Origin of the sequence: Pseudarthrobacter sp. AB1, assembly GCF_014926485.1 — a bacterium.
Classification (GTDB): domain Bacteria; phylum Actinomycetota; class Actinomycetes; order Actinomycetales; family Micrococcaceae; genus Arthrobacter.
The window spans coordinates 113035-169795 of the sequence record NZ_PZKO01000013.1 but is presented as its reverse complement, the minus strand read 5'-3'; the positions used below and the strand labels follow the sequence as shown (position 1 = coordinate 169795).

At 65.4% G+C, this 56761-nt stretch carries 52 protein-coding genes, 1 tRNA gene and 1 pseudogene (2 of these 54 running past the window's edge); 41 read left to right on the top strand and 13 right to left on the bottom strand.

The window, feature by feature from the left end; translation table 11 throughout:
* Positions 1-181, bottom strand: partial view of a hypothetical protein gene (locus DAD99_RS04555; protein ID WP_193340524.1) — the beginning only. 575 nt of this gene lie to the left of the window's left edge; 181 of the gene's 756 nt are visible here — the first part of the coding sequence; it begins with the start codon at positions 179-181; its stop codon lies off the left edge, out of view.
* Between the two features lie 252 nt (positions 182-433).
* On the opposite strand from DAD99_RS04555, the gene DAD99_RS04550 reads away from it, so the two are divergent.
* Both DAD99_RS04550 and DAD99_RS04545 read left to right on the top strand, forming a co-directional pair.
* Positions 434-2098 (top strand): ABC-F family ATP-binding cassette domain-containing protein, encoded by a 1665-nt coding sequence (locus tag DAD99_RS04550; RefSeq protein ID WP_193340523.1) that lies wholly within the window; start codon positions 434-436, stop codon positions 2096-2098.
* Positions 2095-4008, top strand: a complete 1914-nt coding sequence (locus tag DAD99_RS04545) for an ABC transporter ATP-binding protein (protein WP_185262647.1) — start codon at positions 2095-2097, stop codon at positions 4006-4008. The genes DAD99_RS04550 and DAD99_RS04545 overlap by 4 nt, the downstream gene beginning before the upstream one ends.
* Positions 4009-4017: 9 nt before the next feature.
* Here DAD99_RS04545 and DAD99_RS04540 read toward each other — a convergent pair whose 3' ends face one another.
* The 3 genes from DAD99_RS04540 to DAD99_RS04530 all read right to left on the bottom strand — a co-directional run bounded on the left by DAD99_RS04540 (position 4018) and on the right by DAD99_RS04530 (position 5021).
* Complete coding sequence (locus tag DAD99_RS04540) at positions 4018-4437, bottom strand: NUDIX domain-containing protein (RefSeq protein ID WP_193340522.1); 420 nt, start codon at positions 4435-4437, stop codon at positions 4018-4020.
* A gap of 33 nt (positions 4438-4470) precedes the next feature.
* Entirely contained in the window at positions 4471-4947 is a 477-nt protein-coding gene (locus tag DAD99_RS04535; protein ID WP_227007643.1) for a DUF6314 family protein, read from the bottom strand.
* A 1-nt stretch (position 4948) separates the two neighbouring features.
* Positions 4949-5021 (bottom strand) — tRNA-Arg (locus tag DAD99_RS04530).
* Between the two features lie 83 nt (positions 5022-5104).
* Here DAD99_RS04530 and DAD99_RS04525 point away from each other — a divergent pair.
* A complete protein-coding gene (locus DAD99_RS04525) occupies positions 5105-5866 on the top strand; it encodes a DUF998 domain-containing protein (RefSeq protein WP_193340521.1) in 762 nt (253 codons plus the stop codon).
* On the opposite strand, the gene DAD99_RS04520 is transcribed toward DAD99_RS04525, so the two are convergent.
* The gene (locus DAD99_RS04520; protein WP_193340520.1) at positions 5863-6489 is read right to left on the bottom strand and encodes a hypothetical protein; all 627 of its coding nucleotides are present in this window, start codon (positions 6487-6489) and stop codon (positions 5863-5865) included. The two genes, DAD99_RS04525 and DAD99_RS04520, sit on opposite strands and share 4 nt — an antisense overlap.
* A 32-nt stretch (positions 6490-6521) precedes the next feature.
* Between DAD99_RS04520 and DAD99_RS04515 the strand changes: the two genes are divergently transcribed.
* The 6 genes from DAD99_RS04515 to sucD all read left to right on the top strand — a co-directional run bounded on the left by DAD99_RS04515 (position 6522) and on the right by sucD (position 14536).
* The gene (locus DAD99_RS04515) at positions 6522-7367 is read left to right on the top strand and encodes an inositol monophosphatase family protein (RefSeq protein ID WP_193340519.1); all 846 of its coding nucleotides are present in this window, start codon (positions 6522-6524) and stop codon (positions 7365-7367) included.
* Between the two features lie 104 nt (positions 7368-7471).
* On the top strand, positions 7472-10042 hold the full coding sequence (gene pcrA / locus DAD99_RS04510) for a DNA helicase PcrA (protein WP_375372174.1): 2571 nt from the start codon (positions 7472-7474) through the stop codon (positions 10040-10042).
* 168 nt (positions 10043-10210) lie between these two features.
* On the top strand, positions 10211-11503 hold the full coding sequence (locus tag DAD99_RS04505; protein ID WP_193340517.1) for a glycosyltransferase: 1293 nt from the start codon (positions 10211-10213) through the stop codon (positions 11501-11503).
* A gap of 19 nt (positions 11504-11522) precedes the next feature.
* On the top strand, positions 11523-12230 hold the full coding sequence (locus DAD99_RS04500; RefSeq protein WP_193340516.1) for a hypothetical protein: 708 nt from the start codon (positions 11523-11525) through the stop codon (positions 12228-12230).
* A gap of 222 nt (positions 12231-12452) precedes the next feature.
* Positions 12453-13622, top strand: a complete 1170-nt coding sequence (sucC, locus tag DAD99_RS04495) for an ADP-forming succinate--CoA ligase subunit beta (RefSeq protein ID WP_185262655.1) — start codon at positions 12453-12455, stop codon at positions 13620-13622.
* 11 nt (positions 13623-13633) lie between these two features.
* Positions 13634-14536, top strand: a complete 903-nt coding sequence (gene sucD, locus DAD99_RS04490; protein WP_056346687.1) for a succinate--CoA ligase subunit alpha — start codon at positions 13634-13636, stop codon at positions 14534-14536.
* 173 nt (positions 14537-14709) lie between these two features.
* Here sucD and DAD99_RS04485 read toward each other — a convergent pair whose 3' ends face one another.
* Positions 14710-15159, bottom strand: a complete 450-nt coding sequence (locus tag DAD99_RS04485; RefSeq protein WP_193340515.1) for a MarR family winged helix-turn-helix transcriptional regulator — start codon at positions 15157-15159, stop codon at positions 14710-14712.
* 169 nt (positions 15160-15328) lie between these two features.
* Between DAD99_RS04485 and DAD99_RS04480 the strand changes: the two genes are divergently transcribed.
* Positions 15329-16549 (top strand): MFS transporter, encoded by a 1221-nt coding sequence (locus DAD99_RS04480; protein ID WP_193340514.1) that lies wholly within the window; start codon positions 15329-15331, stop codon positions 16547-16549.
* Positions 16515-16688 (top strand): hypothetical protein, encoded by a 174-nt coding sequence (locus tag DAD99_RS21510; RefSeq protein ID WP_227007642.1) that lies wholly within the window; start codon positions 16515-16517, stop codon positions 16686-16688. Before DAD99_RS04480 ends, DAD99_RS21510 begins: the two co-directional genes overlap by 35 nt.
* A gap of 90 nt (positions 16689-16778) precedes the next feature.
* Here the strand turns inward: DAD99_RS21510 and DAD99_RS04470 are convergent, their stop codons facing one another.
* Positions 16779-17273, bottom strand: a complete 495-nt coding sequence (locus tag DAD99_RS04470) for an SRPBCC family protein (RefSeq protein WP_193340513.1) — start codon at positions 17271-17273, stop codon at positions 16779-16781.
* Complete coding sequence (locus DAD99_RS04465; protein ID WP_193340537.1) at positions 17270-17629, bottom strand: helix-turn-helix transcriptional regulator; 360 nt, start codon at positions 17627-17629, stop codon at positions 17270-17272. The genes DAD99_RS04470 and DAD99_RS04465 overlap by 4 nt, the downstream gene beginning before the upstream one ends.
* Positions 17630-17798: 169 nt before the next feature.
* Here DAD99_RS04465 and DAD99_RS04460 point away from each other — a divergent pair, with 169 nt between their 5' ends.
* The 17 genes from DAD99_RS04460 (at position 17799) to DAD99_RS04380 (ending at position 36852) form a co-directional block, all read left to right on the top strand.
* On the top strand, positions 17799-18203 hold the full coding sequence (locus DAD99_RS04460; RefSeq protein ID WP_185263654.1) for a tautomerase family protein: 405 nt from the start codon (positions 17799-17801) through the stop codon (positions 18201-18203).
* A 186-nt stretch (positions 18204-18389) separates the two neighbouring features.
* Entirely contained in the window at positions 18390-19424 is a 1035-nt protein-coding gene (gene iolC / locus DAD99_RS04455; protein ID WP_193340512.1) for a 5-dehydro-2-deoxygluconokinase, read from the top strand.
* Positions 19421-20344 (top strand): deoxyribose-phosphate aldolase, encoded by a 924-nt coding sequence (locus DAD99_RS04450; RefSeq protein ID WP_193340511.1) that lies wholly within the window; start codon positions 19421-19423, stop codon positions 20342-20344. Before iolC ends, DAD99_RS04450 begins: the two co-directional genes overlap by 4 nt.
* 7 nt (positions 20345-20351) lie before the next feature.
* A complete protein-coding gene (gene iolD, locus DAD99_RS04445) occupies positions 20352-22301 on the top strand; it encodes a 3D-(3,5/4)-trihydroxycyclohexane-1,2-dione acylhydrolase (decyclizing) (protein WP_193340510.1) in 1950 nt (649 codons plus the stop codon).
* 34 nt (positions 22302-22335) lie between these two features.
* A complete protein-coding gene (locus DAD99_RS04440) occupies positions 22336-23847 on the top strand; it encodes a CoA-acylating methylmalonate-semialdehyde dehydrogenase (protein ID WP_193340509.1) in 1512 nt (503 codons plus the stop codon).
* A 37-nt stretch (positions 23848-23884) separates the two neighbouring features.
* Positions 23885-24802: a sugar phosphate isomerase/epimerase gene (locus DAD99_RS04435; RefSeq protein WP_193340508.1), complete on the top strand. Its 918-nt coding sequence runs from the start codon at positions 23885-23887 to the stop codon at positions 24800-24802.
* Between the two features lie 26 nt (positions 24803-24828).
* Positions 24829-25842: a Gfo/Idh/MocA family protein gene (locus DAD99_RS04430; RefSeq protein ID WP_193340507.1), complete on the top strand. Its 1014-nt coding sequence runs from the start codon at positions 24829-24831 to the stop codon at positions 25840-25842.
* 113 nt (positions 25843-25955) lie between these two features.
* Positions 25956-26831, top strand: coding sequence for a sugar phosphate isomerase/epimerase (locus DAD99_RS04425; protein ID WP_193340506.1), 876 nt, complete (start codon positions 25956-25958; stop codon positions 26829-26831).
* Positions 26828-28267 (top strand): sugar porter family MFS transporter, encoded by a 1440-nt coding sequence (locus tag DAD99_RS04420; RefSeq protein ID WP_227007640.1) that lies wholly within the window; start codon positions 26828-26830, stop codon positions 28265-28267. The genes DAD99_RS04425 and DAD99_RS04420 overlap by 4 nt, the downstream gene beginning before the upstream one ends.
* A gap of 339 nt (positions 28268-28606) precedes the next feature.
* The gene (locus DAD99_RS04415) at positions 28607-29602 is read left to right on the top strand and encodes a substrate-binding domain-containing protein (RefSeq protein ID WP_193340505.1); all 996 of its coding nucleotides are present in this window, start codon (positions 28607-28609) and stop codon (positions 29600-29602) included.
* Between the two features lie 67 nt (positions 29603-29669).
* Positions 29670-30734 carry an ABC transporter permease gene (locus tag DAD99_RS04410; RefSeq protein WP_185262667.1) on the top strand — a complete coding sequence of 355 codons (1065 nt, stop codon included), beginning with the start codon at positions 29670-29672 and terminating at the stop codon, positions 30732-30734.
* A 14-nt stretch (positions 30735-30748) separates the two neighbouring features.
* On the top strand, positions 30749-31684 hold the full coding sequence (locus tag DAD99_RS04405; RefSeq protein WP_193340504.1) for an ATP-binding cassette domain-containing protein: 936 nt from the start codon (positions 30749-30751) through the stop codon (positions 31682-31684).
* A gap of 108 nt (positions 31685-31792) precedes the next feature.
* Complete coding sequence (locus DAD99_RS04400) at positions 31793-32791, top strand: Gfo/Idh/MocA family oxidoreductase (protein ID WP_193340503.1); 999 nt, start codon at positions 31793-31795, stop codon at positions 32789-32791.
* Positions 32788-33849 carry a Gfo/Idh/MocA family protein gene (locus DAD99_RS04395; RefSeq protein WP_193340502.1) on the top strand — a complete coding sequence of 354 codons (1062 nt, stop codon included), beginning with the start codon at positions 32788-32790 and terminating at the stop codon, positions 33847-33849. Before DAD99_RS04400 ends, DAD99_RS04395 begins: the two co-directional genes overlap by 4 nt.
* A 35-nt stretch (positions 33850-33884) precedes the next feature.
* A complete protein-coding gene (locus tag DAD99_RS04390; protein ID WP_185262671.1) occupies positions 33885-35000 on the top strand; it encodes a Gfo/Idh/MocA family oxidoreductase in 1116 nt (371 codons plus the stop codon).
* Positions 35000-35806, top strand: a complete 807-nt coding sequence (locus DAD99_RS04385; protein ID WP_193340501.1) for a TIM barrel protein — start codon at positions 35000-35002, stop codon at positions 35804-35806. Before DAD99_RS04390 ends, DAD99_RS04385 begins: the two co-directional genes overlap by 1 nt.
* Positions 35803-36852: a Gfo/Idh/MocA family oxidoreductase gene (locus DAD99_RS04380; protein ID WP_193340500.1), complete on the top strand. Its 1050-nt coding sequence runs from the start codon at positions 35803-35805 to the stop codon at positions 36850-36852. Before DAD99_RS04385 ends, DAD99_RS04380 begins: the two co-directional genes overlap by 4 nt.
* A 72-nt stretch (positions 36853-36924) precedes the next feature.
* Here DAD99_RS04380 and iolB read toward each other — a convergent pair whose 3' ends face one another.
* Both iolB and DAD99_RS04370 read right to left on the bottom strand, forming a co-directional pair.
* Positions 36925-37818: a 5-deoxy-glucuronate isomerase gene (gene iolB / locus DAD99_RS04375; RefSeq protein ID WP_193340499.1), complete on the bottom strand. Its 894-nt coding sequence runs from the start codon at positions 37816-37818 to the stop codon at positions 36925-36927.
* A 14-nt stretch (positions 37819-37832) separates the two neighbouring features.
* Complete coding sequence (locus DAD99_RS04370) at positions 37833-38573, bottom strand: GntR family transcriptional regulator (protein WP_193340498.1); 741 nt, start codon at positions 38571-38573, stop codon at positions 37833-37835.
* A 184-nt stretch (positions 38574-38757) separates the two neighbouring features.
* On the opposite strand from DAD99_RS04370, the gene DAD99_RS04365 reads away from it, so the two are divergent.
* Positions 38758-39228 (top strand): SRPBCC family protein, encoded by a 471-nt coding sequence (locus tag DAD99_RS04365; RefSeq protein ID WP_193340497.1) that lies wholly within the window; start codon positions 38758-38760, stop codon positions 39226-39228.
* A 29-nt stretch (positions 39229-39257) separates the two neighbouring features.
* Positions 39258-39385: pseudogene (locus tag DAD99_RS04360) on the top strand (Rossmann fold nucleotide-binding protein); the annotation flags it as partial.
* A 9-nt stretch (positions 39386-39394) separates the two neighbouring features.
* On the opposite strand, the gene DAD99_RS04355 reads toward DAD99_RS04360, so the two are convergent.
* Positions 39395-40534 carry a VIT1/CCC1 transporter family protein gene (locus tag DAD99_RS04355; RefSeq protein WP_309233198.1) on the bottom strand — a complete coding sequence of 380 codons (1140 nt, stop codon included), beginning with the start codon at positions 40532-40534 and terminating at the stop codon, positions 39395-39397.
* Positions 40535-40790: 256 nt separating this feature from the next.
* Between DAD99_RS04355 and DAD99_RS04350 the strand changes: the two genes are divergently transcribed.
* Positions 40791-40994 carry a hypothetical protein gene (locus tag DAD99_RS04350; protein ID WP_193340495.1) on the top strand — a complete coding sequence of 68 codons (204 nt, stop codon included), beginning with the start codon at positions 40791-40793 and terminating at the stop codon, positions 40992-40994.
* 118 nt (positions 40995-41112) lie between these two features.
* Here the strand turns inward: DAD99_RS04350 and DAD99_RS04345 are convergent, their stop codons facing one another.
* Positions 41113-42654, bottom strand: coding sequence for a sodium:solute symporter (locus DAD99_RS04345; protein WP_193340494.1), 1542 nt, complete (start codon positions 42652-42654; stop codon positions 41113-41115).
* A 292-nt stretch (positions 42655-42946) separates the two neighbouring features.
* On the opposite strand from DAD99_RS04345, the gene DAD99_RS04340 reads away from it, so the two are divergent.
* Positions 42947-43522: a helix-turn-helix domain-containing protein gene (locus DAD99_RS04340; protein WP_193340493.1), complete on the top strand. Its 576-nt coding sequence runs from the start codon at positions 42947-42949 to the stop codon at positions 43520-43522.
* Positions 43523-43693: 171 nt separating this feature from the next.
* On the opposite strand, the gene DAD99_RS04335 is transcribed toward DAD99_RS04340, so the two are convergent.
* Entirely contained in the window at positions 43694-44545 is an 852-nt protein-coding gene (locus DAD99_RS04335; protein ID WP_193340492.1) for a type IV toxin-antitoxin system AbiEi family antitoxin domain-containing protein, read from the bottom strand.
* A gap of 316 nt (positions 44546-44861) precedes the next feature.
* Between DAD99_RS04335 and speB the strand changes: the two genes are divergently transcribed.
* From speB to DAD99_RS04290, 9 genes are all read left to right on the top strand, one after another.
* Positions 44862-45947 carry an agmatinase gene (speB, locus tag DAD99_RS04330; protein ID WP_193340536.1) on the top strand — a complete coding sequence of 362 codons (1086 nt, stop codon included), beginning with the start codon at positions 44862-44864 and terminating at the stop codon, positions 45945-45947.
* Positions 45948-45952: 5 nt separating this feature from the next.
* On the top strand, positions 45953-47659 hold the full coding sequence (locus DAD99_RS04325; RefSeq protein WP_193340491.1) for a thiamine pyrophosphate-binding protein: 1707 nt from the start codon (positions 45953-45955) through the stop codon (positions 47657-47659).
* A gap of 188 nt (positions 47660-47847) precedes the next feature.
* Complete coding sequence (locus DAD99_RS04320; RefSeq protein WP_193340490.1) at positions 47848-48336, top strand: MarR family winged helix-turn-helix transcriptional regulator; 489 nt, start codon at positions 47848-47850, stop codon at positions 48334-48336.
* A 19-nt stretch (positions 48337-48355) separates the two neighbouring features.
* Positions 48356-49987: an MFS transporter gene (locus tag DAD99_RS04315; protein ID WP_227007638.1), complete on the top strand. Its 1632-nt coding sequence runs from the start codon at positions 48356-48358 to the stop codon at positions 49985-49987.
* Positions 49988-50173: 186 nt separating this feature from the next.
* On the top strand, positions 50174-51907 hold the full coding sequence (locus DAD99_RS04310) for an ABC transporter ATP-binding protein (protein ID WP_193340489.1): 1734 nt from the start codon (positions 50174-50176) through the stop codon (positions 51905-51907).
* 128 nt (positions 51908-52035) lie between these two features.
* A complete protein-coding gene (locus tag DAD99_RS04305) occupies positions 52036-53967 on the top strand; it encodes an ABC transporter ATP-binding protein (RefSeq protein ID WP_193340535.1) in 1932 nt (643 codons plus the stop codon).
* Positions 53968-54014: 47 nt separating this feature from the next.
* Complete coding sequence (locus tag DAD99_RS04300) at positions 54015-54431, top strand: thioesterase family protein (protein WP_193340488.1); 417 nt, start codon at positions 54015-54017, stop codon at positions 54429-54431.
* 115 nt (positions 54432-54546) lie between these two features.
* Positions 54547-54798, top strand: coding sequence for a PLDc N-terminal domain-containing protein (locus tag DAD99_RS04295; protein WP_185262687.1), 252 nt, complete (start codon positions 54547-54549; stop codon positions 54796-54798).
* Positions 54799-54869: 71 nt separating this feature from the next.
* A protein-coding gene (locus DAD99_RS04290) for an McrB family protein (protein WP_193340487.1) crosses the window boundary here: on the top strand, positions 54870-56761 show its 5' portion. It continues 355 nt past the right edge of the window; 1892 of the gene's 2247 nt are visible here — the first part of the coding sequence; the start codon lies at positions 54870-54872; its stop codon lies off the right edge, out of view.

Sequence of the window (56761 nt, the reverse complement as noted above, 5' to 3'; positions counted from 1 at the left end):
CGGGGTTGACGTTATACGCGCGGCTGATGTTGACCACAGTTGCCTCTGCCACCTTGCCCCGGACAAGCTGCTGGGCCAGTGTGGTGCGCTTGATGCCGGACACGCGGCAGACGTCTGACGTGCTCGTGTGGGGGGCGATGCCGTGCAGCCAGCGCTGGAACGCTTTGGCAGGTATGGGCATAACGGCTCTCTGCAGAACGGATGGTCGCTTCTGATTTTAGCCTGATGTCCCGCGGGCGGTTTGGTGCCGCGTGCTGAGTCGACTATGCTTGATGGTCGAGCCCGTTGGTCCGTACACCCCCCAAGTCCGGACCGGCGGGCTCTTTAGTGCCCCGGCACTTTTCGGGGGCGGCACATTGCGGATTCACCGCAGTTTCGGGCCGATTCAGGCGGGCTCCTCCGGCCGGGCGGCGGGGAGAGGACGGACCAACCTATGACTGCAACCCTTGTTGCCAAAGATCTTTCCGGCGGCCACGACCACCGGACACTGTTCGCCAAACTTTCCCTCACGGTCGCCCCGGGCGACGTGGTGGGAGTAGTGGGCGCCAACGGCGCCGGCAAATCCACCCTGCTGCGCCTGCTGGCCGGGGTGGACCAGCCACAGGGCGGCAGCGTCAGCCTCGCCCCCTCCGATGCCTTTGTGGGCTGGCTGCCCCAGGAACACGAGCGCGTCGCCGGCGAAACCGTGGCCGGCTACATCGCCCGCCGGACCGGCTGCGCCCAGGCGACCGTGGAGATGGAATCCACCGCAGAGGCATTGGGCTCCGGCGCAACGGGAGCCGATGACGCCTACTCGCTGGCCTTTGACCGCTGGATGGCCTCCGGCGCGGCAGACCTCGACGAACGCATCCCGCCCGTCCTGGCCGACCTCGGCCTGGACACCGGAGCCGACGCTCCCATGACCGGGCTCTCCGGCGGCCAGGCCGCCCGCGTGGCACTCGCCGCGCTCCTGCTCAGCCGTTTCGATGTTGTGCTGCTGGACGAGCCCACCAACGACCTTGACCTCGCCGGCCTGGCCAAACTGGAAGCTTTTGTCCAGGGCCTGCGCGGCGGTGTGGTGCTGGTCTCCCATGACCGTGAGTTCCTGGCCCGCTGCGTCACCACCATTGTGGAACTGGACCTGGCGCAGAATTCCGTGGCGGTCTACGACGGCGGTTACGAGGCCTTCCTCGAGGAGCGCGCCGTGGCGCGGCGCCACGCGAGGGAAAAGTTCGAGGACTTCGCCTCCACCAAGGCAGACCTGGTCTCCCGTGCCCGGACCCAGCGCGAATGGAGCTCCCAGGGCGTGCGGAACGCCATGAAGAAGAGCCCGGACAATGACAAGATCCGCCGGGCCGCCAGCACCGAGTCATCGGAAAAGCAGGCACAGAAGGTCCGGCAGATGGAATCCCGGATTGCCCGGCTGGACGTGGTGGAGGAGCCGCGGAAGGAATGGCAGCTGCAGTTCACCATCGGCCAGGCGCCACGCTCCAGCGCGGTGGTGGCCACCTTGCGTGACGCCGTCGTGAAGCAGGGAAGCTTCACGCTGGGCCCGGTGAACCTGCAGCTTAACGCGGGGGAGCGGATCGGGATCACTGGCCCCAATGGAGCCGGCAAGTCGACGCTGCTGCGCCTGCTCCTGGGCCTCCAGCCGCCTGATGCCGGCAACGCGGCCATGGGCGCCTCGGTAGCCGTCGGCGAAATTGACCAAGCCCGCGGGCTGCTGGCAGGCCATCTTAACCTTGGCGACGCCGTCGAAGCCGTGCTCACGGACCTGACGCCGGCGGAGGTCCGTACCCTGCTGGCCAAGTTCGGGCTGAAGGCGGACCACACCACACGCCAGGTGGATTCGCTGTCGCCGGGGGAACGCACCCGCGCCGCCTTGGCGTTGCTGCAGGCACGGGGAGTGAACCTGCTGGTTCTGGATGAACCCACCAATCACCTGGACCTGCCCGCCATCGAGCAGCTGGAAGAGGCCCTGGAAAGCTACGAGGGCGCGCTGCTGCTGGTGACGCACGATAGGAGGCTGCTGGAGAACGTGCGGCTGGATGTACGGTGGAATGTGGACAACGGAACGGTAACTGAACTGATGGCAGACGCAACGGAGCAACAGCGATGAGCATGGACGGCGTTGCCTGGCACTCCCTGTACAACATCTCCCGGGCCAAGAACGGCTCCCGGCCCTTCTCCAAGGCAACCCTGAAGCGGGTGCTGGGTTTCGCCCGCCCCCACCGGACAAAACTGATCGCGTTTGTGGCGCTGTCCATTGTGATGGCGTTCCTGGCTGTCGCCACGCCCGTGCTGGCCGGCCAGGTGGTTGACACCATCGTGGCCAAGGCGGGTACCGACGAAGTGATCCGGCTGGCGATGCTGATCGCCGTGGTGGCCGTAGCCGAAGCAGGGGTGGGACTCGTCAGCCGCTGGCTGTCCTCCAACATCGGCGAAGGCGTGATCGTGGACCTGCGCACCCGGGTCTTTGACCATGTGCAGAAGATGCCCATTGCGTTCTTTACCCGTACCCGCACCGGGGCCCTGGTCAGCCGGCTGAACAACGACGTCATCGGCGCCCAGTCCGCCTTCGCCGGAACCCTTTCCGGTGTGGTCAGCAACGTGGTGGCCCTGATCCTGACGCTGATCGTGATGCTCGGGACCTCCTGGCAGGTCACTGTGCTCGCCATGATCCTGCTGCCGATCTTCCTCATCCCAGCCCGCCGGATGGGCTCCCGGCTCGCGGACCTGCGCCGTGAGGCCGCAGACCACAACGCAGCCATGGGCACCCAGATGACCGAGCGGTTCTCCGCTCCGGGCGCCACGCTGGTGAAGCTCTTCGGCCGGCCGGATGAGGAATCCCGCGAGTTCGCTCTCCGGGCCGGCCGTGTCCGGGACATCGGCGTCCGCACCGCCATGCTGCAGTTCACCTTCGTCACCGCGCTGACGCTGGTCTCCGCGCTCGCCTTGGCGCTGGTCTACGGGCTGGGCGGCTGGCTGGCCATTGGCGGGCAGCTCGCCGCGGGCGACGTCGTGGTGCTGGCACTGCTGCTGACCCGCCTGTACGCCCCGCTCACCGCCCTGTCCAACGCCCGCGTGGAAATCATGAGTGCCCTGGTCAGCTTCGAGCGGGTCTTCGAGATCCTGGACCTCAAGCCCCTGATCCAACAGAAGCCCGACGCCGTGGCCATCCCGCCGGGACACGTTTCGGTGGAGTTCGACGACGTCCGCTTCGCCTACCCCTCCGCGGACAAGGTCTCACTGGCCTCGCTCGAGGAAGTGTCCACCCTGGACACCCGCGGCGGCGAAGAGGTGCTGCATGGCATCAGTTTCCGCGTGGAACCGGGGCAGACCGTTGCCCTGGTGGGTTCATCGGGTGCCGGAAAGTCCACTATCGCGCAGCTGCTTTCCCGGCTGTACGACGTCGATTCCGGCGCTGTGCGGCTCGGCGGCACCCTTCCCGGGACGGGGCTGGACGTCCGGGACGCCACCTTCGATTCCCTGCGGGACACCCTGGGCATGGTCACCCAGGACGGGCACCTTTTCCACGAGTCGATCGCGTCCAACCTCCGGCTCGCCCGGCCGGACGCCACCGAAGAGGACATGTGGGACGCCATCCGGCAGGCCCGCCTCGAGACCATGATCCGGTCCCTGCCCGACGGCCTGGACACCGTGGTGGGGGAGCGCGGCTACCGGCTCTCCGGCGGCGAGCGCCAGCGCCTCACCATCGCCCGGCTGCTGATCTCCCAGCCCCGGGTGGTCATCCTCGACGAGGCCACCGCCGCGCTGGATTCAACGAACGAAGCCGCCGTGCAGGCGGCCTTGGGGGCCGCGCTCGAGGGGCGCACCGCCGTCGTGATTGCCCACCGGCTGTCCACCATCCGTGCCGCCGACGTCATCCTGGTGGTGGAGGGCGGGCAGATCGTGGAGCGCGGGAGCCACACGGAGCTGCTGGCCGCCGACGGCCGGTACGCCGAGCTGTACCAGACGCAGTTCGCCGAGGCCACGGCCGTGGCAGCGGAAGCCGTTCCGGAGTTCTAGCCCCAGTTCTCAGCGGCGCAGCGCGGCCAGTTCCGGCAGGATGTGGTCGGTGAGCAGTGGGGCGAGGTCTGCGGGCAGCGGCGCGCCCCGGTCCAGCGCTGCCAGGTCCAGCCAGCGGATCTCGGCGATCTCAGCTGAGGGGTGTGCCGTCCAGGTTCCGGGTGCCGTAAACACGGTGGCCTCGATGTCCGTGGCGGCCTCGTTCGCGGCGTCGGCGATCCAGACGCCCATCAGCGCCAGCTCGTGCGGATCCACCACGATCCCCACTTCCTCCTGAAGTTCCCGCGCCGCGGCGTGCACGGCGGTTTCGCCGGCTTCGGGCTTGCCGCCGGGGTGCATAAAGATGCTGGTGCCGCGCTTGCGGACGGTCAGGAGCCGGCCGGCGTCGTCGAAGACACAGACGGCGGAGACAACGATGCGGGCTTTCACGGTACCGAGCCTAGCCTGTTCCGACGTGCCGCTTCAGACCAGTCGCTTCAGGGCAGACGTCAGCAGCAGGTCCTTGCGCGGGCCGGTCACATCCCAGGTGTAACTGAATGCGTCCGCACCTTCGTAGTTGTACGCCACGCGGTACGTATCGGGATCGCACCAGTGCCGGTCCTGGCTGGCCTCCGGGCTGAAACTCATCCGGTGGAAGGGCCGCCCGTCGGCAAAAAGCACGTTCAGGGCGTCCGGCCGGGCGGCGGGTTTCAGGACGTATTCACGCGAGGCTGGGCCGGTAAACGTGGGCCAACGCATGGTGCCTTCTTCACGGAAGTCCAGGCCGCCGTCGTGCGTGGGGGACAAACGTACGACGCCGACAAAGGTTCCGTGGGTGCCGGTGGACCGGTCCAGCAGCTGCCGTTCGACGGCCCAGTTCCCCTGAACGGGAAAGTTCCCGGCCGGCGGGGGGTCGAGCAGGTAGGCGCGGAGGTCGAACTCCGGTGGAGGAAGATTCAAGTGCCCTCGATTGGAATCGAACCAACGACACCGGCTTTAGGAGAGCCGTGCTCTATCCACTGAGCTACGAGGGCGCATGTCCGCTGTACCGGCAGGGCCGGTCCGTCCGGACACGGATACAAGCATACAAGGTGGTGGGCCGTACTACGCTCTTGGCATGAGATCAGCCCCGATGTCCGCCCCCGCCGGCGCCTACCTCCCGGACACAGCCTCCACCCGCCAGTACGTCGGCGCCTGGTCCGTCCTGAGTGTCCTGCAGTATTTTGTGGCGGAAACGGCCGTGATCGGAGCCTGGGGCGGCCCGCAACCCTACGACCGCCGGACCGGATACATCAGCGACCTCGGCGCGCTTAACTGCGGGATCTACGACGGACGGGACGTGTGTTCGCCGCTGCATTGGCTGATGAACGCCTCGTTTGTGGTCCAGGGCCTGGGGATGCTGCTCGGTGCGCTGCTGTTGGGCTCGGGGCTGCTGTGTGTCGCCGCCCGGGCCGGGGCCAGGGTCCAGCCGGCGCGCCGGAAGCCCTGGCTGGCTGCGGTCAGCGTTCGGATCCTGACCGGCGCCGCCGGTGCAGGGACCATGATCGTGGGTCTGGTGCCGGAAGACGTCGGCTCCGGCTGGCACTTCGTCGGCGCGTTGATGTACTTCCTGGCCGGCGCGTTGGCTCTGCTGTTGCTGGGCGTGTTGTGGCTGCGGCAGACGCCCCTGGGGTGGTTCGTGCTGGTGTGCGGGCTGGTGTCGCTCGCCGCGCTGGTGACCGGCGGCCTCACGCGCATGGACGTGCCGGAGCCGGGCACGCTGGAACGGCTGATGGGTTATCCGGTCACCGTAGGCGTGGCGGCCGCGGGCCTCGTGATCGCCCAACGGGTGCGCCGGCAGCGCAAGGACGGGCGCGCTACTGCTGCCGCGTGGGCCTAGCCGGTTTTTGCGGGCTTTTTGCGCAGGAACACTGCCGCGGCCCCCGTCAGCAGGCTAAGAACGAACAGCACCCACCCCGCAACGGTAAGCCCGGACGCCAAGGCGACCTGGCCGGCGTCGACCGTTTCCGATCCCAGCGCGGCGTCGATGGCGACATTGCCCCACAGCCGGACCACCACAAACAGCAGCGGCACCGCCCAGAGAGCCCAGCGGAGCGACTTTTTGGCGACGTTGGTCCCGATCAGGAGCAGCCACGTGAAGCCGAAGATCAGCGGGAACAGCGTGCCGGCTGTTTTGTGGACGTAGTTGAGCTGGCCGCGGGCGTCGTCATTCATCACGGCGTTCAGTTGGCCAACGTAGCCGGCGTCAAAACCGCCCACGAGCGAGTCGGGCATGGCCAGCTCGCCGGAGAGCTGGGTGAGCTGCTGCAGCGTGAGCAGGTGGACGTACCAGAACAGGAAAAGGCTCACCGTCACGCCCGCGATGAGGATCAGGTTGGTGTTGTTCTGGGCCTTCTGCGGCGAACGGCCGGTGGTGGGGTTGATGACCGGCGGAAGGCTGTGCTGCGGAACAGCCGCCTTGGAGCCGTGCTTCTTGATCCGCTGCGCTGGGGTTTTGGCCATGGCTCCATTATCACTCCACCTAAACTGGGTCCATGACCATTGGCCGGCACAGCACCCTTGAACTTGACCCCGCCCTGGACGACTACCAGCTGGCATCCGCCCTGGTGCGCGAAGCCGGGCAGCTCGCCCTCCTGATGCGCATGGCCGGACTGCAGTCCCAGCAGAAAACCTCCATCTCCGACGTGGTGACCGCCGCGGACCACGCCGCGGAGGCCTATGTGCTGGAGCAGCTGCAGCGCTGCCGGCCGGAGGATGGCATCCTGGGGGAGGAGGGCGCCTCGGTGGCCGGCACCAGCGGCCGTACCTGGGTGATCGACCCCGTGGACGGCACCTACAACTTCCTGCACGGGTCAACGTACTGGTGCTCGGCCATTGCCCTTAGAGACACATCCGATGTACTGCTTGGCGCGATATTCCAGCCGGAGGAGGACAAGCTCTGGCTCGGCGGTACGGCCCGCGCCGCCACGCTGAACGGCGAGGCCCTTACCACCTACCATGGCCCGGGCGCTGTCCCGGACGGCGGGGCACGTAACGCGACCGCACTCGCCGAACTCGGCGCCGCCACCTACATCCATCCCACCTGGCTGATGGATCCGCTCTGCGCCATGCCGTGGCACGCTGCCGCCACGTCCGCCGCGGCGCTGCGCATGTTCGGCTCCGGGTCCTGCGACCTGGGCAGGGTGGCCGATGGCCAGCTGGGATGCTGGTTCCAGCACAGCTGCCCGGAGTGGGACTGGCTGCCCGGCAAAGCAATCGTGCGGGCCGCCGGCGGCGCCACCGACACGGTCCGGATCAACGGCTTGGACTGGTTTATGGCGGGAGGCACGACGGCGGTGCGGGAGTTGCGTGCCGCCCTCGAGTCGGGCTCCGTGGCCTGAGTCCGGGCCTGCTATTGCGCGCGTCCGGGGTTGGCTCGCGGTGTTATCCACAGGGTTGGACCTGACTGTCAGCCCCACCGCCTAGACTTGTAGGCACCATGGATATGTTGTTTGACCCGTACTCTGACGGACCGTTCAAGGCCGCCACGCCAGCCTCCGCCCGCACCAAGTCGCGCCCGGAAGGCCTTGCTGCGGCCGCCGAATTCGGTGGCGGGGGGCCTGCCGGCGCGTCCGCCAACGGCTCCGACCACGCAGCCGGAGAAGGCGCCCAGCACACGGGCGGCTGGGCCAACCAGCAGCCCGCTCGTGACGGCAGCGGCGAGCAGGCCCACCACCGGCCGAACGCCGAGGAGCTCCTGCAGGGACTGAACCCGCAGCAGGAAGAGGCCGTTAAGCACGCCGGTGGAGCCCTGCTTATTGTGGCCGGCGCCGGTTCGGGAAAAACCCGCGTCCTCAGCAACCGGATCGCGTACCTCATTGCCACCCACCGTGCGCACTACGGTGAGATCCTGGCCATCACGTTCACCAACAAGGCCGCCGCCGAGATGCGGGAGCGCATCGCTGCCCTGGTGGGTGGACGTGCCAAGATCATGTGGATCTCCACGTTCCACTCGTCCTGCGTGCGTATCCTGCGCCAGGAGGCCGCCAACGTGGGCCGGAAGTCAAACTTCTCCATCTACGACTCCGCGGACTCGCTGCGGCTGGTTATCCAGGTTTCCAAGAGCCTGGACCTGGACCCCAAGAAGTTCGCGCCCAAGGCCATCCAGCACAAGATCTCCGCGCTCAAGAACGAGCTCATCGACGCCGATTCCTACGCGTCATCCGCGAACCACAACGATCCCTTCGAGTCCGCCGTGGCTGACGTCTTCAAGGGCTACACCCAGCGGCTTCGCCAGGCCAACGCCATGGACTTCGATGACCTCATTGCCGAGACCGTCTACATGTTCCGCGCCTTCCCCGCGCTCGCCGATTCCTACCGGCGGCGTTTCCGGCACGTCCTCGTGGACGAATACCAGGACACCAACCACGCCCAGTACGCCCTGGTCCGCGAGATCGTGGGTGAGGGCCCCGGAGCATCCGAGCTCACCGTCGTTGGCGACTCCGACCAGTCAATCTACGCGTTCCGCGGCGCTGACATCCGCAACATCGTGGAGTTCGAGAAGGACTACCCGGACGCCCGGACCATCAAACTGGAGCAGAACTACCGCTCCACCCAGAACATCCTCAGCGCGGCCAACTCCGTGATCTCGCGCAACCCAAACCGCCCCGACAAACGGTTGTGGACGGCAGAGGGCGACGGGCACAAGATCATCGGCTACGTGGGCGAGAACGAGCACGCCGAGGCCCAGTTCATTGCCAAGGAGATTGACCGGCTCCAGGACGAGGACAACCTCCGCCCCGGTGACGTTGCCATCTTCTACCGCACCAACGCCCAGTCACGCTCCATAGAGGATGTGCTGGTCCGGGTTGGCCTGCCGTACAAGGTAGTGGGCGGCACACGCTTCTACGACCGCAAGGAAATCAAGGACGCCCTCGCGTACCTCCGGGTTTTGGTGAACCCGGACGACGACGTGAACCTGCGCCGGGTGCTCAACGAACCCAAACGCGGCATTGGTGACCGCGCCGAAGGCGCCGTGGCCGCGCTGGCCCAGCGCGAACGGATGTCATTTATGGCCGCCGCCCGGCGGGCCGAAGAAGCTCCCGGCATGGCTACCCGTTCCGTCAACGCTGTCCTCGGGTTTGTGAAACTGCTGGACGACCTGGCAGAGGTGGCCTCCGGTTCGGGTGCCGCCGCTGCGCTGGAGGCAGTCCTGGAACAGACCGGTTACCTTGCGGGACTGCGTTCCAGCACTGATCCACAGGATGAGTCCCGCGTGGAGAACCTGGCGGAACTCGTCGCCGTCGTGCGTGAATACGAACAGGAGAACCCGGAAGGGTCCCTGGGCGCTTTCCTTGAGCAGGTGTCCTTGGTGGCGGATGCCGACCAGATCCCGGATGCGCCGGGCGCGGACATCGACGCCGCCGTGGCGGAAGCCAAACGCCTCGGGGTAGTCACACTGATGACCCTCCACACCGCCAAGGGGCTCGAATTTCCGGTGGTGTTCCTGACCGGCATGGAACACGGGCTGTTCCCGCACCAGCGCTCGGCCACGGACCCCAAGGAACTCGCCGAGGAACGCCGGCTGGCCTACGTTGGCCTGACCCGCGCCCGCAAGCGCCTCTACGTCACCCGGTCCGAAGTCCGCAGCATGTGGGGCCAAAGCCAGTACAACCCGGCCAGCCAGTTCCTCGAGGAAATTCCCGCCGAGCTGGTGGAGTGGAAACGCGAAGGCACCAGCAAGCAGTCCGGCGGGTGGGGGAGCAGTGCCTCGATCGGCTCCAGCCGTTACGGCGGATCCTTCTGGGGCGCCGGCACGTCCCGCGGTGCGGCGGCCGACTCGTCGGCAGGCTTCAACGCGGACGTTCCCGCAGCCATCGCCAGGAACCGGGTCCAGCCGCAGAAGGAGATTGTGGCCGTCGGTGTGGGTGACAAGGTCAACCACACCAGCTTCGGCAACGGCACGGTGCTGGCGCTGGAAGGTGCGGGAGACAAAACGGTGGCCAAGGTGAAGTTCGACGTCGGCGAAAAGCGTCTCCTGCTCCGCTACGCGCCTCTGACGAAGCTCGACGCCTAGCCACGGTTGCCCTTGTCCGGGCAAGCCCGCTGGCTTACAGTTCAGGAACGCCCCCGTAGCCGGGGAACGCGCCGTAGCCGGGGAACGCGCCGTAACCGGGGAACCGCCGGTAGCCGGGAAACCGGTGATGCGCAGGCCACTCGAGCACAGCAGATTCGGGGCTCTACCGTGAAGATCCTGTTCGCCAGCCAGGCCATTGACGGCCATTTCAATCCCATGACGGGCGTGGCGATGCGGCTCAAGGACCGCGGCCACGAGGTGGCGTGGTACACGGGGCCCGTCTATGCAGACAAGCTCGGAGGGATGGGAATCCGGCACTTCCCCTTCCGCAGGGCAACCGAGCACCGTGCGGACAACCTCAATGAGCTCTACCCGGAGCGGGCCACGCTGAAAGGCCCACGCGCAATCGGCTTCGACGGCGAGAAAATATTCGCCAGCAACGTCAGCCACTTCTTCGAGGACGTCCGCGAAGCCGCGCTGCAGTATCCCTTCGATGTTGCCGTGGTGGACAGCTCCATGTTCATTCACCGCCTGGTTTCGCATCTGATGGGCAAGCCGGTGGTGAATTTTGTTGCGATCCCCAATATGGAAAGTGATCCGCAGGTACCCCCGCTCTTCTTCGGGTTCCGGCCGCCCCGCAATCCCGTGGAGAAGGCCATCCAGGGCCTGGCCGGGCTGCTGTCCGATAAGGTCATCCTTCGGCCGGCCGCCCAAAGCTACCGCCAGCAGCACTCCGCCTACGGCCAGGCTGTTCCGCGGGAAGGCCGGCTGACGGACGAACCCTACCGGTGCTCGGACGCCATTATCCAGACCGGCCCGGAATCCCTCGATTTCCCCCGGCGCCGGGTCAACCCCAAAGTGCACTACGTCGGTGCACTCCTGCCGTACCGGGCGGCCAGCCAGTCCGGCACCGGGTCCAGCGGGTTTCCCCGGTCCTATCCCACAACACTCGTTATAACCCAGGGAACTGTGGACAAACTCGACCAGGACAAACTCATCGTTCCGGCGCTTGAAGCGGTCAAGGACATGAATGCGCTGATCATCGTCGCAACCGGCGGGCAGGGCACCAAGGCACTGACAGCCCGCTACCCGCAACCCAACGTGGTGGTGCGGGACTACGTGGACTTCGCGGAGGTCTTTGACTACACGGACGTCTTTATCACCAACGGCGGATTTGGCGGTGCGCAGCTGAGCCTTTCCAAGGGTGTCCCGTTGGTAGTGGCGGGCATCAACGAGGGCAAAAGTGACGTCAATGCCCGGGTGGAATACGCCGGCGTCGGCATAAACCTCAGAACTGAATCACCCAAACCCGCCGACATTGCCGCTGCAGTGGGAAAGATTCTGGCGGATCCCGGCTGGAAAAGCCGCGCACGGAAGATGCGGGAGCACTTCGAGGGTGCGGATCCCGCTGAAGCTGCTGCCGCAGTCGTGGAGGCCGCGGGCAGGCGTACACCGGGCTGAGGCCCGCTACCGGGGCATAATGGAGGCCATGCGACGGACTGTACTGGGGATCCTGGCCGCCTTCTTCCTGCTGGCAGGCACTGGCTGCAGCATCACCACCGAGGACCCGGAGTACATAGCGCCGCCCCCGCTGCCGGCTATGGAGCAACTCGAACAGGCAGCGCTGACCGACCCCGCCGCGTTCAGGGCCAGCGGAGACGTTCTGTCCTTCATCACGGAAGACCGGAACATTGTCTGTTCCCTGACGTCGGCCCGTGGGGAACACCTCAACCTCCCGTATGAGTCGAACAGCTTCAGCGACGCGGCCAACAACAAGCTCGCGACCGTCCCCGTGGCGCATTGCGAGCTTGCCGGATACCCCAAACCTGCCGCGGGCGACATCAACGACGACTGCGCCGGCACCAGCCTGGGCTACCTGGGCGGCACGGCGCTGCTCAGCCCGGACAAGGCAACGTACGGGGGGTGCCGTTCCGGCGTCACACAAATGGAGGCCGCCTACGGACCCAAAGGAAATAAAGGCGGCCCGCTGACGGAACTGCCGGTCCTCGCCGAAGGCCAGAACCTGGAACGGAATGGGCTGCGCTGTACCGCCTACAACGGCGGCGTGGCGTGCGGAAACGTCTCTGCCGGCGTCGGGTTCTTTGTGGCACGGGACCGCTACGAACTTATTTCCAAGGCAGCGGCAACGGCCTCCGCGGCACCCACGGAGGCCCTAAAAACCCCGTAATCTAGGGGTTTTTCTACGCTCCATAGAATAGTGTCGTTTCTCACATAAGCGGTACTGTGGGACGGGCCGGTCCTCAGAGAGGGCTAGAGTTCCGAATGGAGCATTGCACTGTGTGGCTCGTTTTCGAACTTGTGGCAGGTGCAGGCAATCCGCAGCCCGGTCATCGTCTTCGGCGGTGCCCGACTGTACAGAAACTACTTCGACGTAGAAGGACACTAAACCGTGGACCTGTTTGAATACCAGGCGCGCGATATGTTCGAGGCGCACGGTGTACCCGTGCTTGCCGGCATCGTGGCGTACACCCCAGAAGAAGCAAAGGCAGCTGCCGAGAAAATCGGCGGCGTAACTGTCGTTAAGGCCCAGGTTAAGGCCGGTGGCCGCGGTAAGGCTGGCGGCGTCAAGGTTGCCAAGACCGCCGATGAGGCGTTTGAGCACTCCACCAACATCCTGGGCATGGACATCAAGGGCCACACCGTCAACAAGGTGATGATTGCCCAGGGTGCCGACATTGCCGAGGAGTATTACTTCTCCGTCCTGCTGGACCGGGCCAACCGCAACTACCTGGCCATGTGCTCGGTAGAAGGCGGCATGGAAATCGAACAGCTCGCCGTCGAACGCCCCGAGGCGCTCGCCAAAATCGCCATCGATCCCGCTGTGGGCATCGACCAGGCCAAGGCTGACGAAATCGTTGCAGCTGCAGGCTTCGATGAGGAACTGCGCGGCAAAGTCGCCGCCGTGATCCTCAAGCTCTGGGACGTCTTCAAGAAGGAAGACGCCACCCTCGTGGAGGTCAACCCGCTCGTCCAGACCGGCGCCGGTGACATCGTGGCACTGGACGGCAAGGTCTCCCTCGACGAGAACGCCGAGTTCCGCCACGCCAAGCACGCCCTCCTTGAAGACAAGGACGCTGCAGATCCGCTCGAGGCCAAGGCCAAGGCGCAGGACCTGAACTACGTCAAGCTGGACGGTGAAGTGGGCATCATCGGCAACGGTGCAGGCCTGGTCATGTCCACCCTGGACGTTGTTGCCTACGCCGGTGAAAACCACGGCAACGTCAAGCCCGCCAACTTCCTGGACATCGGCGGTGGAGCTTCCGCCGAGGTCATGGCCGCCGGCCTCGACGTCATCCTGGGCGACCCGCAGGTCAAGTCCGTGTTCGTGAACGTCTTCGGTGGCATCACCGCGTGTGACGCCGTAGCCAAGGGCATCGTTGGTGCGCTGGCCGAGCTGGGCCACAACGCGAACAAGCCGCTGGTAGTCCGCCTCGACGGCAACAATGTTGAGGAAGGCCGCCGCATCCTGGCCGAGGCCAACCACCCGCTGGTTACCCTGGCCGCCACCATGGACGAGGGCGCCGACAAGGCCGCCGAGCTCGCCAACGCAGCTAAGTAAAGGGACGCACCATGTCTATCTATCTGAACAAGGACTCCAAGGTCATCGTCCAGGGCATCACCGGCGGCGAAGGCACCAAGCACACCGCCCTGATGCTGAAGGCCGGCACCAACATTGTTGGCGGCGTCAACGCCCGTAAGGCCGGCACCACGGTCCTGCACGGCGACACCGAAATCAACGTTTTTGGCACCGTCAAGGAAGCCATTGCCGAAACCGGCGCCGACGTCTCCATCGTCTTCGTCCCGCCGGCTTTCACCAAGAACGCCGTGGTTGAAGCCATCGAAGCAGGCATCGGCCTGGTCGTTGTCATCACCGAAGGCGTGCCCGTCCAGGACTCCGCCGAGTTCTGGGCACTGGCCCAGTCCACGGTTGACGCCGACGGCAAGCAGGTCACACGCATCATCGGACCGAACTGCCCCGGCATCATCACACCCGGCGAAGCGCTGGTTGGGATCACGCCGAACAACATCACGGGCAAGGGCCCCATCGGCCTGGTTTCCAAGTCCGGAACCTTGACCTACCAGATGATGTACGAACTGCGCGACCTGGGCTTCTCCACCGCCATCGGCATCGGCGGCGACCCCGTCATCGGTACCACGCACATCGACGCCCTGGCCGCGTTCGAGGCTGACCCGGAGACCAAGGCGATCGTCATGATCGGCGAAATCGGTGGCGACGCTGAAGAGCGTGCTGCCGACTACATCAAGGCACACGTCACCAAACCCGTTGTTGGCTACGTTGCCGGCTTCACCGCTCCTGAAGGCAAGACCATGGGCCACGCCGGCGCCATCGTCTCCGGTTCCGCTGGAACCGCCCAGGCCAAGAAGGAAGCCCTCGAGGCTGCAGGCGTGAAGGTCGGCAAGACGCCGTCCGAGACCGCCAAGCTGCTGCGCGAAGTCTACGCAGCGCTCTAGCACCAAGAAGTACAACGCGGGGTCACTTACGGCCCGTTCCACTCGGTGGGATGGGCCGTAAGTGACCCCGCGTTGCTTGTTTAAGCACCCCCTGGAGTTTTTGTCCAGGTAATGCCGTGTGCGAGGTGATTTCGGGGCATTATCTGGACAAAAACTCCAAGGGTGCGCGGTGACTAGGCGTTCGCGTGGAGCCGCGGGAGTGCGTCCACCAGCGCGGCCAGCTCGGGGATCTTCTGGGCATCCGCCAGGGCCCGTTCCAGCGTGGCGTCATGGACCGGCCGGGTTTCCTCCAGCAGGGCGATGCCGCTGGGCGTGAGCTCGGTGTAGATGCCGCGGCGATCGTCCGCGCAGAGGATCCGGGTCAGCAGGGCGCGGTCCTCAAGCCTGTTGACCAGCCGGGTGGTGGCGCTGGCGCTGAGCGCGGTGGCGCGGGCGAGCTGCTGCATGCGCATGTGCCAGCCGGCCTGGCGGCTGAGCGCATCCAGCACGGTGTACTCCACCACTGACAGCTTTGATTCAGATTGCAGGGAGCGTTCCAGCTCACCCTCGATCAGGCCGTGCAGCGCCGCGAGCGTGCGCCAACCCTGTGCCCGGACCTCCACCGCGTCGTCCTTGATGCCCATCTGTCTTTCCTCTCGCGGGTGCTCCAGCCGCCTGGCGGCGTGAGCCGGAGCACAATCGATAATAGTTGCTTGAGCGGCGTATCCGCTTGTGCAACAATAAATAACGCGTCTGCAACTACTAGCTTACGCGTCGTATCTCATTCCGTACAGTTTTCAAAGGAGCATCCACATGCCCATTGGCCTGATAGCCCTCGCCCTCGGCGGGTTCGGCATCGGACTCACCGAGTTCGTGATCATGGGCCTGCTGCCCGAGGTTGCCGCCGACTTCCAGGTCAGCGAGGCCACGGCCGGCTGGCTGATCTCCGGATACGCCCTCGCCGTGGTGGTCGGCGCCTTGGTGCTGACCGCGGCGGTGACCCGCTTCGAACGCAAGCCCGTTCTGGCCGTACTGCTGGTGCTGTTCATCGCCGGCAACCTGGTCTCCGCCATCGCCCCCGATTACAGGATGATGATGATCGGCCGGATCATCGCCGCCCTGGCACACGGTGCCTTCTTCGGGATCGGAGCCGTGGTGGCCGCAGGCATGGTTGCCCCCACCAAAAAGGCCGGCGCCATTGCCATCATGTTCACCGGGCTCACCGCCGCCAACGTCCTGGGCGTGCCGTTCGGCACCATGCTGGGACAGGCCGCCGGCTGGCGCTCGACGTTCTGGGCCATCACCGTCATCGGAGTCATCGCCCTGGCGGGAATCCTCGCGCTGGTTCCGAAGACCGGCCACGGCGACACCACGCCCGGAACACTGCGCAGTGAACTGCGCGCCTTCCGTTCCGGCCAGGTGTGGCTCTCCATCCTCGTCACGATCCTCGGCTACGGCGGTATGTTCGGCGCCTTCACCTACATCGCCTTCACCCTCACCGAGGTCTCCGGCTTCGCCGCCCCCACCGTGCCGTGGCTGCTGATCGTCTTCGGTGTGGGCCTCTTTGTCGGCAACACCATCGGCGGCAAGGCCGCGGACCGCACTGTGGACCGCACGCTGATCGTTGTGCTCTCCGTGCTGGTGGTTGTGCTCATCGGCTTTGCACTGACTGCCGGCAACCAGGTGCTCACCGTCGCCTCCATTGTCCTGATGGGCGGGTTCGGATTCGCCACGGTGCCGGGCCTGCAGATGCGTGTTATGAACTATGCCCCCAGCGCCCCCACGCTCGCGTCCGGCGCCAATATCGGTGCCTTCAACGTGGGCAACGCCCTCGGCGCCTGGCTCGGGGGAGTGACTATCACCGCCGGACTCGGCTACACCTCGCCCATCTGGGCCGGCGCCGGCATTACGCTGCTGGGGCTCGTGGTGATGATCATCGCCGCCGCCGGAGCCAAGCGGGCCGTCCGGCAGGCATCCGCCGACGCCGCCCCCGGCGAACGTGTGGCTGCCGAGCCCGTCGCCGTCCTGCACTAAACGGTCAAACCTGGACAAGCGGGGGCTGGACCACCTAGACGTCTTCGGCTTCGACCTGACCGCGGATGAACTGTCGGTCATCGACGGCCTGGAGCGGGACGGCCGCACCGGTCCGCACCCGGCGGAGTTCTACGGGTAGACCTTTTTCAGGTCTCGACAGGCTTGAACACCAGTACGACGGCGGCCGGTTACCTTCTCCAGGAAGGTCGCCGGCCGCCGTCGTGCGCGTTTAAGTGCTGTGCTGAACCTTGGCGCCGCTGAGCAGTTCGTCGAGCCGCTCGTAGCCCTCGGTCATGCCGCCTTCCATGCCTGACTGGGCCATGTCGTCGCGGGCCTCCTGGGTGGGGTAGACGGAGTGGCCGCGGACGCGGGACTGGCCGTTGCCGAGGTCCTCGAAAGTGAGGAACTCGATGCTGACCACATCAGGGTAGCCGCCGAATTCGAAGGTCTGGATGGCAAATTCGTTCTCGCGGACGGTGTGATAGACGCCGCTGAATTCGTAGGCGACGCCGTCGGGCCCGGTGTGCAGATAGCTGTAGCTGCCGCCGGTCCGGAAATCGAAGTGGTTGACTTCCATCTTCATGCCACGCGGGCCGAGCCACAGGACAATGAGGTCCGGGTCCTTGTGCGCGCGGAAAACGTCCGCCACCGGGAAGTCGAACTCCCGCTCGAAGTCGATGAAGGGGAGTCCTTCAGGAATGGTGAGGTTCAGTGGATTGCTCATGATGATTCCTTTAGGTGGTTGCCGCCGTTGGCGGCACTGGATCTGAGCACGGCGTCCAGGCTGCGGAACTGCTCTTCGCGGACCAGCCGGTACTGGTCGATCCACGCTGTGAGTGCCTCCAGCCGTGCGGGATTCAGGTGGACGGGCCGGCGCTGGGCATCCCTGCTGCGGGTGACGAGCCCTGCCTGCTCGAGGACCTGGATGTGCTTCGAGACCGCCTGTTTGGTGATCGCGAAGGGTTCCGCCAACTCGTTAACTGTGGCCTGCCCGCGGCTGAGCCGGGCAATGATCCGCCGCCGGACGGGGTCGGCCAGGGCCATAAAAGCCGAGTCCAGGTTGCCGTCGTCGGTGTTCATCATGGTGCTGGCCTTTCTGGTTCATCAATCAACTGACTCATTGATCAACTATCTGGTTGTTTAAACCTACCGCCGGCCTCCTCCGGATGGAAGGGGTATTTGGAGATTTTCTTGCCGACACTCTCGGGAGTTTGTTAGTATGTCAGGACAAACTACTAGGAGATGAAAAATGCCGCTGGTACGAATCGATGTTAATCAAGGGCGCAGCTCCGAACAGTTGCAGCGCCTAAGCCGCGGAATCCACGACGCCATCCTCGCCGAGTATGCCATTCCGGAACGCGACTACTTCCACGTCCTCACGGAGCATCCGCAGGGCCAGATTGTTGCCCAGGATGCAGGGCTCGGCTTCGAGCGCACCGCCGATGTGGTGATGATCCAGATCTTTACCCAAGGTGGCCGCAGCCAAGCGGCCAAGCAATCCCTCTTTGCCGCGATCGCTGCCCGACTGGCGGAACTTGATATTGCCGGCGAGGACGTGTTCATCGGCTATGTGGAGAATGCCGCCGGCGACTGGTCGTTCGGCTTCGGGCGGGCGCAGTACGTCACGGGCGAACTGGCGGTCCCCCGGAAGTAATCCCGAGGGCCGCCAATTCGGGCCTGGTGCAGGTTGTAAATATGTCAGTACAAACCTTTGACAGGACAATGATTCTAGGGCAAGGTAGTGGTTGTGGTCCCGCTCACGGGGGCCCGGCCAGGAACCGGAGTTCTAGCTCTTGCTGTACAGGGTATGGAGCTCAAACCAGAAAGGTCCTCGATTACCGTGACCCACGAACTGCTCACGATCGGGCGCATCAGTGTCGATATCTACCCGAACGATATAGGGGTGGATCTGGAGGACGTCACGTCCTTCGGAAAGTACCTCGGAGGTTCCCCGTCCAATGTGGCCGTGGCCGCTGCGCGACATGGCCGCACTTCAGGCGTGATCACGCGCACCGGCGACGACGCCTTCGGAAAATACCTCCACCGTGAACTGCGCAAGTTCAACGTGGACGATACATTCGTTACGCCGGTGAAGGAATGGCCCACCGCGGTGACGTTCTGCGCCATTATGCCGCCGGATGATTTTCCGCTCTACTTCTACGGGCGTTTCCCCACGGCGCCTGACCTGCAGATCAAGGCCGCGGACCTGGACCTGGACGCCATCCGCGAGGCCGGAATCTTCTGGTCGACGGTGACCGGCCTGTGCCAGGAGCCCAGCCGCGAGGCTCACCTGGCTGCCCATGCTGCGCGTCCGCGGACCGGGCTCACGGCAGGCCAGTACACCATCCTGGACCTGGACTACCGGCCCATGTTCTGGGCCTCCGAAGCGGATGCCCGGGCGGAGGTTGCCAAGATCCTGCCGCACGTCACGGTTGCCATCGGCAACGACAAGGAATGCGCCGTCGCCGTGGGCGAAGGTACCCCTGACGAGCAGGCCGACCGGTTGCTGGCCGCTGGCGTCGAGATCGCCGTCGTCAAGCTTGGCCCCGAAGGCGTGATGGCTAAGACCCGCACCGAACGCGTTGTCTCGGCGCCGGTCCCGGTGGAAACCCTTAACGGCCTCGGTGCCGGCGACTCGTTTGGCGGAGCTTTCTGCCACGGACTGCTGTCCGGCTGGCCGCTGGCCCAGGTGCTGGATTACGCGAATGCCGCCGGTGCCATTGTGGCCTCCCGCCTTTCCTGCGCCGACGCCATGCCGACGCCGGAGGAAGTCACCTCGCTGCTGGCCGAACGCGGCCGCTTGGCACCGGCCCTGGCCGGTGCCGCCGCTTCACAACCGTCCCACACCACAGTTTCCGAAGGAGCAGCGTCTTGAGCGCCAACGATGATCCCCGCCGCTACCAGCACCTTAGTGCCCTCCGGCTTGAAGATCCCGACGCAGTTGCCCGCGCGGCAGCCACCCGTCGCCGCCATCCGGGGCTGAAGTATGGTGTGCAGAACTTCATCGTTGCCGCCGACCACCCGGCCCGCGGCGCCCTCTCCGTGGGAAACGCTCCGGTGGCCATGGCGGACCGCCTCGATTTGTTGGACCGCCTGCAGATTGCCCTGGCAAATCCCGCCGTCGATGGTGTCCTGGCGTCCCCGGACATCATGGATGACCTGCTCCTGCTGGGGGCACTGGAAGGCAAGCTCGTCTTCGGCTCGATGAACCGCGGGGGCCTGGCCGGGCTCGTCAACGAAATCGACGACCGCTTCACCGGCCATACGGCCGCGGCACTGGAAGCCCTGGGCGCCGACGGCGGCAAGATGCTGACCCGCATCTGCCTCGGCGACCCGGACACCGTCTCCGCCCTGGAAGCCACGGCACGCGCCGTCGACTCCCTCGCCGCACGCAAGCTGATCGCCATGGTGGAACCCTTCCTTTCGGTCTGGCAGAACGGCAAGGTCCGCAACGACCTCAGCCCGGACGCCGTCATCAAGTCCATCGCGATCGCCCAGGGCCTGGGCTCCACGAGCGCCTACACCTGGATGAAGCTCCCCGTGGTGGCCGAGATGGAACGTGTCATGGCCGCCACCACGTTGCCCACCGTGCTCCTCGGCGGGGACCCGGAAGGCGCCCAGGATGAGGTCTTCGCCAGCTGGCAGGCCGCCCTGGCCCTGCCCGGCGTCCAGGGCCTCACCGTGGGCCGGACGCTGCTGTACCCGCACGATGGCGATGTGGCCGGGGCCGTCGCCACCGCCGCCTCACTGCTCAAGTCGCCCGTGCTGCAGTCATCAGCGAAAGTATCGGAGTAACGTCCCAATGAGTACAGCAACACGCAGAATGACGGTCGCCCAGGCCGTCGTCGAGTACCTGTCCAAGCAGTACACGGTGGACCGCATCGGCACCGAGGACTATCGGGAGCGGCTGATTCCGGGGACGTTCGGCATCTTCGGCCACGGCAACGTTGCCGGCGTCGGCCAGGCTTTGAAACAGTACCAGCAGCTCGATCCGGCGATCATGCCGTACTACCAGGGCCGCAACGAGCAGGCCCAGGTGCACCAGGCCGTTGGCTACGCCCGGCATACCCGCCGCCGCCAGACCTTTGCCATCAGCACCTCGATCGGTCCGGGATCCTCGAACCTGCTCACCGGTGCGGCGCTGGCCACCACCAACCGCCTGCCGGTGCTGCTGTTGCCGAGTGACACCTTTGCCACCCGCGCCGCGGACCCCGTCCTGCAGCAGCTCGAGCAGCCGTACGCCTACGACATCACGGTCAACGACGCATTCCGGCCGCTGTCCAAGTTCTTTGACCGGGTCTCCCGCCCGGAGCAGCTGTTCCCGGCATTCCACCACGGCCTGCGCGTCCTGACGGATCCGGCCGAAACCGGTGCCGTCACCATCTCGCTGCCGCAGGACGTCCAGGCCGAAGCCTTTGACGTGCCTGAGGAGTTCCTGGCCGAACGCGAATGGCGCATCCGCCGCCCCGAAGCCGACGACGAGGACATCCGCCGCGCCGCCGAGGCCATCCGGGCCGCCAAACGCCCGCTGATCATCGCGGGCGGCGGCGTCCTCTACGCCTACGCCAATGAGGAACTCGCTGCATTTGCCGAGTTGACGGGCATCCCCGTGGGCAACACCCAGGCCGGCGTCGGCGTCCTGCCCTGGGACCACGAGTTCTCGCTCGGCGCCATCGGCTCCACGGGTACGACGGCGGCAAACGCCATCGCCGCCGAGGCGGACCTGATCATCGGCATCGGTACGCGCTACGAGGACTTCACCACTGCCTCGCGGACCGCGTTCCAGAACCCCGACGTAAAGTTCATCAACATCAACGTCGCCGCGATCGATGCGTACAAGCACGGCACTTCGCTGCCGATCGTCGCGGATGCCCGCAAGGCACTGGTCAAGCTGAACCAGGCCCTGGGCGGCTACCGCGCCGGCGCGGACCTCGCAGCGACGATCGCCGCGGAGAAGAAGCGCTGGGACGCCACGGTGGACGAAGCCTTCGACACCCGCTTCACCCCGCTGCCGGCCCAGAACGAGATCATCGGCGCCACGTCCCGGGCCATGGACGCGGCGGACGTCGTCATCTGCGCTGCAGGCTCCCTGCCCGGTGACCTGCACAAGATGTGGCGCGTCCGGGACCCGTTCGGCTACCACGTGGAATACGCGTACTCCTGCATGGGCTACGAAATCCCGGGCGGACTCGGCGTCAAGCGCGCCGCGCTCGCAGAAGCCGCGCGCGGCGGCACGGACCGGGACGTTGTGGTCATGGTGGGGGACGGCTCCTACCTGATGATGCACACCGAACTGGTCACCGCCGTCGCCGAACGCATCAAGCTGATCGTGGTCCTCATCCAGAACCACGGCTACGCCTCCATCGGCTCGCTGTCCGAGTCCCTCGGTTCGCAGCGTTTCGGCACCCAGTACCGGGCGCTGAACGAGGAGCAGCACAGCTTCGACGAAGGCGAAACCCTCCCCGTGGACCTGGCCCTGAACGCCGAAAGCCTCGGCGTGAAGGTGATCCGGATCGAACCGGGGGAGAAGGTCATCGCCGAACTCGAGCAGGCAATCAGGGACGCCAAGGCCGCGCCTGAACGCGGCGGGCCCATCCTGATCCACGTTGAATCCGACCCCCTGCTGGACGCTCCGAGCTCCGAATCATGGTGGGACGTTCCCGTCTCCCAGGTTTCCGAGCTCGACTCCACAAAACAGGCCTTCAAGACCTACACCGGCCACAAGAACCGCCAGCGCAAACTGCTCGGCTAGAACTCCCCCTACAGACCGAAGGAAGTCCAACACCATGTCAACGACGACCGTCACCACCACCATCAACCACTTCATCAACGGGGCCGAAACCGCCGGCGTTGGTACCCGCACCCAGCCCGTCTACAACCCCGCCACCGGCGCCGTCTCGGCGGAGCTGCGGCTGGCCAACCGTGCGGACCTGGACAACACCGTCGCCGCCGCCCGCGCCGCCGCCGACACCTGGGGCGACATCTCCCTGGCCAAGCGCACCAATGTGCTGTTCAGGTTCCGTGAACTCGTCGCGGCACACGTCGACGATCTCGCCGAACTGATCACCGCCGAGCACGGCAAGGTCCTCTCCGACGCCAAGGGCGAGATCGGCCGCGGCCTCGAAGTCATCGAGTTCGCCTGCGGCATCCCCACCCTCCTCAAGGGCGACTACTCGGACCAGGTCTCCACCGGCATCGACGTCTTCTCCTTCCGCGAGCCGCTCGGCGTGGTCGCCGGGATCACCCCGTTCAACTTCCCCGTGATGGTGCCGCTGTGGATGGCCCCGATGGCCATCGCCGCCGGCAATGCCTTCATCCTCAAGCCCTCCGAGCGTGATCCGTCCGCGTCAATGCTGTTGGCCAAGCTGTGGAAGCAGGCCGGCCTGCCCGACGGCGTGTTCCAGGTCCTGCACGGCGACAAGGAAACCGTGGAGGGGCTCCTGACCCACCCGGACGTGGACGGCATCTCGTTCGTCGGCTCCACTCCGATCGCCCAGTACGTCCACGAGACCGCCACCAAGCACGGCAAGCGCGTCCAGGCCCTGGGCGGGGCGAAGAACCACGCGATCATCATGCCCGATGCCGACCTGGACAACGCGGCGGACCACCTCGCCGCCGCCGCCTTCGGCTCCGCCGGCGAACGCTGCATGGCCATCTCCGTGGCCGTCGCCGTCGGGGACGCCGCGGACCTGATCGTCAAGAAGGTCGAAGAGCGCGCCCTCGCCGTCAAGGTCAACAACGGCACCGCGCCCGACGCCGAAATGGGCCCCGTGATCACGCCCGCCTCCAAGGAACGGATCGTGAAGATCGTCACCGAGGCCGAAGCCGCCGGCGCGGCCATGGTGGTGGACGGCCGCGACCTGGTTGTCCCCGGCCACGAGGAAGGCTTCTGGGTAGGCCCCACGGTCATCGACCACGTCAAGACCGAAATGACCGCCTACACCGAAGAAATCTTCGGACCCGTCCTGGTGGTGGTCCGCGTCGAGGACCTGGACGCAGGCATCGCCCTGATCAATGCCAACCCCTACGGCAACGGCACCGCGATCTTCACCTCCTCCGGTGCCAACGCCCGCAAGTTCCAGCGTTCGGTGACCGTGGGCATGATCGGCATCAACGTGCCGCTGCCCGTGCCGGTGGCCTACCACTCCTTCGGCGGCTGGAAGGCCTCGCTGTTCGGTGACAAGCACATCTATGGCCCCGAGGGCGTCTCCTTCTACACCCGCGGCAAGGTTGTGACCTCGCGCTGGCCGGAGCCCACCCACGCCTCGGGCGCCTCGTACAACTTCCCCTCCAACTAACCGCTGCTGCCCGGACAACAAGAAAGACGACGCCGTCATGACTGAAATAGAGAACAAGCTGATCATCGGCACCGCGCCTGACTCCTGGGGTGTCTGGTTCGCGGATGATCCGCAACAAACCCCGTGGGAACGGTTCCTCGACGAAGTGGCCGAATCCGGCTACAAGTGGATTGAACTTGGCCCCTACGGCTACCTTCCGTCCGACCCCGCACGGCTCGCCGAGGAGCTCAAGCAGCGCGACCTGAAGGTCACCGCCGGCACCGTGTTTACCGCTTTCCACCGCGGCGGGACAGAGTACGACGCCGCGTGGGAACCCGCCCGAAAGGTCGCCGAACTTACCGCTGCGATGGGCGGAAAAAACATCGTTGTCATCCCGGCGATGTGGCGCGACGATGTCACTGGCGAGGCGGTCGAAAGCGGCGAACTCAACGACCGTCAGTGGGAGGATCTCTTTGCCGGGCACAACCGAATGGGAAAGACCCTGCTCGAAGAGTTCGGCCTGAAGCAGCAGTTCCATTCCCACGCCGATTCTCATGTCGGCGCGCAGCAGGACATCGAGACCCTCCTCGCCGCGACCGACCCGGAGTACCTGAACCTGTGCCTGGATACCGGTCACGCGGAATACTGCGGGGCCTCCAGCTTGGAACTGATCAAGAATTATCCGGACCGGATTGGCTACCTGCACCTGAAGCAGATCAACCCGGAGATTCTGAAGAAGGTCAACGAGGAAAACATGACCTGGGCCGCCGCGAACCTGGCGGGCGTTATGACCGAGCCGCCGAACGGGCTGCCGGACCTCCGCGCCGTGATTGAAGCCCTCGAGGCGCTGAACCGGCCCATTTTCGGCATTGTGGAGCAGGATATGTACCCCGTATCCTTCGACGTGCCGATGCCAATCGCTAAGCGCACCCGTAACTACCTGCTCTCCTGCGGCTCCCGCACGGCCGTCAACTAAAGCTCACTGAATCAAAGGACAGAATCATGACTGACATTCTTCGCGTCGCTGTGATCGGCGCCGGCCGGATGGGCGCAGACCACATCCAGCGGCTCAACACCCGCATCCACGGCGCCGAAGTTGCCGCCGTCGTGGACGTCGACCTCGCCCGCGCCCAAGCGGCCATCGAAGGCATCCCGGGTGCAGTGGCCCTGGCCGACGCCGAAGAGGCCCTCAACAACGGGGACGTCAACGCCGTGCTGATCGCCACGCCGGGTTTCCTGCATGAGGACATCCTGCTGAAGGCCCTCGCCAAGGACATTCCGATCCTTTGCGAAAAGCCGCTCACCCCTGATGTCGAATCGGCCTGGAAGATCGTTCAGGCAGAGGAAAAGCTCGGCCATAAGCGCATCCAGGTGGGCTTCATGCGCCGCTTCGACGCCGAATACGCGGCCCTGGGCCGGCTTATCCATGGCCACGACCTCGGCGAACTGCTGATGCTCCACCACCAGCACCGCAACCCCACCACCCCGCCGGGCTTCACCAACGAAATGCTGATCAACGACTCCGTGGTCCACGAATTCGACGCGATCCGGTTCTTCACCGGTGAGGAAATCACCTCCGTCCAGGTCCGGCTCGGCAAGGCCACCCGGAACGCCCCGGCCGGCCAGCACGACCCCCAGCACGTGTTGCTCGAGACCGAGACGGGGGTCCTGGCCGACGTGGAGATCTTCGTCAACGCCAAGTTCGGCTACGAGGTGGCCACCCAGGCCTCCTTCGAGGATGGGATCGTGAGCATCGGCGGCGACAAGGGCCCGTACACCCGCAGCGCCGGTCACTGGGGCGGCAACGTAACCCCCGGCTTCGAAGAGCGTTTCGGCGCGGCGTACGACGTCGAAATCCAGTCCTGGGTGGACGCGGCACTCCGTGGCGAAATCGGCGGACCTACCGCCTGGGACGGCTACGCCACCGCCGCCTGCTGCGAAGCCGGCGTCGAGGCCCAGAAGTCGGGCGACAAGGTCACGGTCCAGCTGAACACCAAGCCGGACCTCTACAGCTAACAGCCCCGCCCGCTCCCGTAGTTTTTGTCCAGATAATGCGGCTTTGTGATACTTCTCGGCGCATTATCTGGACAAAAACTCTAGATCAATGACGCATTTACCAAGGAGTGACCATGAAAATCGCCCTGGATCCCACCCCGTTCCACCACAGCCACAGCCTGCTGGAATTTCCGCACGTGGCCGCCGATCTCGGTTACAAGTACCTGCAGCTGACCCCGCACGCGGACATGATCCCGTTCTACAACCACCCCAAAGCAGACGACGAGCTCGTGGCCCAGATGAACAAGGCATGCAAGGACGCCGGCGTCGAAATCGCGTCCATCCTGCCGGTTCTGCGCTGGTCCGGCCCGGACGAGGACGCCCGCGAGGCGGCGGTCCGCTACTGGAAGCGCGCCATCCAAATTGCCGTGGACCTGGGCGTCAGCACCATGAACACCGAATTCAGCGGCCGCCCTGAAAAGGCCGAAGAGTCCGAGCGCGCCTTCTACCGCTCCATGGAAGAGCTGCTGCCGATCATCGAGCGTGAAGGCCTGGACATCCTGATCGATCCGCACCCGGACGACTTCGTCGAAGACGGCCTGGCCGCCATCCGCGTCATCCGCGGCATCAACTCGCCCAACATCGGGATGGTCTACGTCGCCTCGCACTCGTTCCACATGGGCAACAAGCCCTTGGAGATCATGCGGGCCGCCGGGGACAGGCTGCGCCTGGTCCACGTCTCGGACACCATGGACCACCACGCCTCCCACGGCCTGCGCTACATCACCAACCCGCCCGGAAATGCCGTGCGTGTGCACCAGCACCTGAAGATCGGCGACGGCGACGTCAACTGGGACGAGTTCTTCGGCGGGCTCAAGGAAATCGGCTTCCTGGATAAGGACAACACCGTTATGGTGTCCAGCGTCTTCGCCGAAGATGACAACGCAAAGGACGTGTCGCGCTACCAACTGGCGACGATGAAGGAGCATATCCAGAAGGCGAGCGTATGACGGCGCCGGGGGCCTCACCGGCCGTGGTCCGGAAACCGACCGTCAATCACAAACGCGCACTGCGGACGGTCACCATTATTTCGACATTCGGGGGCCTGCTGTTCGGCTACGATACCGGTGTCATCAACGGGGCGCTGCCCTACATGCAGGAAGATCTGGGGCTGACGCCTCTGACCGAAGGCTTGGTGACGTCCTCGCTCCTGTTCGGTGCCGCCTTTGGTGCACTGTTCGGCGGCCGCCTCGCAGACCGCAACGGGCGCCGGAAGATGATCATGGTCCTGGCCATCATCTTCCTGATCGGAACGCTGGCTTGCACGTTCGCGCCAAGCACCGGGTTCATGATTGCAGCACGCTTCGTGTTGGGTCTGGCCGTGGGCGGTGCGTCCGTGACTGTCCCTGTCTACCTGGCTGAAGTTTCACCCAGCGCACTGCGCGGGCGCATCGTCACGCAGAACGAGTTGATGATCGTCACCGGGCAGTTGCTGGCCTTCATCTTCAACGCGTATCTCGGCAACACCTTTGGTGAGGCCGGTGGAATCTGGCGGTGGATGCTTGTCATCGCCACCTTGCCCGCGATCGCGCTGTGGGTCGGGATGAACTTCATGCCGGAAAGCCCCCGCTGGCTGGCCTCCATGGGAAGTTTCGGCGAAACCCTCAGCGTGCTGCAGCGAATTCGGTCCCAGACGGAGGCCCGTGCCGAGTTCGAAGAAGTCAAAGCGATGGCCGTTGAGGACTACAAGTCCAAGATGGGTTCCTGGCAGGACCTCGGAATTCCCTGGCTCCGCCGGATTTTCGTTGTCGGCATCGGGTTGGCTGTCATCCAACAGATCACGGGCGTCAACTCGATCATGTACTACGGAACCCAGATTTTGGCCGATTCCGGTTTTGGCCGGGAGGCCGCATTGACCGCCAACATCGCCAACGGCGTTATTTCCGTGCTGGCAACTTTCGTGGGGATCTGGCTGCTTGGCAAGGTGGGCCGCCGAAAGATGCTTATCACCGGCCAGATCGGTACAACGGCCGCCCTGCTGCTGATCGGCTTCTTCTCGCTGGTCCTGCCCGAAGGTATAGGCCGCGGCTTCGTGATTCTGGCTTTGACCGTCACCTTCCTGGCCTTCCAGCAGGGTGCCATTTCGCCGGTCACCTGGCTCATGTTGTCCGAAATCTTCCCGCTGAAGATCCGTGGTCTCGGGATGGGAGCCTCGGCATTCATATTGTGGATCGTGAACTTCCTGGTGGGCTTCGGCTTCCCGCAGCTACTCGCCGCTATCGGCCTGTCCAGCACATTCTTCGTGTTCGCGGTGCTGGGGGTGGGCGCCATCGCGTTTGCTGCCAAGTACGTCCCGGAGACCAAGGATAAGAGTTTGGAAGACGTGGAGCACTACTTCAAGCACGTTGCCGGCACTAAAGCCCTGGCTGGCAGCCCGGCCCCCTGACCTGCCCTGCTGGCGCAGAAGCCCCTTTGAGCCGCTCGAAGGGGCTTCTGCGTGCCCGGCGTCAGGCGCGGGCGTGCAGCCGGGGAAAGGCGCCCCTGAGGGGCCAGTCCGGGCACCCTCATCCCTGACGTGGCACTCTCCAGCGGCGGGCGCGGCGGAGCCAGCTTGGTCGAAGCCGACGCCGAGATTTACAGTCACCCACTGGTTGTTTTACGTAAAAACATCCTAATGTCAGGACAAACTATTGACTTATGTGAATTGAGTCACCATGATCGTTGTAGAAGGCCGACTGACTGGCGCAGCGAAGCGCCGAGGGGCCCGGATCAAAGGAGATAACTCGTGACGAAGTTTTCGTGGCGTAAGGCGGCCCTCGTGGCCTCTGTGGTGCCCATGCTGGCCCTGAGCGCGTGTTCAAGCAGTGGCGGCAAGGCTCCCGAGGCCGCCGGGGGCGGCGCCGCAGGCCAGGCTGTGTCCACGCCGAAGCTGAAGATCGCATTGATCACGCACGCGGCCCCGGGGGATACCTTCTGGGACATCGTGCGCAAGGGAGCCGAGGAGGCCTCGGCGAAGGACAACGTGGAGCTGCTTTACACGTCCGATCCTGAGGGCGGCCGGCAAGCCCAGCTGATCGAGCAGGCCATCAACCAGAACGTCGACGGCATAGCAGTGACCCTGGCCAAGCCCGATGCGCTTAAGGGCGCCCTGCAGAAGGCCACGGAAGCCGGCATCCCCGTAGTCAGCCTCAATGCCGGCGAATCGGTTTCGGCACAGCTCGGTGCCTTCACGCACTTCGGCTCGAATGAAAAGCTGGCCGGTGCAGCTGTTGGCGACAAGCTCCAGAGCGAGGGTTTGTCCCACCCCATCTGCGTCATTCAGGAACAGGGCCACGTTGGCCTTGAAGCCCGGTGCGCCGGCGTCAAGGACAAGCTGCCCGCAACGGAAATCCTCTATGTCGCCGGCACCGACATGACCCAGGTGTCCTCGACCGTGACCGCCAAGCTGCAGGCCACCGCGGACGCTGACTCGATCGTCGGCCTGGGCGCCCCCTTCACACTCACCATCCTGAAGGCCGTCAACTCGGCCGGCAGCAAGGCCAAGGTGGCCTCCTTCGACATGAACGCCGAGCTTGCCCAGAAGATCGCCGACGGCGAGATCCTCTTCACCGTGGATCAGCAGCCGTGGCTGCAGGGGTACGGGGCGATTGATGCGATCTGGCAGAACAAGCGTGGCGGGTTCGAGATCGGCGGCGGCCAGCCGGTACTGACCGGCCCGTCCATCGTCGGCAAGGCCGCAGCGGCTGACGCACTCAAATTCGCCAAAGAAGGCATCCGCTAAGGATCCTTTGAGCCGGGTTCCGGGCCCTTGCGGGGCCCGGAACCCGGCCCGGAGTAGGAGAAGCACCATGACCCAGACCATTTCCAAGACACCGCCGTCGAAGACACCGCCGCCGGTCACTGATGAACGTGTCGGCAAACGCAATCCGCTACAGAAGCTCCTGGGCCGCCCGGAAGTCGGCGCCCTGGTCGGGGCGATCGTGCTGTTCGTGTTTTTCGCCTCGGTCTCCCAGACCTTCATCCAGCCCAACGCGTTCGCGACCGTGCTCTACGGCAGCTCCACGATCGGGATCATGGCCGTCGGGGTATCGCTGTTGATGATCGGCGGGGAATTCGATCTCTCCACCGGTGTCGCGGTGATCTCGTCCGCGCTGACCGCATCAATGTTTTCCTGGTACTTCGCCACGAACGTCTGGGTCGGCGTGGCCCTGGCACTGGTGGTGTCCCTGGCGATCGGGCTGATCAACGGCCTGATCCTGATGAAGACCAAACTCCCGTCCTTCATCGTGACCCTGGCTTCGTTCCTGATGCTGACCGGCCTGAACCTGGGCCTGACCCGGCTGATCGGCGGATCCGTGTCATCGCCGTCGATCTCGGACATGGACGGCTTCGCGTCCGCGAAGGCCGTATTCGCCTCCTCCGTCCCGATCGGGGACGTGGACGTGAAAATCACCGTGTTCATCTGGATCGGCCTGGTTGCGGTCGCGTCCTGGATCCTGCTGAGGACCAAGGTCGGGAACTGGATCTTCGCCGTCGGCGGCGACGCGAACGCCGCCCGTGCCGTCGGCGTCCCGGTCAACAAAACCAAAATCGGTTTGTTCATGGCTGTCGGGTTCTGCGGCTGGATCCTGGGCATGCATAACCTCTTCGCGTTCGACTCCGTCCAGTCCGGGGAAGGCATCGGCAACGAATTCCTCTACATCATCGCCGCGGTCATCGGTGGCTGCCTCCTGACCGGCGGCTACGGCTCCGCGGTGGGCGGCGCGATCGGCGCGTTCATCTTCGGCATGGCCAACAAGGGCATCGTCTACGCCCAGTGGAACCCGGACTGGTTCAAGTTCTTCCTGGGCCTGATGCTGCTGCTGGCCACCATCGTCAACCTCATCGTCAAACGCCGCGCGGAACTCAAGTAAAGGGGCCCGGGAAAATGAATGCCAAAGAAATCGACCAGCAAACGCTGCTCCAGAACGAAAAAGATCCCCTCACCCACACCCCCGTCCACCTGCTCTCCCTCGAGGCAGTAGGCAAGCATTACGGCAACATCATCGCCCTGAGCGATGTCACCATGGCCGTGGACAACGGCCGCGTCACCTGCGTGCTGGGCGACAACGGCGCCGGCAAGTCCACCCTGATCAAGATCATCGCCGGCCTGCACCAGCACGACGCCGGGATCCTGAACATCATGGGCGAGGAACGGAAATTCACGTCCCCCCGTGACGCCCTCGACGCCGGCATCGCCACGGTCTACCAAGACCTCGCCGTGGTGCCGCTGATGCCGATCTGGCGGAACTTCTTCCTCGGCTCCGAGCTGACCAGCGGCTTTGGCCCGTTCAAGAGCCTGGACGTCGAAAAGATGAAAGCCATCACGCTCAAGGAACTCGCCGAGATGGGCATCGACCTCCGCGACGTGGAGCAGCCCATCGGCCAGCTCTCCGGCGGCGAACGCCAGTGCGTCGCGATCGCCCGCGCCGTGTACTTCGGCGCCAAGGTCCTGATCCTGGACGAGCCCACGGCAGCACTCGGCGTCAAACAGTCCGGCGTGGTCCTGCGCTACATCCTGCAGGCCCGCGACCGCGGCCTCGGAGTCATCTTCATCACCCACAACCCGCACCACGCCTTCCCCGTCGGGGACCGCTTCCTGCTGCTCAAACGCGGCAAGTCGATCGGCTACTACGACAAGAAAGACATCACCCTCGACGAACTCACCGCCCAGATGGCCGGCGGCGCCGAACTCGCCGAACTCGCCCACGAACTCGAACAACTCGGCGGCCACAGCGACATCGTCAAAGAAGTCCAGGCGGAGGTCGCGGACGTGGCCGACGTCGCAGATGCCGTCCAGGCAGGCTCCCCAAGACACACCTAACAGGCGCCGGCCGAAGGGGCCCTCCGGCGGACTGCCGGCGGGGCCCTGACTTGCCATGGGCAGCCATCAAATGACGTGCAGAATCACGATGGACAGGAAAGGACCAACATGCCGATCCGGGTAGGCGTCATCGGCGCCGGAATCATGGGCGCCGACCACATCAGGAATCTCTCCACCACTATCGGCGGCGCTGAAGTCACTTATGTGGCAGATATCGACGCCGGCCGTGCCGCGGCCGCTGCGCCACTGGCCGCCCGCATCACCACCGATCCCTCCGAGCTGATCAATTCAAGCGAGGTGGACGCCGTCGTGGTGGCCTCGCACGACTCCACGCACGCCGGGCTGGTGCTGGAATGCTTCGAGGCGATGACCCCGGTGTTGTGCGAAAAGCCAATGGCACCCACACTCCTGGAAAGCCTTGAGGTGGTAGCGGCGGACGCCGATATTGTGGCCGCCACCGGCGCATCGCTGCTCTCACTGGGCTTTATGCGGCGCTTCGACCCCGGCTACGTGGCCCTGCGCCAGTCCGTGCAGGACCGGGTCCAAGGTGAGCCCCTGATGGTCCACTGCACCAGCCGCAACGCTGCTGCGGGCCCCGGCACCACCTCGGAATCGGCCATCACCAATTCGGCGATCCACGAGCTGGACATTATTCCCTGGCTGCTGGACTCTCCCATCACTGAAGTGTCATGGCAGGCCGGGCGGAGCTCACGCCATGCCGACGGCGGCCTGCAGGACCCGGCCTTTATGATGCTCCGCACAGCCGACGGCACGGTGACCACCCTGGAGTTGTTCCTGAACGCCCAGTACGGCTACACCACGAGTTGCGAGGTTGTCTCGGAACGGGGCACCACCGGCCTGAAGAATTCCGTACTGCTGGGGGTCCAGCAGGCGGGTCTCAGTCAGACGGCGATACCCGCAGACTGGCGCCCGCGGTTTGCCGACGCGTACCGGCTGCAGTTGCAAGCGTGGATCTCAGCATTGGCCCAGGGGGAACAACCACCCTTGGCCGGGGCGCAGGATGGCCTCAACGCCTCGCTCGTTGCCCAAGCCATGATCCAGTCCCTGCACAGCGACAGCGCCTACACGAAAGTGAGCTACTCATGAGCATCTCTGCCCTGCCGGTTTCCCGCGTGCCCGGTTCCCGGGATGCACCGGTGCTGCGCTGGGGGATCATGGGACCAGGCTGGATCGCCGAACGCTTCACGGAATCCGTCCAGGCACACACGGACCAGGTGATTGTTGCGGTCGGGTCCCGTTCGCTCAGCCGGTCCAAGGCATTCGCGGATGCTTTCGACGTGCCAGCCGCCTACGGTAGCTATGCGGAATTGGCCGCCGCCCCGGACGTCGACATCGTCTACGTCTGCACGCCACACAACTTCCACCACCAGGCCGCGGTGCTCGCCCTCGACGCCGGCAAACACGTTTTGGTCGAGAAACCGATCGGCCTCAACGCGGCGCAGGCCCGGGACATCGCCCAGCGCGCCGAGGCCGCCAGTGTGTTCGCCGCCGAGGCCATGTGGAGTTTCTTCCTGCCCAAGTTCGACGTGATCCGGCAGATCCTCGACGCCGGGACCCTGGGCACCGTCACCACGATTTTTGCCGAATACGGCGAACACTTCGACCGCAGCCACAGGATCTTCGATCCCGCGCTGGCGGGCGGCCCGCTGCTGGACCTCGGCACGTACCCGATGGCCCTCGTCACCGAGGTCCTGGGCCTGCCGGAACAGCTGCGTGCCATGGGCCAGCCTCACGAATCCGGGGTCAACGCCCAGCTGTCCGCCATCATGCAGTTCGCCGGCGGCGCGCAGGCCGTGGTGAACACGCACGTGCACAACTTCACGCCCACGTCCGCCACGATAGTCGGTTCCGAAGCCACGCTGACTATCGACGGGCCCTTCAACATGCCCGGTGGCTTCGAAGTCCGTTTCCCGGACGGGCCCCGGCTGCGCCATGAGGAACCGGCCGGCGGCCACTTCGAGGGACTGCACTACGAAGCCGCTGCCGTGGCCCGTGCCGTGGCCGCCGGGCAGACGCAGGCGTGGCAGCGGACCCTGGCAGCGTCCATCCGAACCTTGGACGTTGCCGACGAAATCCGCCGCCAGCTGGGCGTGGTGTTCCCAGGCGAAGAGACGTTGGCGGACGCGGAAACCGCCCGGCTCTGATTCATATTTGTTCTGACCACCGAAAGGACAGGCCCATGGCCTACATCGAACAGCACTCCGGCGGACTCCCCGCACCCGTAAAAGTCGGGCTCATCGGCTCCGGCTGGATGGGGGCGTTCCATGCCGAAAGCATCGCCCGCCGGGTCCCAGGCGCTATCCTCGCTGCCATCGCTGACCCCAATGTGGAATCCGCGCAGACCCTTGCCCAATCACTGGGCACAGCCAAGGTCACTGCCGACGCCGCGGACATCCTGGCCGATCCGGAAATCGACGCCGTGGTCATCGCCAGCCCGGCCCGCTTCCACGCCGCCCTGATCACCCAGGCTGCCGCCGCGGGGAAGCACGTCTTCTGCGAGAAGCCTGCGGGCCAGAGCCTGGAAGAACTCGATGCCGCGCTTGCCGCCGTTGAAAAATCCGGGGTGCATTTCCAGATCGGCTTCAACCGACGCTATGCGGATGACTTCCAGGCCGCCAAGAAAGACCTTGCGGCCGGCATCGCCGGGCAGCCGCAGCTCCTGCGCTCGCTGACCCGCGATCCGGGCAACGGCAGCATCCCGAACGCGGCCAGGGTCCCCGCGTGGACGGTCTTCCTGGAAACCCTGATTCACGACTTCGACACCCTGAACTGGTTCAACGAAGGCGCCGAGCCGGTGGAGGTCTATGCCGTGGCCGACGCCCTCGTGGAACCGGCGCTGCGCGATCAGGGCTTCCTGGACACCGCGGTGGTGACCATCCGCTACAGCAACGGCGCCATCGCCGTGGCGGAAGCAAACTTCAGTGCCCTCTATGGCTACGACATCCGCGGAGAGGTCTTCGGTTCCAAGGGCATGGTCCAGGCCGGCCGTGCCACCGGGACGGCGGCCCGGCGTTACACGGCGGAGGGACTGTCCGCGGAAACCCCGCGCCTCAACGTGGAACTCTTCCGGCAGGCCTACACGGACGAACTCGCCGATTTCGCCGCCACGGTTCGGGCGCAGCGTGATGGCACACCGCCGCCGTCGGGCGCTTTCACCCTCACTCCCGGGGCCGCAGACGCCCGCCGTGCGCTGGCCATGGCGCTGGCGTGCATCGAATCGGTCAAACAGGGCGGTCCGGTGGCTGTGGCTGCTGCCCCCTTGGCGCGGCGTGACGTCGCTCAGGCGGGCGTCTGATGCGGCTGGCCGTCTGTGCAGAAATGGTCTTCACGGACCTGCCGTTTGTGGAACGGGTGCAGCGGCTCCACGACGCCGGGTTCGACGTCGAGATGTGGGACTCCAGGGGCAAGGACCTGGCCGCGCTCAAGGCCACCGGCGCGGTGTTCTCCTCCATGACCGGGTACACCTCCGGCAGCCTCGTGGACCCCGGCACGGCCGACGACGTAGTGCGGACGGCCGAGTCGCTGATTCCCACAGCCCTGGAGCTTGGCGTCAGCCGCATGGTGGTGCACGCAGCTGAGCTCATCAATGGCCAGGCGGCCCGCCCCCGCTACCGGTCCACCGGCCGCATGTGGAGCACCGGCGCGCGGACGCTGGAGCGACTCGGCAACTTGGGGGCGAAGTATGGGGTGACGTTCTGCCTGGAGAACCTCAACACGATCCTGGACCACCCCGGCATCCCGCTCGCCCGGGCCAAGGACACCCTGGCGCTCGTGGAAGCGGCCGGTCACCCCAACGTGAAGCTCATGCTGGACCTCTACCACGCACAGCTGGGGGAGGGGAACCTCATCGAGCTTGTGCGGACCGCGCTGCCGCACATCGGCGAAGTCCAGGTGGCGGACGTACCGGGCCGCTGCGAACCCGGAACCGGGGAGATCAACTACCCGGCCGTGGCCAAGGCGCTCGCGGACGCAGGCTACGAGGGGACGGTGGGTATGGAAGCCTGGGCCAGCGGCGGCGACGACGAGGCAGCCCTTGCGGCCTTCCGGACGGCGTTCACCGTGCCGGCTACTACAACGTTTTCAACGGAAGGAACACTATGAAGGACGTCATTCTCGGTCTGGTCGGAGTGGGGCGCATCGGCGTCATGCACGCGAACAACATCGCCGCGCTCAACGGAGTTCTCAACCCCGAGGGCATCAATGTCAGGCTCCTGCTCACCGACGTTGCCCAGGATCACGCCAGGGGGATTGCGGCCGGCCTCGGTGCCGGCTTCGTGCCCTCGGTGGCGGAACTCATCGCCGCCGGCGTGGACGGGCTGGTCATCGCCACGGGAACCGGAACCCACCCAGAGCTGATCAAGGCGGGGGTGGACGCCGGAATCCCGGTCTTCTGCGAAAAACCTGTGGCCATGAACGTGGCGGCTGCCCTGCCGGTGCTGGACTATGTCCGAGACAACAACGGCGTGGTGCAGATAGGCCACCAGCGCCGCTTTGACCACGGCTACCTGGAGGCCAAGCGGGCCTACCAAGCGGGCGAACTGGGGTGGATCCATTCCCTGCGCGCCGTCACCTGCGACATGGCGCCGCCGCCCGTGGAGTTCCTCGCCAGCTCCGGCGGACTGTTCCGCGACTGCTCCGTCCACGACTTCGACATCCTGCGCTGGCTGACCGGCCGCGAGATTGTGGAGGTCTATGCGAAGGGCTCCAACAACGGCGACCCGGCCATCGGCGCCGTGGGCGACGTGGATACGGCGCTGGCGCTGGTCACGTTCGACGACGGGACAGTCGGCACCGTCTCAGCCACCCGCTACAACGGCGCCGGCCACGACGTCCGCCTGGAAATCCAGGGCTCAAGCCGTTCGCTGATGGTTGGGCTCGATGAGCAAACGGCCATGGCGTCGGCCGAAGCCGGGATCGCGTTCCCCGCCGGGGAACCCCACCGGACCTTCGCCGAACGCTTCGACCAGGCGTACCGATCCGAGATGGCCGCGTTCGTCGAGCTGATCCTGGGCCGGCGCGGGAACCCCTGCACCCCGGAAGACGCTGTGGCCGCTTCCCGCGTGGCTGACGCCGCCCAGGAATCACTGGCCACCGGCGTCCCGGTCAAGGTGGTGCTGGCCCCGGCCAAAGCTGGCCAGGTGCGCTAACGGCTGCCATGCAGAATGCCCCTCCGGAATCCGTTCCGGAGGGGCATTCTCTTGATCACCAGAGCTTAATCTCTACCCGCCGAACGGCAGCCGGGGATCGATGTCCTGGCCATCCCAGCTATGGCGGACCCAGCCGTGGTGCGGGTCGTCGCTGATAAGCCATTTACGGACGGGGCCGGGGCCGGCCATCACGTTCAGGTAATACAGGTCATAGCCCGGGGCCGCCATGGCAGGGCCATGCCAACCGTAGGGAACCAGCACAACGTCGCCCGTGCGGACCTCGGCCGCGACGTCGATGGGACGCTCATCCGAGGCGTACACGCGCTGGTAGCCGATGGCATCGGCGTCGGCGGGCGCCCCGGAACCGGCCGCCACCTGCGTCTCGAAGTAGTAAATCTCCTCGAGGTTCGTTTCGCCGTCCTTTTCCTCATCGTGCTTGTGCGGAGGGTAGGAGGACCAGTTTCCGGCGGGGGTGAGGACTTCACACACGATGAAACGGTCAGCCTCGAGGGCCGCAGGCGTGCCGAAGTTATGGACCTGGCGGGAGCAGTTGCCGGCGCCGCGCAGTTCCACAGGCGTTTCCGCCGCCGTGACCAGGCGGGTCGGATAGGAGGCCTTTGCCGGTGCCGTGGCGACCGCCACCCGTCCGCCGTCGGACGAGCTGACGGTGACGGCACGGGCCGTGCCCGAATACAGCACGTCGCTGGGGCCGTGGAACACGGACGTCCGCCCCTTCAGGACATACTCGTCACCGTCCACGGAAACGGTGAAGGAGCCGTTGAGTGGAACCACTATGCGCTCCTCGTCCGCTGCCGGGAGAACGACGGCGGCACCTGCCGTTAAGGTGGCCACCTTCAGGCCCGTATGGGCCCAGCCGTCCACGGCCATGGTTGAATCGGAGGTTCCGAGCGAGATGTCCCAAGCGCCGTCGGCGGCGCTGCCCAGGGGGTAGACCCAGTTAGTCATTGATATTCCTTGCGCTATCGCTGTACGAGTGTCATTTCAAAGCTGTACGAATCCGCCTTGTACACGTGGTGTCCGGTTTCCACGCGGCGGCCGGCGTCGTCCGTTGCGGTGCGCTCCATGGTGACCAGGGCGGAACTGACCTCGGCCTCCAGCAGCCGGGCCTGGTAGTCGTTGGCGATCATGGCGCCGATTCGTTGCGAGGCCAGGCGGAAGTTGACTCCGCCGCGGCGGAGAATCGCGTAGAGGCCCTCAGAGGCGAGCGTGGCTTCGTCCATGGTGACGATGTCGTCCCGGACCCAGTTTTCCATCAGGGCCAGGGGCTTGCCGCCCACTTTCCGCAGGCGGGTGAAGTGGTACACCTTGGAGCCGGCAGGCAGTTCGAGGGTGGCGAGCGTCGCCGCGTCGGCCTCCATGTGGGAGAAAGTCAGCACCTGCGTGGTGGGCTTCTTGCCGTTGTTGGAGAGATCATCAAACAGGCTGGAGAGCTCCAGGGGGCGGCGGACCTGGCTGGAGACCACTTGGGTGCCCACGCCGCGCTTGCGGACCAGCAGCCCCGAGCGGACCAGTTCGTCCATGGCTTTGCGCATGGTGGGCCGGGACAGGTTCAGCTGGGCCGCGAGATCGATTTCGTTCTCCAGCCGGCTGCCGGGTTCCAGGATTCCGCTATGGATGGCGTTCTCGATGCCCTGGACCACTTGGTGGTACAGGGGCACGGGCGAGGAACGGTCGATGATGAGACCAAGTTGATTCGCCACTAAATACTCCTTGTTCCATGCCGGACGCTGGTGCCCGCCCGGGGTTCGGGCGGACATCCATGTCCTAGTATGTTCGCTTGATAGGACATACTGCCTTAGTTGATAATATCAGGGGAATTTAGGCGGTCAAGGCTGCCGCCGGCGGGCGTGCCTCCTTTCGTGCCCGTGGTCCTAGGCTGGGGGGATGAACAACCGATACCTTGTCTCCCGCGAACGTTTCATCGCCGCTCCGCCCCAGGTGATCTTTGAAGTCCTGGCCACGCCCGCGCTGCACAGTGCGATCGACGGTTCCGGCACGGTGAAGGGCGCCCAGCCGCGCGGCCCGGAACGGCTGGGCCTCGGCGCCCGGTTCGGTATGGAAATGAACATGGCCGTGGACTACAAGATCCTGAACACGGTCTCCGAGTTCGAGGAGGGCCGGCGCATCGCCTGGCGCCATTTCTACGGCCATGTCTGGCGCTACATCCTCGAACCGGCCGCCGGCGCGGACGGTGCTGCCGGCACGCGCGTCACCGAACAATGGGACGCCAGGGAGGTCCGCGGCAAGGTCTTCCTCCGGGTGGCAGGTTACTTGCGCCGCCACCCCGTCAGCATTGAAAAGACCCTGGCCCGGTTGGACGACCACGTCACCGGCGCGGCCGGAGCGGAACGCTAGGTCCCGGCGTGAACCCCTCCGGTGGCCTGGTCCCCGGCTTCCGCCCCGCGGTGTCCGCGTGGGCACGCGAGGCGGCCGCCGTCGTCGAACGTTTCCGGGCGGCACGCCGTCGCTGGGCATCCCAGGCGCCCGCGCTGCCGGGCGGCCAGCCAATTTCCGGCAGTGCCTAGCCCACCGCGGTGCCGAATGCCAGCCCCAGCACATAGGTTACGGAAGCGGCGCCCAGGCCGATGCCCAACTGGCGCAGCCCGCGCGTCAGTGGCGACGTCCCGGACAGCAGGCCCACGATTCCGCCGGTGGCCAGCAACGCCAGCCCCACCAGCACCGTAGCCACTACCAGGGCGGCCACCCCGGTCAGGCCGAACAGGAACGGCAGGATAGGGGCCACGGCGCCGGACGCGAAGAAGCAGAAACTGGACATTGCCGCCCCCCACGCAGTGCCCACGGCCTCGTGCTGGTCTTCCAACCCCGGCAATTCGGGTTGCAGCGACAGGCTGGGATCGCAGTCGCAGCCCAGCAGGCCCATGCGTTCGGCCACGCGGTGTTCGGCCGCTTCGTGGGTCATCCCGCGCGCCAGGTAGACGAGCATCAGTTCGTTGTGTTCGATGTCCAGTTTCGGGGCGGCGGCGAGGGTGATCTGGGTGGGACGCGTGGCGGCCAGGAGCTCGCGCTGGGACCGGACGGAGACAAACTCGCCCGCGGCCATGGACATGGCGCCCGCGAGGAGCCCGGCCACACCGCTGAGCAGCACCACACCGCTTCCCACTCCGGAAGCGGCCATGCCCACCACGAGTGAGAGGTTGCTGACCAGGCCATCGTTGGCGCCAAAGACGGCGGCGCGGAAGGTCCCGGCGAGACGGTTGCGGCCGCGGGTTGCCAGGCCGCGGACCACTTCCTCATGGATCTGCTCATCCGCTGCCATGGCGTCCGTGGCGTTGGGATCCAAGGCATAGGGGGAGCGGCCTTCAGCGCGCTGAGCGAGGGCCAGGACAAAAACGGAGCCGAAGTGGCGGGCCAGGAAACCCAGGAACTGGCTGCGGAGCGATGCCGGCCGGGACTTTTGGGCGTGGTCGCCGAGGAGCCGCAGCCAGTGGGCCTCATGCCGTCCTTCGGCTTCGGCGAGGGCCAGCAGGATGGCACGCTCTTCGCCGTCGCGGTTCTGGGCGAGGTCGCGGTAGACGGCGGCCTCTGCCCGTTCGTCCGCCAGGTACTGGCGCCACCGGCGGAGGTCTGCCGGCGTGGGCTGCGGCGCAGATGGATTGGATTCCGCGGGCGCTGCTTGGTGCGGATTGTGGTGCTGAGACACGCAAGGCTCCTGTGCTGGATGGGGAAGGTTCGGCCCCATTGCACCGCCCAGCTTACCGCGGAATGACGCGGGTTTTCGGCTGGCTGACCTCACTGCGGAGTTTAGGTTTCCCTCAAAATATGCAGGTCCACCGGGTGTTCCCGGCCGGGTTCCGGCGGCTCTTGACCGGGCCCACCGGCGGTGCTGTGATGAAGGAGTGGCGTCCGCCCGCGCCCACTCACGAAGCACGTCAAGGCGAACAAACGGAGGTCGAATCATGAGCACCACCGGACAGTACCCGGACATGCCGCACCTGGAATCCGTTGAAGCGGATCCCGCCTATGACTACGCCGAGGACGTCCCCATCATCGTGGACGACTGGGACGCCGAAGAAGTGGTGGTTCCTACGCCTCCGGTAGCAGTTGACGCCGAGGAGCGCGTGGTCCCACTCGATGAGGAGGAGTTCCGCGGAACGGAATGAAACGAACGACGGCGGCACTCCGGTTCGCCGGGGAAGCGAAGGGGAGTGCCGCCGTCGTACTCTGCGTTGGTTGAGCCTTTAGCTCCGTTATCTCCGGTGATCGAGCCTGTCGAGATCCTTAGTGGGCCGGGTGGCTGGCCATCGGGTGGGCTTCCATGGGCAGTTCCTCGGTGACAGCTCCTGCGACCCGCTTCTCCCAAGCCTCGCGGACCTCGAGGTCCGTGGGAGGCGTGAGCAGCGAGATCACAATGTAGGAAACCAGCGACGCGCCCAGGCCCCAGTAGATGGGATCGTTGGCGTAGACACCGTCTTCGCTGGGAATGATTCCCGTGGCGTACGCGATCAGCAGTGCCAGGGTCAGCACCGAGCCGACGGCCATGGACCAGGCCGCTGCGATGCCGGTACCGCGCTGCCAGACCAGGCCGCCGAGGATGGCCACCAGCAGGCCGCCCACCAGGATGTCGTAGGCGATGGTGAGTGCCACCACGACGTCCTGCGCGGCCATGGAGATCAGAACGGCCACGACTCCCAGGCCCAGGACCCAGTAACGGTTGGCACGGACGTCGTGCTCGGGGTTTTCGGTGTCGTCGGTGTTGATCGTCTTACCGAACCAGCTGGCCACGAACGGCACCACGTCGGCGCGGGCAACCGTGGCGGCCGCGATCAGGGCGCCGGAGGCGGTGGACATCATGGCTGCGACTGCGGCGGCCATGACCAGGCCACCGATGCCGATCGGCAGGATCTGGGTGGCGACCTCGGCGTAGACAACGTCCTTGCCAAGGTTGGCGACGTCGATGTCGGGCAGGGCCACGCGGGCGGCCAGGCCGATCAGGGCGCCGGCGACGCCGTACAGGATGCAGTAGACGCCTGCGGTGGCGCCGCCCCAGCGGGCCACGGTGGGGGTCTTGGCGGTGAAGACGCGCTGCCAGATGTCCTGGCCGATGAGCAAGCCCAGGGTATAGACCACGAAGTAGGTGATGATGGTCTGAATCCCGATGCCGTCGAGCTGGAAGAAGCTGGAGTCAACGCGGGCACGGATCCCGTCGAAGCCGCCTGCTGCGTTGAGCGTGAACGGCAGCATCAGGGCGAAGATGCCGACGGTCTTGATGATGAACTGCACCTGGTCGGCCAGGGTGATGGACCACATGCCGCCGATGGTGGAGTAGACCAGGACGATGGCGCCGCCGACGGCGATGGCGAGCCAGCGCTCCCAGTCGAACAGGACCACAAAGATGGTGGCGTAGGCGCCGGTGGAGGTGGCGCAGAGCATCAGGGTGTAGGCCAGCATTACGATGCCGGAGGTCTGGGTGGCGCGTTGGCCGTAGCGCAGGCTGAGCATCTGGGAGACCGTGTAGATCTTCAGCCGCTGGATGGTGCCGGCGAAGAGCAGGCTCAGGAGGAGCACACCCGAGCCGATGGCCACCACGAGCCACATGCCGGAAATGCCGAATTTGTATCCCAGGCCGACGCCGCCGACGGTGGAGGCGCCGCCCAGGACCACGGCGGCCATGGTTCCGGTGTAGAGCAGCGGGCCGAGGCGGCGGCCGGCCACCAGGAAGTCGCTGTTGTTCTTGGTGCGGGATTTGCCCCACCAGCCGAAGGCCAGCATGGCGATGAGATACACCACCACGATGGCGATGTTGACGAAGTTGGCGTCCATTTGGGGCTCCTTGGAGCTGATCTGCAGCTTGGCTGGTATCCCGGCGGCGCTGCTGGGGACGCCGGTTTTCCGCTGCTCCTGTTGAGTGGGGAGGAAGAGTTCCTCAAATATTGCCTCAGAGACAACACTTGTTGCCCAAAAGCGTATGCTGTGACCGACGCAACAGTCAAGGTCGGCCCCATCATCTGCTGTTCGATTCCGCGCGTGCGCCGTTCGCGGCGTCCCGAAGGCGGTTGGCCACTAGGATTGCTCCAGAGATGGGGCCGCACCGCCGGCCATGAAAGGTCCGCACATGAAGGCACTGCCAGTTGAGCCGAGCAACGTTCCCGTTGCCATCGGTTCCCGAATCCGTGCCGCCCGGCAGTCCCAGCGGCTGACCATCGAGCAGGTTGCCGACGCTACAGGCCTGACCAAGGGCTTCCTGAGCCGCGTGGAACGTGACCTCACGTCGCCGTCGGTCGCGTCCCTGGTGACCCTGTGCCAGGTCCTGTCCATCTCCATCGGCGATTTGTTCGTCGCCCCGGAAACACACCTGACCAAGCGGAACGACGGCCCCCGGATCTCCCTTGGTGGCGAAGGCATCGTAGAGCGGCTCCTGACGGCCCGGTCCGAACGGCGCATCCAGATCATCCAGGCTGTCATCGAGCCGCATGGCCGCGGGGAGACCGAGCTCTACGCCGTGGACTGCGACGTTGACGTGCTCCACGTGATCAAGGGAAGCCTCCGGCTGATCATGACCAACGAGGAATACGAGCTCAGCACCGGCGACACCGTGACTTTCCCCGGCCGCGAGCCGCATACGTGGGTCAATCCCACCGACGAGGCGGTCGAGGTTCTCTGGGTCCTGGTCCCCGCTGCCAGCCGGTAGGCGGTTCTTCGGGCCAGCCAGCGTTGCGCGTTCCTGCCCAGTTTGTGCCCGGCTTCCTCCTGGCCTCGGGCCGGCATCCCCAGTCATGGCCCGGACTGGCGCGGATTGGGTGCTGCCTCTGGCTTGCTCAGGCAGCCCTGCAGTGAAGCAACTGGGCGGGAGCGTACGGCGTCATGGCGCCGATGCCTTCGGCGATGCCTTCGCCGATGCCTTCCTGGCGGCGAGGACGGCCCTGATTTCCGCCAGAACCTGCTCCGGATTGAACCAGATGACCTCCGGCGGGTAGCGCAGAACCGCATAGCCACGCACGGTCGAAGCGTTGTTGCGCGCCAGGTCTTGCCGCAGGGCTTTCCTGGTCGAGTGGAACGCGAAGCCGTCTACTTCCACGATCAGGAAACCCTCGATGAGGAAATCGACGCGCCCGATTCCCGGAATTTGAACCTGTGCATCAAACGCGATGCCGTTGACGCGGAACAGGTGTTGGGCGTCGACTTCCACGATGGATTCGGCGCGCAGGTCCAGCTCACGCAGCGCCGCCAGCACAGGACGGGATCGATCTCCTCCGAGCTGGTCCTTCAAAAGCTCGAGGGGTACCCCATGCAAGCGGATGGCCGAAGTGGCGATTGCCGTTGACGCCGGGGCGGGCAGGCATCCGATGGCATGCAGCACCACATCTTCAACCGCGGCGAGGGGCAGCGCGGGGTGTGGATCGAAGCGGACTGTCCGGTGCCGGATGAAGCCCATGCTGTGGCCATGGTTGCACGCCAGGTGGTGCTCGGCTGGCGGCTCCCGCAGCCACAGCCCGTAGTGTTCGGCTGCGCTGGCACAGGTGAGCCGCGCGTTGTGCCGGATGGCCGCAACGAATTCGGCGCGGGCATCTGGCCGCACAAAAATGCCGCGTCGGGGCTGGGTGACACCGCGGTCCGCCAAGCGTGCAATGTCCGTCCGGGAGTATCCGGCTCTGAGCAGCTGAGCGGTTCGGGCAACCCCGCCGGCCTGTTTGAGGTGTTCGAAGATGTCCATGGGGCCATTTCAGGCCGCCGGGACTGGATCTGGAAGACGGAACAAGCCGTATGTGGGTTACCCGCTTCGCCTGCGCTCGATGTTTCGGCCCAGTTGCTCGGGCCCGGGCGGATTGCGAGCCGCGCAGATCCCCATGATTCCGCGGTAAGGTGCGGCAGTTGGCGGACGGCCCAACGATAGCCCCGCGGCAACTGGGCGGGAGTGATCCGCGAGACCCCGGCTCAAAGAGTTTTGTAAACAACTGATGCGCATAAGAAAACTTCAGGCTATGATGGCTGTCACACACGCCGATCAATCCTCGAAGGAGAGGCTCATTTTGAAAGAGCTGCGCATCGAAGCCAACGGCAACCTTGGCCCCATCGATTCATCCCGTATCCCGCGCTATGCCGGCGCTGCAACGTACGCCCGACTGCCGCGCCTGGACCAGGTGGCCAAGGCCGACGTGACGGTGGTGGGCGTGCCCTTCGACTCCGGCGTGTCCTACCGCCCGGGTGCCCGTTTCGGCTCCAACCACATCCGCGAGGCCAGCCGCCTGCTCCGCCCGTACAACCCCGCCTGGGACGTCAGTCCGTTCGAAAACATCCAGGTGGCCGACGCCGGCGACATGGCGGTCAACCCGTTCAACATCAACGAAGCTATCGAAACCATCCAGCAGAACGCCCTGGACCTCACCGCGGCCGGCAGCAAGCTGGTGACGCTCGGCGGGGACCACACCATCGCCCTGCCGCTGCTCCGCGCGGCTGCCGAGCGCGCCGGCGGCCCCATCGCCATGCTGCACTTTGACGCGCACCTTGACACCTGGGACACCTACTTCGGCGCCGAGTACACCCACGGCACCCCGTTCCGCCGGGCCGTTGAAGAAGGCATCCTGGACACGGAAGCCATCAGCCACATCGGCACCCGCGGCCCGCTCTACGGCAAAAAGGATCTCGACGACGACCACCGCTTCGGGTTCGGCATCGTCACGTCCGCTGACGTCTACTACCAGGGCGTCCTGGAGACCGTGGCCAAGGTCCGCGACCGGATCGGCAACCGCCCGCTCTACATCTCCGTGGACATCGACGTCCTGGACCCCGCGCATGCGCCCGGTACCGGGACCCCGGAGGCCGGCGGCATCACCAGCCGCGAACTCCTGGAGATCATCCGCGGCTTCCGCGGCATGAACCTGGTGGGCGCCGACGTCGTCGAGGTTGCTCCCGCCTACGACCACGCCGAAATCACCGGCGTGGCGGCCAGCCATGTGGCCTATGAACTGATCACCCTGATGGCGGACAATGCTGTTGAAGGTGACCGGTTCGGGACCGCCAACGGCTACGCCGCCCAGGCTCTCGGCCAAGAATCCCGCCAACCTGCCGGTTTCGCCGCCGCAGCCGCCGCCGCAGCCGCTGCCGCTAAGGAGTAGTGACCATGATCGAATTCGATCCGGGCACGGCAGCCGCGCCCGCAGGGGAGAGCAAGGGGACCAGCCAGCGCAATGGCGGGGACCTCGTCGTCGAAACCCTTGAAGCGCTCGGCGCCAAGACCGTCTTCGGCATCCCGGGCCAGCACGCGCTCGGCCTGTTTGACGCCATGGGCCGCGGCAACCTGCACTTTGTGTCTTCCCGCGTGGAGAACAACAGCGCCTTCGCCGCGGATGGGTACTCCCGCGCCACCGGTGAAGTGGGTGTGCTTTTCCTGTCCACGGGACCCGGCGCGCTGACGTCCCTCGCCGGCCTGCAGGAGGCCTACGCCACCGGTGTGCCCATGGTGGTGGTGGCCAGCCAGATCCCGCTCGAAGGACTGGGCGCCCGCCGCAAGGGCATGCTGCACCAGCTCGATGACCAGAAGGCCTCGGCCGCGAACGTCACCAAGAGCCAGCGCCTGATCCAGCACGCGTCGGGCATTCCGTCGGCCATCCAGGATGCCTGGACTGAGGCCATCTCCTCGCCGCAGGGCCCGGTCTGGCTGGAAATCCCGCAGAACGTGCTGCTGGATCCCATCATGGTGCCACCGGTGGAGGACGCACTCGCCGAAGCAGCGGACAACCCGCCGCGCGTGGAGCTGGTCCGGGAAGCGGTGAAATGGCTGTCGACGGCGGAACGTCCCGCCATCATCGCCGGCGGCGGTACGCGGCGGGGCCGGGCCGAAAAATCGCTGCTCTCGATTGCCGAGAAGCTGCGGGCGCCGGTCATCTGCACCCCGGGCGGCAACGGCGCCTTCCCGTGGACCCATGAGCTTTCGCTGCAGTCCTGGATCGAGGACCGCCACATGACGGACCTCCTTGAGGATGCCGACGTCCTGATTGTCATCGGCTCCTCCCTCGGTGAAGTCACGTCCAACTACTTCACGTTCGCGCCCCGCGGCCGCATCGTCCAGATCGACGCCGAACCGCGGGTCCTCGAATCGAACAGCCCCGGCCTGGGCATCCGCGCCGACGCCGGCCAGGCCCTGGCCGCCCTCGACGAGGCCCTGGTCATGCCGGTCGACGCCGCCCGCAGCTGGCACGGGACCGCCCCCGAAGACCTCGTGAAGGAATCCCTCGCCAAGGTAAAGGCACGGCTCGAATCCCAGGACCTGGGCAAAGAGCTGAAATTTATGTCCGATATCCGCGATGCCGTCCCCGCGGACATGCAGACTTTCTGGGACATGACCATCTCGGCGTACTGGGGCTGGAGCTGCTGGGATGCGCGGCAGGGCCAGTTCCACTCCGCCCAGGGCGCAGGCGGCCTGGGCTACGGATTCCCGGCAGCCATCGGCGGCGCCGTCGGGCTGGAAACACTGGGCAATCCGGGCCGGGTGCTTGCCGTTTCCGGTGACGGTTCCGCCATGTATTCCATTTCCGAACTCGCCACGGCCAAGCAGCACAACATCCCGGTCACCTGGCTGATCGTGGACGACGGCGGGTACGGTATCATGCGCGAATACATGGTGGGCGCGTTCGGCAAGGCCACGGCCACCGAGCTCGCACGCCCCGATTTCGTCAAGCTGGCGGAGGCGTTCGGTGTGCCGGCCACGCGAGTGGCCCCCGAGGATGTCGGGGACGCGCTCAAGGCGGGCTTCGCGGCGCACGGACCCAACGTCGTCGTCGTCGAAACCCTGCTCAAGATGTTCGCTCCCACCCATCTGGGCGGCTGAACACCCAAAGCACCAACCAGGCGCGAACTTGCAGCTAATACCCTCGTCAAATCAGTTTGAGGGTAATAGCTGCCGGTTCGCGCGTGGCATTTAAGAGCGCTGGAATCCTGCCGACCCTTCTTTAGTTTCCCAAAGCAACCAGTTAAAGTTATAGTTGCCTTAGGCAAACAAAAGAAGAGAGTTTGATCATGGCAGTCGCCCCGGACACCGCAGCGGACCTTGTCTACCGCATCTTCGACCTCCAGAGGGTGGTCCGATGCGTGGCCGCGGCGAGCTTCCGCGGACAGGACACCGGGGTTGCGCTGCAGGGCGTCCTCAGGTTCGTGGGGGAGGGGGAGTCCCGCGCCACCCACCTCGCGGAGCGGCTCGGCGTCAGCGCCCCCGTCCTCAGCCGCCACATCGCGGACCTTGAAGAGCTGGGTTACGTCATCCGGCGGCAGGATCCCGACGACGGCCGCGCCCAGTTGGTTGCCCTGTCGTCCGCGGGCGCGGACAAGCTCCGGCAGATCGAAGAGCACCGCGCTGCCACGCTGCAGGATTACCTCAGCGACTGGAGCCAGGAGGATGCCGAAGATACGGCACGGATCCTGACGAAACTCTCGGAGTCCCTCAAGCATTCAGCCGGGGCACATGCAGTCCCGGCACTTTCAACCGTGGCAATAGCCGCCGCAACCTAGACCCTCCAGGAGCACTGATATGTCGAGCCAACCGGCCGCACCACCCTTGGCGATGACCCATCGCCAGATCATGGAAGCCCTGACCGGGCTCCTCGCGGCGTTCTTCACCGCCATCCTCAGCAGCACCATCGTGGCCAACGCGTTGCCCACCATCATGTCCGATCTGCACGGCACCCAGACCGACTTCGCCTGGGTGATCACCGCCGCACTGCTGGCCAACGCCGTCACCACCCCCATCTGGGGCAAGCTGTCCGACCTCTTCAATAAAAAGATCCTGGTCCAGCTGAGCATCGTCATCTTTGTGGCCGGCTCGGTTATGGCCGGACTCTCCGAGACCATCCCGCTGCTGCTCACCGCACGCGTTATCCAGGGTGTGGCCATGGGCGGGCTCACCGCGCTGGCGCAGGCCATTATCGGCACCATGATCCCGCCGCGGGACCGCGGCAAATACTCGGGCTACATGGGCGCCGTGATGGCGGTAGGCACTGCCGGCGGCCCGCTGCTGGGCGGCTTCATCGTGGACAGCCCGCTGGGCTGGCGCTGGACCTTCTTCGTCTGCGTGCCGCTCGCCGTCGTCGCGCTCATCCTGCTCCAGATCACCCTGAAAATCGAACACATCAAACGCCATGTCAAGATCGACTGGCTTGGCTCCATCCTGCTGACCTCCGGTGTCAGCCTGCTCCTGATCTGGGTGTCCTTCGCCGGCAACCCCGCCTATTACGACTGGGTTTCCTGGCAGTCGGCCGCTATGGTGGGCGGCGGCGTAGTGCTGCTGGCCCTGCTGGTGCTGGTGGAGTCCAAGGTTGAGCAGCCCATCATCCCGCTGAAAATCATCTCCGAACGCACCACCGCTTTGGCCATCATCGCTTCAGTGGCCGTGGGCATCGCGATGTTCGGCTCAACCACCTTCCTGGGCCAGTACTTCCAGGTTGCCCGCGGCGCCACACCCACCGAAGCCGGGCTCCTGACGCTTCCGATGATCGCCGGCAACCTCACCGGTTCCGTCGTTTCCGGTCTGCTCATCAGCCGCACCGGAAAATGGAAGGGCTACCTGATCGGCGGGTCCATCCTGCTGATCGGCGGCCTCGGCCTGGCCGGCACCATGGACCACACCACCGAACTGTGGCAGGCCGGAATCTTCACGGCAATCCTGGGCTTGGGCCTCGGCATGCTGATGCAGAACCTGGTCCTGGCGGTGCAGAACACCGTGCGGGCGTCCGACATCGGTTCGGCCAGCGCGTCTGTGGCCTTCTTCCGTTCGGTGGGCGGCGCGATCGGTGTCTCCGTTCTCGGCGCCGTCCTCAGCCGCCGGGTCAGCGAACTCGCCACGCAGGGCCTGGCCGCGGCCGGCATCCCGGTGGCGGGCGGTTCCGCCGGAGCGAGCATGGACCTTGTTGATATGCCCGCACCGGTGCGCGAAATCATGCGCGCTGCCTATGGCGACGCCACCGCCGAGGTCTTCCTGATCTCCGCCGGCGTTGCAGTGATAGCCCTGATTTCGGTCCTGTTCATCAAGGAGCGCCCGCTGCGGCGCACCGTTGACATCCAGCCGGAGGTCCAGGCAGGGGCGGGGACCGCGGCAGAGGCAGGTGCCGCGGAAAGCGCCACTGCTGAAAGCACGACGCCGGAACTCGCCTCCGCTAGCCGCTGACCTGAGCACGGCCACGCAGGTGGATGGCCGGGGAGCCTGTGCGGGAATACGCCGATCGGATGATCTTTGCGGTAGATATTTCGCCCGGGCAACGGATTTCGTAGAGTAGGTAGGCTGAGAATGTCAGCCCTGTCTGTTACTACTTATCCTCATCATTTCGCGCTCATTTCCTAAGGATTCAAGGGCATGCTCTTCACCCTCATACGGCGCTACTCCAAACCGTATATGCCATACATCGTGGCCGTCGTAGTGTTTCAGCTGGCGTCGACCATCGCAGCGCTTTACCTTCCCAGCCTCAACGCCCAGATCATCGACGAAGGCGTTTCCCGCGGGGACACGGATTTCATCTGGCGGACCGGGTCCGTGATGCTGCTGGTGGCCGTTGTCCAGGTGGGTACCGCCATCGCCGGCGTCTACTACGGCTCCAAAACGGCCATGGCCGTGGGCCGGGACCTGCGCCGCGGGGTGTTCCGCAAGGTCACCAGTTTCTCCGCCAAGGACGTGAACAGGTTCGGTGCCCCCACCCTCATCACGCGCGGCACCAATGACGTCCAGCAGGTCCAGATGCTGGCGCTGATGGGACTGAACTTCATGGTGGCCACGCCCATCATGTGCATCGGCGGGATCATCATGGCGCTGCGAGAGGACATCAGCCTGTCGTGGCTGGTCTGGGTCTCCGTGCCCGTGCTGTTCGTTGTGGTGGGCTACCTGGTGGTCCGGCTGATGCCCCTGTTCCGTTCCATGCAGAAGAAGATCGACCGCATCAACGCTGTCCTGCGCGAGCAGATCATCGGCATCCGGGTGGTCCGCGCCTTTGTCCGCGAACCGTACGAAACCGACCGTTTTGGCGTGGCCAACAAGGACCTGACCGACGTCTCCCTGAAAATCGGGGCATTGTTTGTCCTGATGTTCCCGGCCATCGGCATGATCCTGCACCTGTCCACGGCCGCTGTGCTGTGGTTCGGCGGCCAGCGCGTGGATTCAGGCGAGATGCAGGTGGGCTCCCTGACCGCGTTCCTGCAATACCTGTTGCAGATCCTCATGGCCGTCATGATGGGCACTTTCATGGCCATGATGATCCCGCGGGCCTCGGTCTGCGCGGACCGCATCGGTGAGGTGCTCGACGTCGAACCCTCCATCCACGATCCCGAACGTCCCGAAACTCCCGCCACACTGGCCGGGGTAGTCGAGTACCGGAACGTCACCTTCGCCTACCCAGGCGCCGAGACGCCGGTGCTGAGCAACATCAGCTTCACCGCCAGACCGGGCGAGACCGTTGCAATCATCGGTTCCACCGGCGCAGGCAAGACCTCGCTGCTGGCCCTGCTGCCGCGCCTCTATGACATCGCCGAGGGCGAAGTCCTCCTGGACGGCGTCTCCGTCAGCAACCTGGACCGCGCCGAGATCACCAAGCGCGTGGCGCTTGTCCCGCAGCGGCCGTACCTCTTCTCCGGCACCATCGAACACAACCTGCGCTTCGGCAAGACCGAAGCCACGGACCAGGACCTCTGGGACGCGCTGCAGATCGCCCAGGGCGGGGACTTCGTCCGCGAGAAGAAGAACGGGCTGAACACCCGCATCGCGCAGGGCGGCACCAACGTCTCCGGCGGCCAGCGGCAGCGGCTCTGCATCGCCCGCGCGTTGATCACGAAACCCAAGGTCTACCTCTTCGACGATTCGTTCTCAGCACTGGACGTGGCGACCGACGCCAGGCTCCGCGCCGCCCTGAAACAGACCACCGCCGACGCCACCGTGATCATCGTGGCCCAGCGGATCTCCACCATCACCGACGCAGACCAGATCCTGGTCCTGGACAACGGCCGGATCGTGGACCGCGGAACGCATGAGGAACTCCTGGATACGTCACCCACCTACCAGGAAATTGTCGAATCCCAGCTGAGCGTGGAGGAAATGGCATGAGGGCCGCCAAGAAGGTCTCGACACGCTCAACCACCGAAACGAACCCGGATTCCGTGACTCCCGAAGACCTTCTGGTGGACGACGACTTCTTCGAGGAGGAATACAAGCCCTCCGAAGCCGACGGCGACATGTTCGGCGGTATGCCCGCTAAGAAGGCCGAGCACTTCTGGCCCTCGGCAAAGCGCCTGCTGGGGCTCCTGAAGCCTGAGGCTGTGGGCATCTACGCCGTGGTGGCCCTGGTGGTTGTCTCGGTGGTCCTGAACGTCATCGCCCCCAGGATCCTGGGCCAGGCCATGGACGTGATCTTCGGCGGCGTAGTGGGCAAGCAGCTCCCCGCCGGCGCCAGCAAGGACCAGTTCGTGGAAGGCCTGCGCCAGCAGGGGCAGGACAACTTCGCGGACATGGTATCCAGGATGGAGCTGGTTCCCGGCACCGGGATCAATTTCCAGAAGCTTTCGGTCCTGATCGCCATCGTGCTGCTGATGTACTTCGTGGCCAACATCTTCCTTTGGCTGCAGGGCTACGTGCTGAACCGCATCGTGATGAAGGTGATCCGCAGGCTCCGGGACGACACCGAAAAGAAGTTGAACCGGCTCCCGCTGAACTACTTCGACACCCGCCAGCGCGGAGACGTCCTCTCCCGGGTAACGAACGATGTCGACAACGTCCAGCAGGCGCTGCAGCAGGCCTTCGCGCAGCTGATCAGCTCGCTGCTGACGGTCATCGGCATTGTCATCATGATGTTCATCGTCTCCTGGCAACTCGCCCTCATCGCACTGGTGGCGCTGCCGCTGTCCGGCGTAGCGGCCGGCCTGATCGGTTCGCGCAGCCAGAAGCTCTTTGCCGCCCAATGGAAGAACACGGGCGAGCTGAACGGCCAGATCGAGGAATCCTTCTCCGGGCACGATCTTGTGCGGGTCTTCGGCCGTGACGCTGACATGCTGGAACGCTTCGAAGAGCGGAACGAGGCCCTGTATAAGGCCAGCTTCGGAGCCCAGTTCGTCTCCGGCATGATCTTCCCGGTCATGCAGTTCGTTTCCTACCTCAGCTATGTGGGCATCGCCGTCGTGGGTGGCCTCCGGGTGGCCTCGGGCTCGATGTCCCTGGGCGACGCCACGGCATTCATCCAGTACTCGCGCGAATTCACCCAGCCGCTGGGCCAGATGGCCGGCATGGCCAACATGCTGCAGTCCGGCGTGGCGTCCTCGGAGCGGGTGTTCGAATTCCTCGACGCTGATGAGCAGGACTCCGAGACCGCCTCCGAGCACCTGCCGGCCAAGACCGACGGGCATGTGGAGTTCAACGACGTCACGTTCAGCTACACCGAGGACAGACCACTGATCGAAAACCTGTCCTTCACGGCGGAACCCGGGCACACCGTGGCAATCGTCGGTCCCACGGGTGCCGGCAAAACCACCCTGGTGAACCTCGTGATGCGTTTCTACGAGCTCAACTCAGGGTCGATTACGCTGGACGGCGTGGATGTCACGCACCTGAGCCGCTCCGAGTTGCGGTCCAAGGTTGGCATGGTGCTCCAGGACGCTTGGCTGTTTGGCGGGTCCATTTATGACAACATCCGGTACGGCAACCTGGATGCCACCGAGGAGCAGGTCATGGCGGCCGCCAAGGCCACCTTCGTGGACCGCTTTGTGCGAGCCCTGCCGGATGGCTACGGCACCGTCATCGATGAAGAAGGCAACAACGTCAGCGCCGGTGAAAAGCAGCTGGTCACCATCGCCCGCGCATTTGTGGCCAACCCGTCGCTGCTTATCCTGGACGAGGCAACCAGTTCGGTGGATACACGCACTGAACTGCTGGTCCAGAAGGCCATGGCGGCGCTGCGGACGGACCGCACCAGCTTTGTGATCGCCCACCGGCTGTCCACCATCCGCGATGCCGACACCATCCTGGTGATGGAGAACGGCAAGATCGTGGAGCAGGGTAACCACCAGGCGCTCCTGGCGGCGGAAGGTGCCTACTACCGGCTGTACATGTCCCAGTTCGCCGGTTCAGACGTTGAGGAAACCGTTGTGGACGATTCGACGGCGGTCCACAGCTGAGCGCCCTGGAAGCCGGCGCCGCCCGGCGCATTGAGGTCCTGGTCCCGATGCGCTGGGGTGACATGGACGCCTACGGGCACATCAACAACGTCCAGATTGTCCGGATGCTCGAGGAGGCGCGGATTATGGCGTTTGGGCCTCCCCGGGGCACCGGCCTGCCGGGCATCGAGCCGGAAGTGTCGCTCTTCAACGATGTTCCGGAGGGAACCCTGGCGTTGGTGGTGGACCACAGGATCCGCTACGTCAGGACGCTCGAATACCGCAACATCCCGGCAGTGGTCCAGGTGTGGATCGGTGCGGTGAAGGGCGCCAGCTTCGACGTCCACTATGTGGTGCAGGACCCGGTCACCCGGGAAGACTGCGTCCGGGCCAGCAGCCACCTGGCGTTTGTGGACGAGGCCTCCGGCCGCGTCCTGCGCCTGACGCCGGAACAGAAGGAGCGGCTGGCGCCCTATACGTTGTGAGTAGCACGCAATGTGAACGGTGCAACGACGGCTGGTGTCCGCCGTGCCTGCACACCCGTTGCGCAGGCACGGCGGACACCGGAAACTGGGAATATCCACTAAGGAGCGTTTGATAATGGCCAAGAAAACCAAAAAGACCTGGAAAGAGATGTCACCGGCGGCACGGGCAGGATTTGTGGCCATCGGAATCGCGCAGGTGTCACTGATGCTGGCCGCCCAGCGGGACATTTCCAAGCGCCCGGCTGACCAAATTAACGGGCCAAAAGCGGCCTGGCGCGTGGCTGCCCTAATCAACTTCATCGGGCCGATGGGCTACTTCATTCTTGGGCGCAAGCGGCCTGGAGCCGGGGCCGGAACAATCAAATAGCGGGCCTGCGAACTGCAGGCCGCCAGGGACTTCGGAGCGGGCATCCAGCTTGAGCCTGTAAATTTGAACCCATGACCCCAAACCCCAGGACTGCCATGCACCGCGCCCTCGGTGTCTCAAAGGAGATCGAGGACGCGGCCTGGTTTGTGCTGGGACCGGGCTTGCAGGGCAAGCCGTCAGCTTTGGACAGAAACACCCTGACCTGGACCGCGGAGGCTGCGGCAGAGCTGCTGGAACGCCTGGACCGGGGAACGGCGGATGCCAAGGCGCCCATGATGACAAACCTCCGGCAGAACCTCGAAGACGCGTCCCGGGAGGCCAAGCAGCTGGCCGTCGAGCTGCTCTTCCTGCAGTCGCTGCCGCTGGCGCACGAGGTGAAGTCGCTCAAGGTCAAGCGTGCCCGTGTGGCTGAGGCCGCGTCCTGGCTGGAAACACCTCCGGAAGCTCCACTGGAGCTGCCCGAGGAACTCTACAAGGGCATGACTGACCACGGCGTGATCAGGGACCGCACCGCCGAATTCAACTGGACCATTTGGGACCACCTCAAATGGCTCTGCCGGTTTGTGCAGCACGTGGACCAGCAGACTCCTGCAGCCATCGCCAAGGCGCTGAAGGACCCGCTCCATTTCCACGAACTCGCCGCAGGCACACCGGGGGACCAGCCCGCCATCCGCCGCAGCATCGAGTACCTGGCGTGGCCGAGCTACTTCGAGCCCGTTGTGGCGGACGTGGAACGGCAGAAAATCCGGGACGCGTTCGCCTCCCTGGTGGGCGGGGCCAAGGGCGACAGTGATGAAGACATCACCGCGGACATCCACCGCATCCGGCTGCATTTGGATGAACAGGCCGGCCAGCGCATCGACTGGTACGCCCGCCAGCTGGTCAGCCAGTGGCGCAAGGTCGGGGATCCCGGGCGCCGCGCGTGGCTGCTGCGTACCCACAGCGACAACGCCGAGCTCCTCACCGCGTGGCAGGAAGAGGAGAAGGTGACGCTCGACGTCGAACATCTCCGACACCTGGACCCGGGGGTGACTGCAGGGCTGGTGCAGCACGCGGTGGACGAGGATTACAAGCACCTGGGCTACGTGGAGCGGGAGGACACCAAAACAGCGGTGTTCGCCTTCCTCACCGTCATGAAGCCCGGCGACCTGGTTCTGTTCCAGCACGCCGGCATCGTGCGGCTGGGCGTTGTGCTGGGCGAGCCCGAGCACAACGATGACAACCGCCGCCTGCGGCGCAAGGTGCGTTGGCTGGACGACGACGGCCATGCCACCACCGATCTGCCCCGTCACGTCCAGCGGCAGCTGGCCACCTCGGGGATCGTTGTCGACGTCACCAAAGTGGTGCAGGCGCTGCAGGCGCTTGTGCCGGCCGAAGCGGAACCGGAGGACGACGACGACGCCGAGCCTGCCGCCGTCGTGCCCCCTCTGCAGGAGGGCTTCCGCCCGCTGAGCCGCGACTTCGCGGAGTCACTGCACATGGACCTGGAGCCGCTGCAGGAGATCGCGGAACTGCTGGAGGAGAACCGCCAGTTGGTCCTGTACGGGCCGCCCGGAACAGGCAAGACGTACCTGGCCAAGCATCTCGCGGCGGAACTGGCCCAGGACAGCACTGACGAGCGGGTGAAGCTGGTGCAGTTCCACCCGTCGTACGCGTATGAGGACTTTTTCGAAGGTTACCGGCCGGACAAAACGGACGAGGGCCAGGTGGCATTCAAGCTCGTGGCGGGGCCGCTGCGCCGGCTGGCCGAGGAAGCCGCCAAGCCCGGGAACGAGAAGAAGCCTTATTTCCTGATCATTGACGAGATGAACCGCGCCAACCTGGCCAAGGTGTTCGGTGAGCTCTACTTCCTGCTGGAGTACCGCGATGACCGGATCTACCTGCAGTACAGCCCCAACGAGCCGTTCACGCTGCCGGACAACCTGTACATCATCGGCACCATGAACACCGCGGACCGGTCCAT

What these genes read in the sequence shown, in the direction of transcription:
- DAD99_RS04550 (WP_193340523.1), top strand. Translation starts at nt 434, where the DNA reads ATGACTGCAACCCTTGTTGCCAAAGATCTTTCCGGCGGCCACGACCAC.
- DAD99_RS04545 (WP_185262647.1), top strand. Translation starts at nt 2,095, where the DNA reads ATGAGCATGGACGGCGTTGCCTGGCACTCCCTGTACAACATCTCCCGG.
- DAD99_RS04525 (WP_193340521.1), top strand. Translation starts at nt 5,105, where the DNA reads ATGAGATCAGCCCCGATGTCCGCCCCCGCCGGCGCCTACCTCCCGGAC.
- DAD99_RS04520 (WP_193340520.1), bottom strand. Translation starts at nt 6,489, where the DNA reads ATGGCCAAAACCCCAGCGCAGCGGATCAAGAAGCACGGCTCCAAGGCG.
- DAD99_RS04515 (WP_193340519.1), top strand. Translation starts at nt 6,522, where the DNA reads ATGACCATTGGCCGGCACAGCACCCTTGAACTTGACCCCGCCCTGGAC.
- pcrA (WP_375372174.1), top strand. Translation starts at nt 7,472, where the DNA reads ATGTTGTTTGACCCGTACTCTGACGGACCGTTCAAGGCCGCCACGCCA.
- DAD99_RS04500 (WP_193340516.1), top strand. Translation starts at nt 11,523, where the DNA reads ATGGAGGCCATGCGACGGACTGTACTGGGGATCCTGGCCGCCTTCTTC.
- sucD (WP_056346687.1), top strand. Translation starts at nt 13,634, where the DNA reads ATGTCTATCTATCTGAACAAGGACTCCAAGGTCATCGTCCAGGGCATC.
- DAD99_RS04485 (WP_193340515.1), bottom strand. Translation starts at nt 15,159, where the DNA reads ATGGGCATCAAGGACGACGCGGTGGAGGTCCGGGCACAGGGTTGGCGC.
- DAD99_RS04480 (WP_193340514.1), top strand. Translation starts at nt 15,329, where the DNA reads ATGCCCATTGGCCTGATAGCCCTCGCCCTCGGCGGGTTCGGCATCGGA.
- DAD99_RS04470 (WP_193340513.1), bottom strand. Translation starts at nt 17,273, where the DNA reads ATGAGCAATCCACTGAACCTCACCATTCCTGAAGGACTCCCCTTCATC.
- DAD99_RS04465 (WP_193340537.1), bottom strand. Translation starts at nt 17,629, where the DNA reads ATGAACACCGACGACGGCAACCTGGACTCGGCTTTTATGGCCCTGGCC.
- DAD99_RS04460 (WP_185263654.1), top strand. Translation starts at nt 17,799, where the DNA reads ATGCCGCTGGTACGAATCGATGTTAATCAAGGGCGCAGCTCCGAACAG.
- iolD (WP_193340510.1), top strand. Translation starts at nt 20,352, where the DNA reads ATGAGTACAGCAACACGCAGAATGACGGTCGCCCAGGCCGTCGTCGAG.
- DAD99_RS04440 (WP_193340509.1), top strand. Translation starts at nt 22,336, where the DNA reads ATGTCAACGACGACCGTCACCACCACCATCAACCACTTCATCAACGGG.
- DAD99_RS04435 (WP_193340508.1), top strand. Translation starts at nt 23,885, where the DNA reads ATGACTGAAATAGAGAACAAGCTGATCATCGGCACCGCGCCTGACTCC.
- DAD99_RS04430 (WP_193340507.1), top strand. Translation starts at nt 24,829, where the DNA reads ATGACTGACATTCTTCGCGTCGCTGTGATCGGCGCCGGCCGGATGGGC.
- DAD99_RS04425 (WP_193340506.1), top strand. Translation starts at nt 25,956, where the DNA reads ATGAAAATCGCCCTGGATCCCACCCCGTTCCACCACAGCCACAGCCTG.
- DAD99_RS04420 (WP_227007640.1), top strand. Translation starts at nt 26,828, where the DNA reads ATGACGGCGCCGGGGGCCTCACCGGCCGTGGTCCGGAAACCGACCGTC.
- DAD99_RS04410 (WP_185262667.1), top strand. Translation starts at nt 29,670, where the DNA reads ATGACCCAGACCATTTCCAAGACACCGCCGTCGAAGACACCGCCGCCG.
- DAD99_RS04405 (WP_193340504.1), top strand. Translation starts at nt 30,749, where the DNA reads ATGAATGCCAAAGAAATCGACCAGCAAACGCTGCTCCAGAACGAAAAA.
- DAD99_RS04400 (WP_193340503.1), top strand. Translation starts at nt 31,793, where the DNA reads ATGCCGATCCGGGTAGGCGTCATCGGCGCCGGAATCATGGGCGCCGAC.
- DAD99_RS04395 (WP_193340502.1), top strand. Translation starts at nt 32,788, where the DNA reads ATGAGCATCTCTGCCCTGCCGGTTTCCCGCGTGCCCGGTTCCCGGGAT.
- DAD99_RS04390 (WP_185262671.1), top strand. Translation starts at nt 33,885, where the DNA reads ATGGCCTACATCGAACAGCACTCCGGCGGACTCCCCGCACCCGTAAAA.
- DAD99_RS04385 (WP_193340501.1), top strand. Translation starts at nt 35,000, where the DNA reads ATGCGGCTGGCCGTCTGTGCAGAAATGGTCTTCACGGACCTGCCGTTT.
- DAD99_RS04380 (WP_193340500.1), top strand. Translation starts at nt 35,803, where the DNA reads ATGAAGGACGTCATTCTCGGTCTGGTCGGAGTGGGGCGCATCGGCGTC.
- iolB (WP_193340499.1), bottom strand. Translation starts at nt 37,818, where the DNA reads ATGACTAACTGGGTCTACCCCCTGGGCAGCGCCGCCGACGGCGCTTGG.
- DAD99_RS04365 (WP_193340497.1), top strand. Translation starts at nt 38,758, where the DNA reads ATGAACAACCGATACCTTGTCTCCCGCGAACGTTTCATCGCCGCTCCG.
- DAD99_RS04350 (WP_193340495.1), top strand. Translation starts at nt 40,791, where the DNA reads ATGAGCACCACCGGACAGTACCCGGACATGCCGCACCTGGAATCCGTT.
- DAD99_RS04345 (WP_193340494.1), bottom strand. Translation starts at nt 42,654, where the DNA reads ATGGACGCCAACTTCGTCAACATCGCCATCGTGGTGGTGTATCTCATC.
- DAD99_RS04340 (WP_193340493.1), top strand. Translation starts at nt 42,947, where the DNA reads ATGAAGGCACTGCCAGTTGAGCCGAGCAACGTTCCCGTTGCCATCGGT.
- DAD99_RS04335 (WP_193340492.1), bottom strand. Translation starts at nt 44,545, where the DNA reads ATGGACATCTTCGAACACCTCAAACAGGCCGGCGGGGTTGCCCGAACC.
- DAD99_RS04325 (WP_193340491.1), top strand. Translation starts at nt 45,953, where the DNA reads ATGATCGAATTCGATCCGGGCACGGCAGCCGCGCCCGCAGGGGAGAGC.
- DAD99_RS04320 (WP_193340490.1), top strand. Translation starts at nt 47,848, where the DNA reads ATGGCAGTCGCCCCGGACACCGCAGCGGACCTTGTCTACCGCATCTTC.
- DAD99_RS04315 (WP_227007638.1), top strand. Translation starts at nt 48,356, where the DNA reads ATGTCGAGCCAACCGGCCGCACCACCCTTGGCGATGACCCATCGCCAG.
- DAD99_RS04310 (WP_193340489.1), top strand. Translation starts at nt 50,174, where the DNA reads ATGCTCTTCACCCTCATACGGCGCTACTCCAAACCGTATATGCCATAC.
- DAD99_RS04305 (WP_193340535.1), top strand. Translation starts at nt 52,036, where the DNA reads ATGTTCGGCGGTATGCCCGCTAAGAAGGCCGAGCACTTCTGGCCCTCG.
- DAD99_RS04300 (WP_193340488.1), top strand. Translation starts at nt 54,015, where the DNA reads ATGCGCTGGGGTGACATGGACGCCTACGGGCACATCAACAACGTCCAG.
- DAD99_RS04295 (WP_185262687.1), top strand. Translation starts at nt 54,547, where the DNA reads ATGGCCAAGAAAACCAAAAAGACCTGGAAAGAGATGTCACCGGCGGCA.